Origin of the sequence: Stenotrophomonas sp. GD04145 (assembly GCF_029835135.1) — a bacterium.
Taxonomy (GTDB): domain Bacteria; phylum Pseudomonadota; class Gammaproteobacteria; order Xanthomonadales; family Xanthomonadaceae; genus Stenotrophomonas; species Stenotrophomonas maltophilia_P.
On the sequence record NZ_JAODZG010000018.1, the window covers coordinates 1 to 56,669 of the forward strand.

A 56,669-nucleotide genomic window follows, 5' to 3' on the forward strand; every position below is an offset into this window, starting at 1 on the left:
ACCGTGGCGGCCCTGGAACTGCCCGGGCGGGACGATGCGCAGTGGAAGCAACGCCGCGAACAGGTGGCGCAGCTGTTGACCGAGCTGCAGCCGGACGTCATCTCGGTGCAGCAGGTGCGGCAGCAGCAGGGGCGCAACCCGGCCTGCTGGCTGGCCAACCGGCTGCGCTACAGCTGCGACTTCGTCACGGCCGATCCGCCCAGCCAGCCGCTGCGGCACGGCAATGCGATGCTGACGCGGCTGCCGGTCAGCGAGGATGGCGTGACCCTGCTGCACCCGCCCGGTACGTTCAGCGCGGCGGGCATGATGCGGCTGCGGCTGGGCGAGGCCCTGGTCAATGTCTACGTGACCCGCCTGCGCCCGGAGCCGGATGAAGCGGCGGCCCGCCAGCACCAGACCAGCGATCTCATGGCCTGGATCAGCGCGACCGCAGAAGGCCTGCCCAGTGTGATCGCAGGCGATTTTTCCGCCGGCACGGTGGAACTGGTGCGCGCTACGCCGGGCTTCCAGCCGGCCCGGCGCAGCCCGGGCGGCCGGGCGGAAGCGTCAGCTTCCGGTGCCAGCGGCGCCAGCGGTCACGGCCTGGATGTGCTGTTCCAGGTCAAGCATTTCGGTGGCATCCGCCAGCAGCCCATCCTGCTGCCGGCCGACGGCGAGCTGCCTGGACTGCGCCTGGGGATGATGGCCACCCTGCGCCTGCAGGGCGATACGGCCACCGCGGAATAGGCCCGCCCTTGGCTCCGGTGGGTGCCGACCTTGGTCGGCACATTCCCACCGCGCTCGCACCATCGCCCGTGCCGACCAAGGTCGGCACCCACCAGGTCCCGCCCGACGTCCAGAAGCTGGCAAACAAAAAGGCCGGGGTCTCCCCCGGCCTTCTCATGTCATCCAGTCACGCGATCAGGCGATCGCGTCCTGGTAACGGCGCTCGACTTCGTTCCAGTCGATGACGTTGAAGAACGCGCCGATGTATTCCGGACGACGGTTCTGGTACTTCAGGTAGTACGCGTGCTCCCACACGTCCAGACCGAGGATGGGCGTGTTGCCTTCCATCAGCGGGCTGTCCTGGTTGCCGGTGCTTTCCACCACGACCTTCTTGTCGGGGGTGACGCTCAACCATGCCCAGCCGCTGCCGAAGCGGGTCAGCGCCGCCTTGGTGAAGGCGTCCTTGAACTTGTCGAAACCGCCCAGGTCCTTGTCGATGGCCTTGGCCACGTCGCCCACCGGGTTGCCGCCCGCGTTCGGCGCCATCACCGTCCAGAACAGCGAGTGGTTGGCATGGCCACCGCCGTTGTTGCGCACCGGGCCCTGCAGGTTCTCCGGCAGCGACTTCAGCTTCTTCACCAGCTCTTCCACCGGCAGGTCAGCGTACTCGGTGCCTTCCAGCGCCGCGTTGACGTTGTTGATGTAGGTCTGGTGATGCTTGGTGTGATGGATCTCCATCGTCGCCGCGTCGATATGCGGCTCCAGCGCGTCGTAGGCGTAGGACAGCTTGGGCAGGGTATAGGCCATGATGCATCTCCTGATTGCGAGGGCACCCGACGGTGTCGGGTGTAGCGCGGTGAATGATGGGGACAGACCGCTAGATTACCAAGGGGGATGTAAAGGAAATTGCGTCCTGCCGGTGAGCATGCCGGCAATTGTTACGCAGCGGTGACGCGGCGGTTCCTCATGCAGCGTGCAGCGCACAGGCGCTACAGTGCATGCACCACCCTCACCCGTTCGTGCCCATGCGCAACCCCCGGCTGCTGATCACTGCCATCGCCCTGCTGCTGCTCGGCCTGGTCGTCAACCACGTCATGCAGCGGCCGCCGGCACCGCAGTTCGCGCCGGACCTGCAGGGCGCCCCGACCCGGACTGCCCCCACCCCGGCACACGGCGATGGCGCACGCAACGGCCTGCCCGCCTTCCTTCCCGCCGAAGCACGCCAGACCATCACCCTGATCCAGCGGGGCGGGCCCTTCCCGCACCGCCAGGATGGCAGCACCTTCGGCAACCGCGAGCAGCGCCTGCCGCAGCGGCCGCGTGGCTACTACCGCGAGTACACGGTCGACACCCCCGGTGCGGGCAACCGGGGGGCACGCCGCATCGTCACGGGCGGCGATCCAGCAGAGGCGTGGTACTACACCGATGACCATTACGGCTCATTCCGCAGCTTCACCGTTCCATCCCCCGGAGACGCTCGATGAGCCACGATGATTTCGGCCTCGGCCTGCACGACATCAACAACGCCGGCGTGTATGCCATCGACAGCGCGGACATCGGCGCGCTTGCCGCTGCCATGCGCGATGCCGGCCTGAAGGTGATCCGCATCGATCTGGAGGGCGTGACCGACAAGCGCACCCTGCTGGCGCGGCTGTCCGCGCAGCTGGACTTCCCGGCCGGTTTCGGCGGCAACTGGGATGCCCTGTCGGACAATCTTCGCGACCTGCAGTGGCTGCCGGCCAGCGGTTATGCGCTGTTCCTGGCGGATGTCGACGCGCTGCGCGCTGGCGCAGCCAAGGATTTCGACACCCTGCTCGACGTGCTGGACGAAGCCAGCCGGGATTGGGTCGGCCGCGACGTGCCGTTCTGGGTGTTCCTGTCACAGAGCGAGTAAAGGGGCGACGCCGACCAAGGCCGGCCGCCCGCAATGGTTCCGGCGAAGAGCCCCCTTGTTGTTCAAAGGGGGCGCGCCAACGGCGCGGGGATAAGGAAACATGCGTGGACAATGGGAGCCGCTAGCGGCTCCCATTGTCTTCCTGCAGTTCCTTCTTGAACGGGATATCCGGCGGCGGCCGGGCCACGGCCGGCTGGTCCTGCATGTTCGGGTCGGTCAGGCCGCAGCCGCCACCCGCCTGCAGAATGGAGATGACGCAGGAAATCCGGGTGCTGGTGCCGGGAAGCGGAATCTCCATCGCCTTGACGCCCTTGCGCACCCACTCGGCCAGCAGCGACTCCTGCGGCACCCAGTATTTGTCGAACGAGGTGGGCGTGTAGTCGTAGGGCGGTCGCTTCAGCCATGTCCCCGACTGGGCGATGCGTTCCTTGCTCCAGCCGTCGTTGTCCCCCCCGGGAGCACCACGCTCCGCATTGCCGGGGCCGTCCTGCCCCGGTACACGCACGCTGCCGTCGGCGTTGAACAGGCCGTTGCCCCGGCCCGCGCTGCTCGCCTGCGCGGCGCCGCTGCGGGCGCCATCACGAGTGCGATCCGAGGCCCCCCAGTCGTCGCCCCGGGCCGGCGTAGCCCAGTTGCCCGGGGTCGGCGTCGGGCGGGCACCGGCCTGTGCCGGTGTCGTGGCGACGGCTGATGGGCGCGCAGCGGGACTGCTCACCGCAGCCGCGCTGCCCTGGGCTGCGGGAGCGGAGGTTGCGGCACTGCCACCGGAAGGCGCAGGCGAAGCGACCGGTGCAGACGCCACCTCACGTTCGCGCACCTGCACGTCGCGGCCCGCGGGCGCCCGTACTGCAGGCTCACGGCCTGCGATCGGCGCCATCCGCACCTGCGGATCGACAACCGCCTGCACTTCGCGTTCGCGCACCTGCACATCCTGCTGCGGAACGCGGATCGGTACTTCCGCTGCGCGCACCGCCGGAGCCACGACGGGTGTCTCCACGATGGCCACCTCACGTTCCTGCACCTGCGGCTGGCGGATCTGCGGCACCCTCACCTGCACATCCGGTGTGCGCAGCGCTTGCGGTGTGGGCGGCGCCTCCAGCGGCTGCACGCTGCGCTCGCGTACGCTGGGCGTTGTGTCGCGCGGCACGATGCTCACTTCGGTGCGCGGCACGCTGACCGGCGGCACCACGAAATCGCTCGTGGCCTGCGCCACGTCGGTCGCCTGGACCGGCGAAGGCGGCGGCGTGGCCGGTGGGGCCGGCTCGGTCGGCATGGCTTGCGGAGGCGTACTGGCGGCAGCGGGGGCCGCAGCAGGGGATGGCTGCGGGCGCGCCGCGACCGGTCGCGGCTGCGGCGCAGTTGCCGATCCTGCCGCGTCTCCTGCAGCCGTGCGGCCGGCTGCAGCTGCTGCAGCCGATTCGGCGCCGGGCTGGTCGCCTCCGCCCTCCTGGCTGGCGCGGCCGACAAACTCGATCTGCACGCGCTCACCGTCGGATCCCTGCTCGGCGGGCACCGAGGTGCGGATCACCGCCACCCACAGCAGCAGCAGGAAGAACAGCAGGTGCAGCAATGCACTGGCCACGGCCGACGTCCAGCGCATCCAGCGCTGGTCACGCGGCGCCGGCTCCCAGTCCTGCCACAACAGGCGCCGCAGCGCCTGCCAGCGGGGCAGCGCCGGCAGCGTCCCGGGGCGTCCCGGCAGAGGCCTGGGCAGCAGCACCGCGATCACCTCGCGGGCATGGAACGGGCGTGGCAACGGGCTCAGCGAGCGCAGCCACAGCGCCCAGCCATAAGGCAGGCGCGTGTTCTTCTCCAGGATGATCGGTTGCTGCTGGCGCGCCAGCAGCAGGTCGATGAGTTGCTCGGCTCTGGGCAGAGGCACGCGTCGGCGATCAGGCGGCGTTGCCGCGCGGGATGTACGGTGCGTGGCCGCTGTCGTGGTCGGTCGCGTCGCGCACTGCGGTCACGCCGGGCACCCGGCCCATCAAGGTCTTTTCGATGCCCTGCTTGAGGGTCACATCGGCCATGCCACAGCCCTGGCAGCCACCACCGAAACGCAGCAGCACCACGCCCTCGGCCGAGACTTCCTGCACTGCGACCTTGCCGCCATGGGAGGCGAGCTGTGGATTGATTTCATTCTCCACCACCCAGTGCACACGCTCGACCAGCGAAGCGGCATCTCCGGGCGCTTCGCCCTTGATGCGCGGCGCCTTGATGGTCAACTGTTGGGCACCTGCCGCGCCGGCCACGATGTCGATCTCCGCGCCATCGAGCCAGCCGACGCTGCCGGCGTCGACATACAGGGTGAACCCGTCGCAGTCCACGGCCCACTCGTCGCCGTGCAGGTCCGAGGGTTCGGCGAATTCCAGCCGCGCATCGGCACGCGGAGTGCCGGGATCGACCGCGCTCAGGCGTACGCCCATGCCGGGCGCGCCCTCGCGTTCGATCAGCTTGCGGAAATGGGTCTGGGCAGTGTCGGAGATCTGGATCATCAGGCTATTCTAGCCAAGTAAGTGTCAACCGCTCATTCGGTTTATACACCGTCCGGCGCATTGTTCAGTCAACACGAGGTGGAGATTCCCATGGCCGACCTGATTCCACTGGCCCAGGCCCGTTGCGTGCCGCGCAAAGGCAGCGACCACAAGCTGGGCGAGGCCCGCCTGGCCGAGCTGCTGCCGCAGATTCCCGGCTGGGAACTGGCCGAGGGCGGCCAGGCGCTGCTGCGCACCTTCCGCTTCAAGGACTACTACGCCACCATGGCCTTTGTGAATGCACTGGCCTGGATCGCCCACCACGAGGATCACCACCCGGACCTGGGCGTGCACTACGACCGCGCCGTGGTGCGCTATTCGACCCACGACGTCGGCGGCCTGAGCGAGAACGACTTCATCTGCGCGGCCAAGACATCGGCCCTCACGGAGCAACTGCCATGAATGTGCGAGTGCTGAGCCTGTCCCTGATCGCCGTGACCGGCCTCGCCGGCTGTGGCGCCTCCGAGCCGTCGCCGCCCGTGCCGCCGCCGACCGAGGTGGCTGCGGTGAAGACGCCGCCACCGCAGTACCCGCTCGAGCTGGCCTGTACCGGTACAGGCGGCACCAGCACCTTCAAGGTGACCATCGGCACCGACGGCAAGCCCAGCGAAGTGACCCTGCTGAGCGGCGCGGGCAACCCGCAGCTGGATGAGCTGGCCAGGAATGCCGTGCAGGGCTGGCAGTTCAAGGCCGCCACCCGCAATGGCCAGGCCGTGCCCGCCACCATCCAGGTGCCGGTCAGCTTCAACCCGCCGCAGCCGAAGCCGGACCAGTGTTTCGCGGTGGAAGAGCGCCTGCGCCGCGGCGGCTGACCGCACACCATGACGAGGCCAGCCGACGCCCGCCTCGCCCTTGCCGCCCCGGCAGTGCCCGGGGCGGTTGTCTGTTGACCAGGACCGCGTCGGTACATGCTGCAGATCCCCCCCGAAAACATCTGGATCGCGCTGGCGGTCACCCTCGCGGCCGGCCTGGCGACCGCCATCGGCAGCCTGCTGGTGCTGTTCTCGCGCCGCCCCAACCCGCGCCTGCTGGCGTTCGGCCTGGCCTTCGCCGGCGGCGCGATGGTCTACGTGTCACTGTCGGAGATCCTCAACAAGTCCATCGCGTCGTTCGCCCTGGCCTATGGCGAGCGCACCGGCTTCACCTACGGCACGCTGGCGTTCCTGGCCGGTGTGATCGTTATCGTGCTGATCGATCACTTCATTCCCAATCCGCACGACAGCCTGGACAAGCAGGACCCTGCGTTCCGCGAGAACAGCCGCGAGTACCTGAAGCGGGTCGCGCTGCTGACCTCGGTGGCGATCACCGCACACAATTTCCCGGAAGGGCTGGCGACCTTCTTCGCTACGCTGGAAAGCCCGTCGGTGGGCATGCCGCTGGCCTTCGCCATCGCCATCCACAACATTCCCGAGGGCATCGCAATCGCGGTCCCGGTGTACTTCGCCACCCAGAACAAGTTCTATGCGTTCGGCGCCAGCCTGCTGTCAGGCCTGGCCGAGCCGGTGGGGGCCATGCTGGGCTACTGGCTGCTGTCCGGATCGCTGTCGCACGCCACGTTCGGCTGGGTGTTCGGCCTGATCGCCGGCGTGATGGTATTCCTGGCCCTGGACGAACTGCTGCCGGCGGCCAAGCGCTACGCCAAGGGTCACGAAACGGTGTACGGTCTGGTGGCAGGCATGGGAACGCTGGCGGTCAGCCTGGTGCTGTTCAAGTGGTGAGCGGGTTGCGGCCAACGGGCTGAACCCCCTCGCGGCTGGCGGAGCGAGATCCCGGGGTTGGGCCGGGCTCTGACAGGCTATAGGCGTGCCAGCCGCGCGATGAAAGAATGAAAAAGCGAAGCCCGCGCTGCGCGCGTGAGTCGAGCGTGGCTCGACGCTACAAGGGCTGCGTGCGGGCATGGCTCTACGCTGCGGCTGTCAGGTCCGCCCCTCGGCGGACCGAGGAGCGCAGCGCCGGCTCGCGGATGGCCGCGTGTTTCTTTGGTTACTTTCTTTGCACGAGCAAAGAAAGTGAAAAGCCCACTCATCGCAGGGACGCGACGGTGCCGACCAAGCACCCGGCGCCGCCGAACCGCCGTCAGCGCAGGCGGTCCAGCGCCTCGACCAACTCATCCGCCAGCGGAGCGTTCAGCACGTAGGGGGTCTTGCCGTCGTCCAGCGCGAACTCCAGCGAGGCCGCGTGCAGGAACAACCGCTTCAGGCCGATCTGCTCACGAAGCCGCTTGTTCACCGCAGGATCGCCGTACTTGTCGTCACCGGCCACCGCATGCCCCAGATGCTGGGCGTGCACCCGGATCTGATGGGTCCGGCCCGTCTCGATGCGCACCTCGCAATAGGAATGGCCCCCACGCCGCTCCAGCACGCGGAAATGGCTGATCGATTCCTTGCCGATCGCATTGACCTGGACATGTCGCTCACCGCCTTGGCGCAGGCCCACGTGCAGCGGCGCGTCCACCGTCATCACCCCGTCGGGCATGCGTCCGGTCAGCAGGGTCAGGTAACGCTTGCGGATGCCGGCGCCATGGTCCTCACGCAGCAGCGCCTGCAGCTCGCTCAGCGCCGAGCGCTTCTTGGCCACCACCAGCAGGCCCGACGTATCGCGGTCGAGACGGTGCACCAGTTCCAGCGTCTGGCCCGGGCGCAGGGCGCGCAGGGTCTCGATGGCGCCGAAGCTGATCCCGCTGCCGCCATGACTGGCCACGCCCGAGGGTTTGTTCAGCGCCAGCAGCCGTGCGTCCTCGAAGACGATGGCCTGTTCCAGACGGCGCATGAACGACTCGGGAGGACCAGCCTTGTCTCCCTCCTCGGTGAGACGGACCGGCGGCACCCGCACCTCATCGCCCGCCTCCAGCTTGCGCTCGGCCTTGGCGCGGCCGCCATTGACCCGCACCTGCCCGCTGCGCACCAGCTTGTAGACCAGACTGCGCGGGGCGCCTTTCAGCTGGCCGAGCAGGAAATTATCCAGGCGCTGGCCGGCGCGGTCGGCGGGAACGGTGATCATGCGCACGGATGGCTTGTCGCCAGCTGGCTTGGTGGGGTCTTGGGCGGTCATCAGGCTGTTTATTCTGTTACACTCGGGGGGCGAGATAAGGGATTGATTTCGTTGGAAGTTACTCAGGGCCAGAAGCCCAGCTTCCGACGAATCCGGCACAGTGCGCGACCACCGCCCGCGGGGCGGCCATGTTAGCGGCTCACCGGCCTTCCCGGCCATCGCCGGATGCCTGACACGCAACCGTGCTGAACATGTCCCGCGTGGCGCTCCAGCCTGGCTGACAGCTGCCTGCGGCCCTGCAACACCCCAAAAACCATATGAGTGAAGCGCTCCCGCGGCCTGCCGTGGTGTCGTAGCGCTGGAAACCCAAGCCCCCCTCCCCGCGCTTGCGCGAATGGGGGGCGAGCCGTATCCAGAGGCGAAACCCCATGGCGTTCCGCGCGGTAGCCGCTTGCGAGGAACGCAACAATGAAGCGAATGCTGATCAACGCCACGCAGGCTGAAGAGCTGCGTGTTGCCATCGTGGATGGCCAGTCGTTGTATGACATCGACATCGAGCAGCCGTCGAAGGAACAGAAGAAGTCCAACATCTACAAGGGCCGGATCTTCCGCATCGAGCCCTCGCTGGAAGCCGCCTTCGTCGAATATGGCGGTGGCCGCCATGGCTTCCTGCCGCTGAAGGAAATCTCCCGCGACTACTTCCAGGCCGGTGTCGACCACAACAAGGCCGGCATCCGCGAGCTGCTCAAGGAAGGCCAGGAAGTGGTGGTCCAGGTCGACAAGGAAGAGCGTGGCAACAAGGGCGCCGCCCTGACCACGTTCATCTCCCTGGCCGGCCGCTACATGGTGCTGATGCCGAACTCGCCAAGTGCCGGCGGCGTCTCGCGCCGCATCGAGGGCGAAGACCGGGCTGCCCTGAAGGACGCACTGGACAAGCTGAACATTCCCGACGACATGGGCGTGATCATCCGTACCGCCGGCGTCGGCCGCGATGCGGAAGAGCTGCAGTGGGATCTGGACTACCTGCTCAGCGTCTGGCGGGCGATCGCCGAGGCGGCGCTGAGCAAGCCGGCCCCGTTCCTGATCTACCAGGAATCGCGCCTGATCGTGCGCGCCCTGCGTGACTACCTGCGCGCCGACATCGGCGAGATCCTGGTGGACACCGAGGAGATGTACGAGCACGCCAGGGAGTTCATGCAGCAGGTGATGCCGCAGACCCTGCGCAAGCTCAAGCATTACAAGGACGACATCCCGCTGTTCAACCGCTTCCAGATCGAATCGCAGATCGAAGGCGCCTACGAGCGCAACGTGCGCCTGCCGTCGGGCGGCTCGATCGTGGTCGACCAGACCGAAGCACTGACCGCCGTCGACGTGAACTCCTCGCGCGCAACCAAGGGCAGCGACATCGAGGACACCGCCTTCCAGACCAATCTGGAAGCGGCCGAGGAAGTGGCCCGCCAGCTGCGCCTGCGCGATCTGGGCGGCCTGGTGGTGATCGACTTCATCGACATGTCCTCCAACAAGCATCAGCGCGAGGTCGAGAACCGCCTGGCCAACGCGCTGAAGTACGACCGCGCACGTGTTCAGGTCGGCCGCATCTCGCGCTTCGGCCTGCTGGAAATGAGCCGCCAGCGCCTGCGCCCGAGCCTGGGCGAATCGAGCCAGATCGTCTGCCCGCGCTGTGATGGCCACGGCCGCATGCGCAGCGTCGAGTCGCTGTCGCTGTCGATCATCCGCGTGGCCGAAGAGCACGCGATGAAGGAGAACACTGGGCAGGTGCTGGTGCAGGCGCCGGTGGAGATCGCCAATTACCTGCTGAACGAGAAGCGCAGCGCGCTACGCGAAATCGAACAGCGCCATGAAGCGCCGATCGTGATCGTCGCCGACGAGCAGTTGCATACCCCGCACTACACGGTCACCCGCCTGCGTGAGAACGAACTGGGCGAGGAAAGCAGCCGTCCGAGCTACCAGCGTGGCACTCCGCGCAAGCTGCCTGTGCACGCCCTCACCAAGGGCCAGCTGAACATCCCGCCGCCGGTGGTGACCCAGGTCAAGCACACCTCCCCCGCCCCGGTGCGTGAGGAAGTGGAGCCGGCTGCAGCGGCACCCGCGCCGGTGGTGGCTGCGCCCGCCGCCCCGTCGACCGGCGGTGGCGTGATCGGTTGGATCAAGCGCGTGTTCGGTGGTGAGCCGGCACCCGCCCCGGCGCCGCCGGCCGCCCGCCAGCCGCAGCAGGACGGTGGCCGCAGGGAGCGCAACAAGGATCGCAACAAGGACCGCAAGGACCGTCGCGACGACAATCGCGGCAACGGCAATGCGCAGCAGCAGAAGGAGGGCGGCAACCGCAAGGATCGCGGCGAACAGCGCAAGGACGGTCGTCAGGGCGGCAATGGCAACCCGAACGGCAACGGCCAGCCGCAGGGCAAGCAGAAGGACGGCCAGCAGCCGCAGCAGCAGAACAAGCCGCGCAACGAGCAGCAGGGCCAGAACCCGCAGCAGCAGCCGAAGCTCAAGCAGCCGAAGCAGCCGCGTCCGCAGCAGGACGGCGACAAGCCGGCCGAGAAGCCGCAGCGTGGTGCCGCAGAAGCCCAGACCGACACGGCGACGGCGTCCGCTGCGGTGGCGGCCAGTGCCGTCACCGCTGCTGCGGTGACCGCGCGGGAGGCTACGGCGCCGGTCGCGGCGGTGGTCGCACAGCCGCCGGTCGAAACCGCGGCGCCGGCCGAAGTCGCGCCTGTCACCGCCGTTGAAGGTGACGCCGCTGCCGTGACGGGCGAAGAGGCACCTGCCGACACCACGGGCGAGCAGGCCGGCGAAGGCGCGACCCGCCGTCGTCGTGGTCGTCGTGGTGGCCGTCGCCGCCGCCGTGGTGGCGCCGAGAATGCGGCCGGCACCGATCCGCTGGGCGAAGACCAGGATGACGGTGACGAAGGCGATGACGCCGACAGCACCGACAGCGCCGAGCCGCGTGTCGACCACGCTGCCGGGTCAGCACCGGTTGCAGCCACCCAGCCCGCCCGCTCGCAGCCGGAGTTCGACTTCGATGACGACGCCGAGCCGTCCATCGTCGAAGGCGAGAAGCCGGCCCGCGTTGCGGCCGCTGTCGCCGCCGCACCGGCCGCCGTGGTCAGCAGCGCCGTGGTTGAAGCCGCCGCGCCGGTGACCGCCGCGCCTCCGGCACCGGTCGAGACCGCTGCCAAGGCAGAACCGGCGCCATCGCCGGTGCAGACCAGCATGCTCGACGCCATCGACGCCGCGACACCCGCACAGCCCGTGGCGGCGGCAACCCCGTCGGCGGACGCCGCACCGGTGATCGAAGCAACGCCGGTAGTGGCCGAAGCGGCCCCTGTGGTGGACGTGAAGCCGGTCGTGGTCGAGCCTGCACCCGTCGTGGAGTCGAAGCCGGAGGCTGTTGAAGCAGCGCCCGTGCCTGAAACCGCGCCGGTGGCTGTTGAGGCGGCCCCGGTGGTTGAAGTGAAGCCGGTCGTCGAGCCTGTCGTGGTTGCCGAAGCCCCGGTCGCACCGGTGGCCGTGGAAGCCCCGCCGGTGGACGCCCCTGCGCCGGTCGCCGATGCCGTCGTGACGCCGACCCTCGACCCGGTCGCGGATGGCCATGCCGATGCTGCCGCCCAGGCGGCCGAAGCCAAGGCTGACGAAGAGGACGACGAGGCCGCCAAGCGCACGCCGCCGGCCAACTGACCACTCGTTGATCGGGTGACAGCAGAACGGCGGGGATCGATGATCCCCGCCGTTTCTGTTTGTGCATCCGGCTGTATCGTGCCGACCGGGGATATATGCCCCTGTGTCGTTCTTCAGGGTTTCGGCGCGAACTGCAATCGCGTCCAGACGCCGTAATGATCCGAAGCCCAGCGGCCGCTGTCATCCGGCTGGTCGAACAGAAGCCTGGCCTCACGCGCAACCAGCTGGTCCTGCTGGAAGAAGATGTGATCGATCCGCGAGGGCGCCTGGTAGTAATGCCGGTTGAGGGTGCTGACAGCCGCCAGGTCGGTGTTCACATGCACGCTGCCATAGCTGTCGCCATAGTGGCTGCGCAGCTCGCTCAGGTCACCCGCATCGACCAGCGCGTTGAAGTCACCTGCGATCACCACCGGCGCGCCATCCGACGTTGCGGCGATGAAGCGCAGCAGATCTTCCACCTGCGTCCGCCGGATGCGCTTGCCACTTTCATCGCTGCGCTCATTGAGATGGGTTGCATAGAGGTTGACTGGCCGGCCCTCCACCTCGATGCGCAGGTGAGCCACGGTGCGGTAGTCGTCCAGCGGCAGCAGCAGGTGCTCGCCCTGGGCGAGGATCGGCTGTCGCGTCAACAGTGCGTTGCCGTAGCGCTTGGGCGCGCCGACCGGATCGGTGGACACGAACACGTATCGGTAGCCCAGCTGGCTGGCGAGCCATTGCGCCTGGTTGCGCACGTTGCGCCGCTGGATCACTTCCTGCAGCGCGATCGCATCAGGTTGCAGGCGCTTGAGTTCTGCCAGGATGGTACGACGCCGGCTGGGCCAGTCCTCGCGGTCGTGGTGCAGGTTGAAGGTGACCATGCCCATGCCAGGCGCGCGGGCGGCTGCGTCCCCATCGTCCGCCGGTGGTACGTCCGCCATCGCCGCGGCAGGCAGCGCCAGCGCGATCGCCATGCCCAGTGCGCACGCTGCCGCGCGCGCACGCCATGCCTTCCTACCCATGCTTACTGTCCCTTGCGCTCGGAGCGACGCACTGCCGCCGGCACTTCGATCTCGACGCGGGCAGGCAGTTCGTGCACATGCAGTTCGCGGTCGATCCATTCACCCGGCGCGCCATTGATGGTGGCGTCACCCGGTTCGCCCGCATAGGGCCACGGAAGCACGACGCCTCCAGCCGGTGGCACCAGGCCGGGCTGCACCTCCAGCACCAGCAGCTTGTCACTGCGCCGCAACCGATAGTTCAACTGCCCCTGCGGCGTACGCAGGCCCTGCACCGCGATGCCCTCACCCTGCAGCCAGGCGGTTGGAACGCCGCCGGCCAGCACCAGTGACTCATCCATGTCGCGGCTATAGGCGAACATGTCCAGCGCCGAGCGCACGAAATCCGACGCGACCCATGCATGCGGCAGGTCGCCGACGAAGAACGGCTTGCGCGGTGTCCGCGAGACCACTTCCGCCCATTGGTTCCATGCCTGCGGGGCACGGTCCTTGAAGAAGAACTCGGTCGCCTGCCAGGCGCGGTCGCGCCAGCCCAGGCGCACGAAGGCGGCGACGTTGCGCCACTCATACGGCGTATAGTCCTTCCATTCGCGCTTGCCATCGCGACGCGCGACGAATTCCTTCCAGTAACGCTCGAAGGTTGCTTCCAGGGCCTGCTGCGGCAGCCGGCCCTGCTCGCCCCCGGGCGCCAGTGCGATGGTTGTCGACGTCGCATCGAAATCGCCCAGCTCCGCCGAGCCCGGCAGGTAATCGATGTTGTGCTGCTGCATGGCCGACAGCAGCGATGCCTGCAGGTCGTCGCGGAACTGATCGCGTGACTCGGCGATCTGCATCGCCTCCACCTTGCCCAGTTGCGTCGCCAGCAGCGCAGCGTCCTTGTAGCCACGCAGCGCCCAGAAGTTGTCCCAATACGAATGCATCGGCTTGGCCGAGTAACCTTCGTGGCTGATCGAGGCCGGCATCATCCCGTAGAAGGCCGGGTTGCGTGCACGGTTCTCCTCGGTGCGCTCGCTGGCACGCAGCTGCTCCATGTACTGATAGGCCCCCTGCACATGCGGCCACATCAGTTCCATGAACGTGCTGTCGCCGGTGTAGCGGCCATACTCGGCGATGTTGTAGATCAACTCACCATGGCTGTCGTTCTCCGGCACCGGGTCGCTGCCACGTGCGTCGACGCAGCACGGCACCTTGCCATTCTCGAACTGGAACGGCGCATACCAGTTGAGGTAGTCACGCACCGCGTCGCTGCGGCCCATGCGCAGCAACCCTTCGGAGATCATCGCGCCGTCGCGGATCCAGCTGCGCGCATACGAGCGCGTGCCCGGCTGCAGGCTTGGCCCGACGCGCGAGATCAGCATGTGCGCTACCGCGGTGCGCAGCGTGTCGACCATCGGCTGGCCCGCCTTCGGAACCTGCAGCGACACCACGCCGAGCTTGGCACGCCACATGTCGGCAACCTGCTGCTGCGCCTTTGCCACGTCCACGGCCTGCGGCGCCCAGCCACCGGTCTGCGGCAGTACCACCGCCACTTCGCGGCTTTGCCCGGGTTCCAGGGTGATCGTGTACAGCAGCGCGCCCGACGCCATGCCGGTGCTGTCCTTCACCGTGGTCGTCGCCGGCAGCTTGCCCGAGGCGAGGTGCATGGCATCGAGCTTGCCGTCGAAAGAGGTGGCAAAACGCGCATCAGGTACCTGCAGCGGGTAGATGCGTGGCTCGCCATTGATGCGGACCAGCTGCTCGCCGACGTCGAGGCTGTCGATGCGGCTGAAGCCGCCGGTGGTGTTGAGGAACTGGGTTGGCGGATTGACCTGCCAGGGGCGGATGGCCAACGCCAGCGTGTACTCGTGGGCCACCTTGTCCGGATTGCTCAGGCGGTAGCGACCGATCAGCTGCGCACGCTCGGGCGTGCCCTGCACGAATCCGGTGACCGCCAGCCCCACCTTCTCATGCACCCAGTCGACATTGGCGATGGGCAGGTAGCGATCCTGCAGCGACTGGGTGATGGCCACATCACTCCAGGCGATCAGCTTGCCATCCAGGCGGACGAACGGCTCGATGCTGAAGCTGCCCTTGGCTGGCTCCAGCGCACCGTCTTCGCTGATCAGCGCCTGTTGCTGGCCGCCATCCAGACCCAGCAGGGTCCAGTACGGCTGTTCGCCCACGAACGCGCGCGGTACCGCACCGCGTGGGAGGTCAGCCGCAACCGACGACAGGAATGCATTGGGCGTGGATGCGAAGTCCAGCGGCTTGAGCGTGATGTCACGGATGCCATAGCGCCAGTTCGGACCTGCCTGCAGGTCGAAGCGCACATAGCGTGCATCGGTATCCGGCAGCGCCAGCCAGTCACGGCCACCCCCACCGGCGGTCACTTCGCGTGCCGTGCGCCAGTCGCGTCCGTCCACGGACGTGCGCACGGTGTAGCGGGTCGCCTGCAGGTCCGGCAGCCAGTCGATCACCGCGCCGCCGATCTCGCGGCTCTTGTGCAGGTCCAGGCTGATGGTCTGCTGCTTCACCCCACCGCTGATCCAGAAGGTATCGCTCTTGCCGTCCACCATCCGGTCCTGCAGCGCCGTGGCGGTGTCGGCAATCACCTCCGGCCGCAGCGGCGATTCGTCCCGTGCGGGCAGGCCCTGCAGGGTCAGTCTGTCGAAGCACACCGTGCCGCGTCCGCCGACCTTGCTGTAGATCGTGAACTCGACTGCGGCGCTGCGCGCCATTTCCTTCTCCGGCGACGGCCCCCACGCCTTGTCGATCTGCCGACGCCGGTACTCGACCGGCGTCCACGACCTGGGAAAACTGTAACCGGGGCGGTTGACCCACCACACGTTGTCACCGCTGGCGTCGATCAGCTTGAACTGCAGATCATTGGCCGGTGAATCACCGCGCAGCTGGAAGCCGAAGCGGTAGTTGACCGGATACTCAACCGCCAGCGCGCGACGGATGCCGACGTAGCCCGACACGTTGTGGAAGTCGTAATCCAGGCACAGCGCACGGCCGCCACCCGCGCCGCTGACCGGGCGCAGCGAACCGCTGACCTGGTCGGACAGCACCAGCTTCCAGGCACTGACATCGTCGAAGTCGTCCAGCACCTTCGGCGCCGGCAGCGCCGGAGGGGCGGCGATCGCCAGGGAGGTCCACAACAGGCCCAGTCCAACGGCGATCGCACCCTTCATCCCTTCACGCTCCCCAGCAACAATCCTTGGATGTAGTACCGCTGCAGCACCAGGAACAGTGCCAGCACCGGAACCACGGTAACCACCGCGCCGGCCATCATCATTTCCACGTCCATGATGTGTTCGCGCGAGAGGGTGGCCAGGGCCACCGGCAAAGTGTAGTGCTCCTGATCGGTCAACACGATCAGCGGCCACATGAAATCGTTCCATGCGCCCATGAAGGTGAAGATCGCCAGGGTCACCAGCACCGGCTTGAGCATCGGCAGCACGATCTGGAAGAAGATGCGCAGCTCCCCTGCCCCGTCGATGCGCGCGGCCTCCAGCAGTTCGTCCGGGATCGACCGCGCGTACTGCCGCACCAGGAAGATGCCGAACACGCTCGCCAGCGCCGGCACGATCACGCCACCGAAGCTGTTGACCAGCCCCAGCTGCTTCATCAGCAGGAACAGCGGCAGCATCGCCACCTGGGCGGGAATGACCAGCGCCGCCATCAACACCTGGAACAGGCGCTCACGGCCAACGAAATTCAGCTTGGCGAACGCATAGCCGGCCATCGTATTGAGCAGCAGCGAGCCCAGCGTGATCGCCAGCGACACCAGCAGGCTGTTGGCGAAATTGCCGCCCATGCCGGTACGCGCGAACAGCTCGTGGTAGTTGTGGGTGGTCACCTGCGAGGGCAACAGCGGAGGCGGGAAATGGCTGGCCTCGCCCTGCGGCATGAACGAGACCGAGACCATCCACAGCAGCGGCGCCAGGCTGACCAGGGCCAGCACCAGCAACGCGCCGTTGATCCACCACGGATGCCAGCGCGACTGGCCGATTTCACGACTCATACCAACTGCCTCCTGCGGCCAAAGCGCAGCATCACGGTGGTCACCGCCAGGATGATCAGGAACAGCAGGAATGCCACCGCGGAGGCGCGTCCCAGGTTCCACCACTTGAAGCCTTCCTCGAACATGAAATACAGCACGCTGACCGTGCTCTGCAGCGGGTCGCCACGCGTCATCACGTAAGGCTCGGCGAACAGCTGGAAGTAGCCGGAGACGGTGATCACTCCGACCACGAGCAGCACCGGGCCGAGCATGGGCAGGGTGATGTGCAGGAACTGCTTCCAGCGCGAGGCACCGTCGATCCGCGCCGCTTCGTACAGATCATGCGGGATCGCCTGCAGGCCGGCCAGGAAGATCACCATGTTGTAGCCGAAGTTCTTCCACACCGCGAACAGCATGATGGTGGGCATCGCCCAGTTCGGATCGCCCAGCCAGTCGATCGGGCTGATGCCCAGATGGCCCAGGCCGTAGTTGACCAGGCCGTAGCTGGTATGGAACAGGTAGCGCCAGATCACCGCCACCGCCACCAGCGTGGTCACCACCGGCGCGAACAGCGCGGTGCGGAACAGCGCCTTGAAACGCGCGGCAGGCGCGTTCAGCAGCATCGCCGCGCCCAGTGACACACCGATCGACAGCGGCACACCGATCAGCACGAAGTAGCTGGTGTTCCACAGCGACTTCCAGAACATCGGCGTCTGCAGCAGGTCGATGTAGTTGCCGAGGCCGACGAAACGCAGGTTGCTGCTGTCGGCCAATGCGTACAGGTCGAAGTCGGTGACGCTGAGCGCCAGCGCCGAGGCGACCGGCAGGCCGAAGAACACCCCCAGCACGATCAGCGATGGGCCTGCGAAGATCCATCCGGCCAGCGAAGTTCGTTTCATTGCGCGCTCCCATCGGCCAGGGTGCTGCTTGAACGCGTCGGCGAAGGCGCGCGCTCCTGCAGGCGTTGTTGTTCATGCATCCAGCGACGCTTGGCCAGCACCTTGTCCACGCGCTGGTCCAGCTCGGCCACGGCGTCGTCCTGGGGCATCCCGCCGCGCACCACCTTTTCGGTGACGATGCGCATTTCCTGCACGATGCGCTCCCACTCAAGCACCTTCGGCGTCGGCCTGACCCGCTCCAGCTGGTCGCGGAACGCCGCCGCCAGCGGATCACCGGCCAGGGACGGTGCATCCCAGGCACTGCGACGCGGCGGCAGATCACCGATGATCGAATGGAAACGGGCCTGGATTTCCGGGCGCGACAGGAACTCGATCAGCTTCCAGGAGGCTTGCTTCTGCTGCGATTTGCGGAAGATCACCAGGCTGGTACCGCCGGCGATGCCCGCACCGGGGCCACCCGGGCCCGGCAACGCCGCGGTGCCCCACTGCCCTTCCAGCGCCTTCGGCTGCAGCTTCTTGAACTCGCGGATGTTCCAGGGGCCGGAGATGTAGAACACGTTGAAGCCGCGGAAGAATTCATCCCAGACATTGGAGATCTGCGTCTCGGACATCTTCGGCGCCCAGCCCTGCTCGAACATGTTGGCGTAGAAAGCCAGCGTGCGGCGGAAGCCCGGGCTTGAGAAGTTGCCACGGGTATCGTCGTCGCGCAGCAGCGGATCGGGTTGCTGCAGCGCCAGTGACAGCTGCTGCTCGAACTCGTTGATCGGCATCAGCACGGCATAGCGGTTCGGGCCCTGCATGCGCTTGATCGCCGCCATCTGTTCGTTCCACTCCTGCCAGGTCCGCGGCGGGTGGTCGTAACCGGCCTTGGCCAGCAGGTCCTTGCGGTAATAGATCAGGCGGGTATCGACGTACCACGGCACGCCCACCAGCTCGCCATGGATCACGTTGGTGTCCCAGATGCCCTGGAAGTAATCCTTCGGGTCGACCACCGCCGAGCGCTGCACGAACGGTTGCAGCGGCGTCAGCGCATCGAGCTCGGCGAATTCGGGAACCCAGGTGTTGCCCAGCTGGCAGACATCGGGCAGGCCATCGGCGGCGAACGCGGTGAGCAGCTTCTCGTGCGCCGCGGTCCATGGGATGTTCTGCACATCCACCTTGATGCCGGGATTCTCGGCCTCGAATTCGTGGATCAGCTCGCTGACCACTTCCGCTTCGCGCCCCATCGCCCAGAAGCGCACGGTGGTGGTGCCCGGTTCGGTACGGGCGCAGCCCGCCACGACCAGCGCGGCCAGGGCCGGCAGCGCCCAGCGGCGCATGCGATGGAGCCAGTTCTGCACAGCGTTACTTTCCCTGGCCTGTGGTGCGGTTGGCATTGTTCTTCTGTTCCTGTGCGGCGGCCGCGCGTGACTCGGCGATGCCGACCGCGCGCGCCGATGCAGCCTTCTCGTCCTTCTGCAGTTCCAGCGGCTGGAACGAGCCCTCGGGGGCCAGCCAGCCGCCGCTGAATCCGGCGCGCTCCAGCCCCTTGCGGATGTAGGGGTTCTTCTTCATGACTTCCCACACGAAGTCGTTGCGGTAGTTGGCGATCATGGTCAGGATCGGGCCCTGGTCGATGGCGATGTAGTCGCTGGCGACCCAGCCACGGTCCGGCACCAGGCGCCCGGTCTTGATCGGAATGTCGTAGCTGAAGCTGGGATTGAACGAATCCAGGAAGCCGTAGCTGGAATAGATGTAATCGCCGAAGCGCTTGTGCATCTCCAGCGTGGCCGGAATGACCTGCTCCGGGGCGAACACGATCGAGGCCACCGCCGCGGTCGGCGCGATGGTGCCGTCGTCGAAGTTCTCGCGCAGGCCGGCGCCGCGCGAGGAGTAGTGGCGGAACTGGCGCTGCTCGCCGCGATATTCCTGGGTGGTGTTCTGCGGACCATCGCTGGCGGTCAGTCCCCACACGTTCTCACCGTACTCCTTCCACTGCATCGGGTTGGCGATGGCGTACTCGCGCTGGGCCAACGCGGCCGAGCGGCTGTTGAGGAAGTAGGTGCTGCCGCGCTCGCGCATGTAGGCATCCTGGATATCGCGGAAATCGATCCAGACATGGCTGTACTGGTGGCCGAACAGTGGCCCGAAGGACAGGTATTCCTGGCCCTGGTAGACGCCCCAGTCGTTGTCGTAGGTCCGGGTCCACACCGTCCATGCGTCGGGGCTGACCGGATGGGTGGGCGAGCCGAGGGCAAGGATGTACACCATCATCGCCTCGTTGTAGCCCATCCAGTCGTGGTCGATGAAGCCGCTTTCGGGGAACCAGCCCATCGAGATCAGCGGCGCGCGCTGCTGCAGCCACGGCCAGTCGATCTTCCTGTACAGGGTATCGGCAATCTGCCGGATTTCCTTCTCGCGCGGATCATCGCCGTCGTAATAGGACTGCGCGAACAGCACGCCCATCATCAGCAGCGCGGTATCCACCGACGACAGTTCGACCCAGCTGTCGTAACGGCGGCCTTCCTGCATGTCCAGGAAGTGATAGTAGAAGCCCTTGTAGCCGGCCTTGCCGGTGCGCTGCGGGCCCATCGGCACGTCACGGAAGAATTTCAGCGTCGTCAGCGTGCGGTCGATCGCCTGGTTGCGGCTGACCCAGCCATTCTCGATGCCGATCGGATAGGCGGTGAGCGCGAAGCCGACCGAGGCGATGCTGGCGAACGGGCGTGACGGATAGCGGTCCGGTGTCAGGCCGTTCACTTCATTGGTGGTGTCCCAGAAGAACTGGAAGGTGCGGCGTTCAATGTCATCGAACAGCGGCGGCAGTTCCGGCTTCATCGGCCGCGGCGGTGCATCAGCCTCGATCAGGATCACCGGCGGCCGGGGTTTGGCGGGCTCCTGCTGGGCCGGCTTGCAGGCGGCGATGGCCAGGGTCATCGCTGCGGCGGACAACAGGTGGCGTGCCTGCATGGCGCGGTTCCTCCGGTGGACTGATCGATGGGAAAGCATAACGTCCAATGATCTGAAATCGTTTACAAACCACACATTTAAAAAAGCCACGGGAACGTGGCCTGACAGCGCGATCATCGCAGTTGCCGATGCCGCTGGCGAACCGGCGGCATCGACTCCTGCAGCAGGCGTACCCGCTTAGAAGCGGAAGCCCACTTCCGCCTTGATCTGGCGGGGCGTACCGATGATGTCACCGGTCTCGTTGTAGCTGGCCTGCAGCTTGCCGTTGGTCTTGACGTAGTTGTAGGTGGAGAAGTTGTCGAAATCGAACACGTTGATGATGTCCAGGCGAGCGTACAGCTCGGTATCACCCGGCATCTTGAACGTCTTCGTCGCCTGCAGGTCGACCGAGCGGTAGCCGAAGATCTTGCCACCCACCAGGAACTTGCCGTTGGCGTTGGGCACGGCCGCCTGCGGGGTCGGCAGGGTGTAGCCGCTGGCCTGCGGCACGGGGTACCAGTCGTTGACGGCCGTCGGCGTTGCCAGGGTGATCTTGCCGCCGAAGGTGATGCCCCAGAAGCCCGCGTACGAACCGGTCACCACCAGGCGGTGACGGGGAGCACCGTTGGAACGGATGGTCGGGTAATCGCCGATCAGGCCGCGGTCGAAGGCGTACTTCTCGTTGATGTCGCGGTTGTGGCGTGCGGTGGTCCAGGTGTAGGCGATCGAGGTGCCCCAGCCGCTTTCCTTGGTGAACGGCTTCTGCGCCGACAGCAGGACCTGGGTGGCGCGGGTCTTGATGCCCTGCTGGCCGATGATCAGGCTGCCGAAGCCCGGCACGTTGCAGCTCCAGGCCTGGCTCAGGCCCGGCTCGGTGCCGCCGCACAGGCGCGGATCATCGAAGAACTGGCCGGTCGGGTAACGGTTGCCCAGGGTGAAGGCGAAGCCGTCGTAGCTCAGGGTGCGGGCGATGGTGGCGTCGGTCAGCCAGTCACCGATCTGGTTGCTCATGCCCAGGCTGAACTGATCCGAGTACGGAGCCTTCAGCTTGTTGTTCAGCAGGTCGACCTCCAGGCCGGCGTTGCTGGTCGAACCCACCAGTGCCTGCAGGTTGCCGATGCCGTTGAGCAGGTTCGGATTCCAGTCGTAGCAGGCGGCCTGACCGTTGATGCAGGTCCCGGTGGCCGGGTTGCGGAAGTAGATGGTCGGCTGCGGCAGGGCCAGCTTGGTGGTCTCCAGCTGCAGGTTGTCGAACAGGTCGCGGTCGTAGGAACGGCCGGCACCACCGTGGATCACATGCTGCTCGTCGGCGTTGATGTCATACGAGAAGCCCAGGCGCGGCTGCCAGGCATCCTTGAATGCCTTGCGGTTGTGACCGTTGCTGATGTAGTCGCTGATGTCCAGGCCGCCCAGCGCCAGCGAATCGGCGTAGGTCTGGCCGGCGGGTGCGCGCGGATCCTGCGAATAGATGGCATCGACCACCTGCTGCGGGGTCACGAAGTCCAGGTAAGACGGGGTCTTCTCGTAGTCCCAGCGCAGGCCGATGTTCAGCTGCAGGTGGTCATTGACCTGCCAGTCGTCCTGGATGAACACGCCGTACTGCTTGGACTTGGAGCGTACTTCGCCGGACACGCCCGACACGCCGGTCACCGGCTTGACGAACTGCGCCTTGTACGGAATCGAGTCCGGGAAGTCCGGATCACCCAGGGTGTAGGTGAAGGTCGGGTTGATCTGCGCCGCATCGGAAGCGTACAGGTCGATCTGCTTGTACTTCACGCCCATCTTGATGGTGTGGTCGCCCGCCCACTGGATGCCATCCAGGGTCAGGTTGTCTTCGATCGACCAGCCCTTCTGGCCCTTCACCTGCGAGTCCAGTGCCGAGGCGCCACCGATCTTCACGATCGTGCGGTCTTCAGGACCGTCCGGCGCGGTGTAGGTGATGCCGTTGGCCAGGGTCAGCGGGGTCGGGTTGTTGAACGAATCTTCGTGGGTGACCATCAATTCGTTGTAGTAGCGCTCGCCGCTGTGGTTCCAGCGCAGCGCGTAACGACGGTCGGTATTGACCACTTCACGGCCGGCTTCCGGCGAGGTCTGGCCACTGAACTGCGACTGCGTTTCGTCGCGGTCCTGGAAGGTCAGCTCGATGCGATCGTTGTCGGTCGGCTCGAAGTCGATCTTGCCGAAGATCAGGTCCTGCTGGAACGGCTGGCTGGCCGGGCCGAGACCGGCGGCGCCGGCGGGCGGCAGCAGACCGGCGGCACCGGTGACCGCACCGTCCGGTGCGATGGTGACCGGCAGGTCGAAGCGCTTGGCTTCGTAGGTCACGAAGAAGTGGGCCTTGTCCTGGATGATCGGGCCGCCCAGCGCGAAGCCGTATTCCTTCTCGGCCGACACCTGCTTGTCCTTGCCGCCCTGGCGTTCGGCCGGGGTCTTGGCGCGCATGTCCTCGTCGGTGTAGCGATAGAACGCCTCACCCTTGAATTCGTTGGTGCCGGACTTGGTCGCGGCGGTCACCGCAGCGCTCGAGACCTGGCCGTACTCGGCCTTGTAGTTGCCGCTGATGACCTTGTATTCGCCAATGGCCAGCTGCGGGAAGGGGTTGCCGGCGCTGCCGGACTGGCCGGCCACACCGCCGCCCTTGACGTAGCTCTTCTGGCCCACGCCATCGATGTACACGTTGGTGCCATCGGCATTGGTGGCGCCGCCGCGCAGCGAGGTGTTGCCCTTCGCATCACGGGTGAAGATCAGGCCCGGCACCGCGTCGGCGAACTCCAGGAAGTTGCGCGACACCTGCGGGGTGGTCTGGATCTGCTGCAGGCTGACGGTCTTGCCGACTTCGGACGTGCGCACTTCCTGCAGCAGGGTCGGCGCGACGACGTTGACGGTGTCCAGGTTGGTGGCTGCGGTCGAACCCGGGGTGCTGCTGGCAGCGCCGGCGAAGTTCAGGGTGGCGGTGGAGGCCACGGTCACGGTGACCTTCTGGCTCTGGCCGTTGGCCACCACGTCATAGGTGCCCGGGTCCAGGCCCATCAGCGAGTAGCTGCCGTCGGCGCGGACGGTGCCGCGGCGCACGGTGCCGGTCGCAACGTTGGTGGCGGTGACTTCCGAACCGGCCTGTGCGCCGGCAACCTGGCCGCGCAGGCTGGCGTTGGCCGACTGCGCCAGGGCGTTCGGGGCGGCGGCCAGCATCAGGCAGCTGACCAGTGCGGTGCTCAGCAGCCGGCGCGCCGGCGTGCGAATAGTGGAATGCATCATCAACTCAATCTCCGGGTGGCGGCGACCGCGTGTGCGGTCCCCTGCGATCAATCAAAAAAGAAGGAACGCCTCCGGCTTCAACGGCCGGATGGCGGAGTGGTGGAATCGCGAACAACGAGACGGGGTACCAGGGTCTGCTTGTCCCCGGCCCCTTCCGTGGAGGTGCCGTCCATCAACTGCATCAGGCGCGTCATCGCCCGATCGCCGAGCTCGGCGATGCTGACCTGCATGGTGGTCAGCGACGGGTGAACGAAACGTGCCAGCGGAATGTCATCAAAACCCGCCAGGGCGACATCGGACGGAACATGGACGCCTGCCTGCGCAAAGGCGTACAGGCAGCCAAGTGCCATCATGTCGTTGGCGGCGAACACGGCATCGGGCAGCGTGCCGGCTGCCAACAACTCCTGACCGGCGCGATGGCCGGAAGCTTCGTCGAAATCACCGGGCAGCTCGATGCCTTCGGCGCTGCCGCCGGCAGCCGCCAGCGCGTCACGGAAGCCGCGCAGGCGCTCGCGCGCGTCGAAGTTGAGGTCCGGGCCAGAAATGAACGCGATGCGCCGGTGACCGGCATCGAGCAGATGACGGGTCATCGCCATTGCGCCCGCGTGGTCGTCGATGCTCAACACCGGATGATCCTGCCCAGGCAGGTAGGTGTTGATCAGTACGGTGGGCAGCGACTGCGGCAGGTTGTCGGTCAGGAAGCCGGGGCTCTCGGCATAGGGCGAGAGCACCAGCAGGCCATCGACACGCCCGCGCATGGCGCGCAGGGCAGCACCCTGCTGCTCCTGGTCGCCGTGGTAGCTGGACACCAGCAGATGCTGGCGGCGGCTGCGGGCAACGCCGTCGATGCCGCGCATCAGCTCGGAGAAGAACTCGCCGTACAGGTCCGGCAGCACCACGCCGACCGTGTTGGTGCGGCGGCTGCTCAGGCTGCGGGCGGCGGCGTGCGGGGTGTAACGCAACCGTGCGGCCACCTCCAGCACAAGCTGGCGGACCGGTTCGGCGACATTTTCATGCCCGTTGAGCGCGCGGGAAACCGTGGCCACGGAGACCCGGGCTTCGCGTGCGACATCCTTGATTGTAATGGCTGCCTTGTTCACGAAGCCGCCCTCCACGGCTTGGACCTACCAGCATTGGCGCGGAATGTAAGCGTTTCCATCTGGGCTTGTAAACTGTCCGTTAGACGAATGTCCTGAAATGGACATGGAAATCTGTCCCTGACGGCCCACGCACGGACCGGCAATGACAGTGCGGGACAAGGGCTCAGCCCTGTTCTGACGGTGCCAGCGCGCGGATGGACAGCGCGTGGATGTCGGTCTCCATCATCGCGCCCAACGCCGCGTATACCGCGCGGTGGCGGGCCAACGGGCCGAGGCCGGCAAAGCGCTCGCTGACCACATGCACGTTGAAATGGCCACGTCCATCGCGCGCGCCAGCGTGGCCGGCATGACGATGACTGTCGTCCTCGATCTCGAGCACGCTCGGGGCCAGCGCCTGCTGCAGCGCATCACGAATTCGCTCGATCCGGTCCGCGTTCACGGCAACACCTGGCGGAAGGGCCGCACCTGCACCCTCACGTAGACACCTGCGGCCACATAGGGGTCCGCATCGGCCCAGGCCTGTGCCTCCGGCAGCGACCCGAAGCGGGCGATCACCACCGAACCACTGAACCCCGCCGGGCCTGGATCTTCGCTGTCGATCGCCGGACAGGGGCCGGCCAGCAGCAGTCTCCCTTCATCACGCAGCGCGTGCAGCCGCGCCAGGTGTTCCGGCCGGGCCTGCAGCCGTTGCGTCAGCACGTCCTGGCCGTCATAGCCTTCAATCACATACCACACCGGCATTTCCTCGCTCGCGTTGTCGGGTCCGCCGATTCTAGCCAAAGCCCCCTCGCCCTGGCCGCAGCTGGACACTGGCGCGGCAAAGGCTTACCCTAGCGTCCATTGCACGTGGCTGGATGCAGCAACCCGTCGGTTTTTGCGGCCAACGCAGCCCCCGACGACCGACCTGCCGCTTCCGGGCAGGCCACGTAGACGACCTCCCCGTAGTCCCGTCGCTGCCGTCTCCTGCGGCGCGTCCTGCTGTTTGATATGTGTGGAATCGCGCCGAGACAGGCGCGCCTGGTGCCTTGGGGCCCGCGGTGCACGCGCGGCGCCGGGTGCCGCGACTGGTCCGTTGCAATCCTGATGTCCATTAGATGACTTCCGAACTCGCGCTCGACGCGAACCCGCCAACCCGGCCGCCCGCCCCCCAGCAGCAGGAAATGCCGCTGGCCGTCGTGCATGGGCAACCGGTCCTGCAGATCCCGCAGGACCTGTACATCCCGCCGGATGCACTGGAAGTCATCCTGGATGCCTTCGAAGGTCCGCTGGACCTGCTGCTGTACCTGATCCGCCGGCAGAACCTGGACGTGCTGGACATCCCCGTGGCCGAGATCACCCGGCAGTACGTGGAGTACATCACCGTGATGCGCGAGCTGCGCTTCGAACTGGCGGCCGAGTATCTGGTGATGGCAGCGATCCTGGCCGAGGTGAAGTCGCGCATGCTGCTGCCGCGCCCGGTCAGCGACGAAGGCGATGAAGCCGATCCGCGCGCCGAACTGGTGCGCCGGCTGCAGGAGTACGAACGTTTCAAGCAGGCGGCGGAGGACATCGATGCCCTGCCCCGCCAGGACCGGGACACCACGGTGGCCCATGCCTTCATGCCCGAACGCGCCACGGTGAAACTGCCGCCGCCGGTGGACCTGAAGGAGATGCTGCTGGCACTGCACGATGTGCTCAAGCGCGCCGAGCTGTTCAGCGGCCACGCGATCAAGCGCGAGGCGCTGAGCGTGAGGCAGCGCATGGGCGAAGTGCTCGGCCGCATGGAAGACGGCAGGTTCTACCGTTTTGAAAGCCTGTTCACTGCTGAAGAAGGCAAGCTGGGCGTGCTGGTCACCTTCCTGGCCGTGCTGGAACTGGCCAAGGAGCAACTGCTGGACATCGTCCAGGAGGAACCGCTGGCGGCGATCTACGTGAAGTCGCTGGCGGCCGGCAACACCAATGCCCCGCTGCAGTTCAGCAGCGAGTTCGACGACAACGACGCCGCCAACGAGAACGAGTGAGCGCTGCCTGCCGATGGATCAACCGCTGATCAACCGCATTGTCGAAGGTGCCCTGCTGGCCTCCAGCCAGCCGCTGACCCTGGCCCAGCTGAAAGACCTGTTCCCGGAGGAGGAACCAGCACCGCCGGGCAGCATCGAACGTGCGCTGGAGCACCTGCGCGAAGGCTGCGAAGGCCGCGGCGTGGAACTGGTCGAGGTCGCCTCCGGCTTCCGCTACCAGGTCACCGGCGAGGTGCATGGCTGGATCAGCCGGCTGTGGACCGAACGCAAGACCCGCTACACCCGTGCCACCCTGGAAACGCTGGCGCTGATCGCCTACCGGCAACCGATCACCCGCGGCGAGATCGAGCAGGTGCGCGGCGTCGCTGTCAGCAGCAACATCATCCAGGCACTGGAAGAACGCGAATGGATCCGCGTCGTCGGCCACCGCGACGTGCCCGGCAAGCCGGCACTGTTCGGCACCACCAAGGGCTTCCTGGATTACTTCGGCCTCAAGCGCCTGGATGAGCTGCCGCCGCTGTCGGAGTTGAAGGACCTGGGCGAGCTGGAACCACAGCTGGCCCTGGACCGCGATGCACCGGCTGCCGCCAGCGCCGACGGCCCCGACGTTTCGGCCGAGCCGGACGGGGCCGCCAATGATGATGCCGGCCTGGCCGGTGGCAACACCCCGTATTCCGCCGACGCAGTCCCTGCGGCGGCCACCGATGAGCAAGCACCTTCGCCCCTCGATGATGGGCACCCCGATTCCGCGCCGGGCGAGCGCGCGGTGCCAGTGAACGAACGCGAAGACAACGCCGTCGCGACGACGACCGTGGCTGTTGACCAAGCCGATTCCGAACCAGAGGCCGACCTCGAAACCGTCGGCCGGAGCAAAACTGATGAGTGACACCCCTCGCAAGCTGTCGTTGAACAAGCTCTCGCTCAAGCGCGAAGCCACCTCCGAACAGTTCAAGTTGGAAGAACGCCTGCACAAGGTCCTGGCCCAGGCCGGCCTTGGCTCGCGCCGCGCGCTGGAACAGCGCATCGCCGAAGGCCTGGTCAAGGTCAACGGTGAAGTTGCGCAGACCGGCATGTCGGTCAAGAGCGGCGACAAGATCGAACTGGACGGCCGCGGCTTCGTCGCCACGGCGCTGTCCGAACCCTCGCGCGTGCTGGTCTACAACAAGCCGGAAGGCGAAGTGACCACCCGCGAAGACCCCGAAGGCCGTCCGACCGTGTTCGAATCGCTGCCGCCGCTGAAGGGCGCGCGCTGGATCGCGATCGGTCGCCTCGACATCAACACCACCGGCCTGCTGCTGGCGACCACCGACGGTGAACTGGCCAACGCGATGATGCACCCGTCCTTCGAGGTCGAGCGCGAGTACGTGGTCCGCGTGCGTGCACCGGAAGGCCAGGAAAAGGTGGCCGATGCCATCGTCGACCGCCTTGCCCGTGGCGTCGCGCTGGAAGACGGCCCGGCCAAGTTCGACGAGATCGAACGCATCGGCGGTACCGATTCGCACGACTGGTTCCGCGTCGTGGTCAAGGAAGGCCGCAACCGCGAAGTGCGCCGCCTGTGGGAATCGCAGGGCTGCCAGGTCAGTCGCCTCAAGCGCACCCGCTACGGCCGGGTCAGCCTGCCGCGCGAACTGGCCCGTGGCCAGTCGGTCGAGCTGCCGAGCGCCCAGGTCGAAGCGCTGCGTGCTGAACTGAAGCTGGAAGAAGGCGCCCCGTCGGCCCTCACCCTGCAGCCGGTGATCGGCCAGCGCCGCGCCGCCAAGACCACCGTGCGCGTGCGCGAAGGCGGCCGTGGCAACGCTTACGTCAATGGCCACAGCACGGCCGACGAAGGGCGCGAACTGCGCCGTTTCGACACCCTGCGCGAAGACCGTGGCCGTGGCCGCGGCGGCAAGGGGGGTGGCTTCAAGGGCGGCCTCACGGTCAGCGGCGAAGCCGCGGCCAAGCAGTCGCAGAAGCCGTTCAAGCAGCGCAAGCCGAAGAATGACCGTTCGCTGCCGGAAGGCAATCCGGCTGCGTTCCGCACCTGGTACGTGCCCGATGGCGTCAGCACCGGCCCGAGCGGCCACCGCAACGCCGGTCCGGGCGCGCGTGGTCCGGGCGGCGGCCAGGGCCGTCCTTATGGCAAGCCGAAGGGTCCAGGCGCCGCAGGCGGCCAGGGTCGCGGTGGTGCCGGTGGCCAGGGCCGTCCCGGCGCGGGCAACCGCAGCCAGGGCGCGCAGGGCAACAAGCATCCGTACGGGCATCCGGGCAACGCCCCGAGCTTCCCGTCCGACCACGCCAACCCGGGCTTCAATCCGTATGGCAGCCCGAAGCCGGCGCAGGGTGCCCGTCCGGGCAGCCGCGGTCCCGGCGGCGGCCACCGTGGCCCGGGTGGCCCCGGTGGCAATCGCGGCCCCGGCGGTCCGGGGGGCAACCGCGGTGCGGGCGGCCCCGGCGGCAATCGTGGCCCGGGTGGCCCCCGTCGCGGCGGTCCGCGCGGCGGCTGATCGGCAGCACACCTGACATGAAAAACCCCGGCATTGGCCGGGGTTTTTCGTTATCGGGTGCCGCCGCGACGGGAACCGGTCAACGCCGGCTGATGGTGAAAGCCGTGCCGTCCACACCCAGGTCCCAGCCCTTGCCGGTACCGGACAGCGCCAGCGAGATGTCGCCCTTGGTCATCACCTGCGCATTGCTGGATTTCACCGCACCGGCATGAGCCCCCACCGACGCGTAGGTACCGAGCAGTTCATCCACGCTGACGGCGCCGGTGAAGCTGCCGCGCCCGTCGGTGATCTTCGATTTGCCAACGGTCAGGCCACCGCCCTTCATCTGGATGCGCACCGGCAGACTGGCACCGTTGCTGCAGCTGACGGTGCCGGTGCCCGAGGCCGTCTTGTAGATCAGCGACCAGCCGGACAGGTTGTAGCGCAGGTGGCAGTCGAGGTTGCCACCGGCATGCGCGGCCGGAGCCAGGGAGGTGGCGGCCAGCGCCAGCAGCAGGGCAAGGGACTTGTTCATCGGCAGGACTTCCACAGCGTTCGGACTGCCGGCGAATCTAGCAGCGCGCGCGTGCAGGGTGAATGCAGGCGCGCGCGGTGATGCGGGCAGCGTTCAGCCCTTCGCTCAGGCCTGCACGTCCAGATGGAAGGCGTCGGCATCGAGCATCGCCGGGAAGCGCGCACGGTGCAGCGCCAGCGCGTCGGCCGAAATGGTGGTGGTCACCACCTGCTCGCGCTCGCGGATCTCCACCTGCGGCTGGCCGAGAAAATCCAGCACGGCGCTGTCGCCGGCATAGTGCAGCTGGTTGCCGTCCACGCCGACACGGTTGACCGCAGCGACGAAGCACAGGTTCTCGATGGCGCGTGCGCGCAGCAGTGTCTTCCACGCGTAGGCACGCGCCGAGGGCCAGTTGGCAACGAAGATCTGCAGATCGAAATCCAGCTGTTCCGGCCGTTCCACGTTGTAGCGGTTGCGGCAGAACACCGGGAACCGCAGGTCGTAGCAGACCTGCGGATTGATGCGCCAGCCCTTCCATTCCACGCAGAGCCGGTCGCGGCCGGCGGCATAGCGCTCGTGCTCGCCGCCATAGCGGAACAGGTGGCGCTTGTCGTAGTACTGCAGTCCACCGTCGGGGGTCGCGAACAGCAGCCGGTTGTACACGCCCGCGCCGTCGCGCAGCTGCACGCTGCCGACCACCGCCGCGTTCAAGGCCCGGGCCTGTTCGCGCACCCACGCCACGGTGGGGCCATCCATGCCTTCAGCCTGGGCGATGGCCTCGTTGGAGAAGCCACTGGTGAAGGTCTCGGGCAGGATCACTAGATCTGTGGTGCCGGCGAGCGGCGCCAGCAGCGCGCCATAGTAGGTGCGGTTGCCGGCCGGGTCGTGCCAGCGGGTGTCGCCCTGGACGAGGGAAATGCGCAGATCCTGCATGGTCGTCCCTCCGCTCACAGCAGGCGCAGGCGTTCGATCGCCGCGTCCAGGGTCGCCTCGTTCTTGGCGAAGCACAGCCGTACCAGGCGCTGGCCGGTCGGTGCGGTTTCGTAGAACGGCGACAGCGGGATGGCGGTGACGCCCTTCTCGATGGTCAGCCACTTCACGAACTCATGGTCGGGCAGATCGCTGATGGCCGAGTAATCGACCAGCTGGAAGTAGCCGCCCGGCACAGGCAGCGGCTTCAGCCGCGTACCGGCCAGCTGCTCGCGGAAGCGGTCACGCTTGGCCTGGTAGAACGCGCCCAGTTCCAGGTGGTGCTCCGGTTCGTCGCGGATCATCGCGGCAAAGCCATACTGGGCCGGGCCGAAGCTGGTGAAGGTGTTGTACTGGTGCACCTTGCGGAATTCCGCGGTCAGCAGCGGCGGCGCCACCGCATAACCGATCTTCCAGCCGGTGCAGTGGTAGGTCTTGCCGAAGCTGGAGATGACGAAGGTCCGCTCGCGCAGTTCCGGGTAGCGCAGCACCGATTCGTGGCGGCGGCCATCGTAGATGATGTGCTCGTACACCTCATCGGAAATCAGGTAGATCTGCGTGCCACGCAGCACGTCGGCCAGCGCCTGAATGTCGGCCTCGTCCAGCATCGCACCGGAGGGGTTGTGCGGGGTGTTGACCATCAGCATGCGGGTGCGCGGCGTGATGGCCGCACGCACGCGGTCCCAGTCCACGGCGAACGTCTGCGGGTCCAGCGGCACGTGCACGGCGGTTGCGCCGGCCAGCTCGATGGCCGGCTCGTAGCAGTCATATGCGGGGTCCAGCACGATCACCTCCTCGCCGGCACGCACCACGGCGTGGATGGCGTTGAAGATGGCCTCGGTCGCGCCGCTGGTGACGGTGATTTCGGTGTCCGGGTCGACCTGGGCGCCATACAGGTCCAGTGACTTCTGCGCGATGGCCTGGCGCAGCGGCGCCACACCGGTCATCGGCGGATACTGGTTCAGGCCGGCCGCCATCGCCCTGGCGGTTTCGTCGATCAGGCGCTGCGGCGCGGAAAAATCCGGAAACCCCTGGCCCAGATTGACTGCACCGTGCTCGGCAGCGAGCTGGGACATGACGGTGAAGATGGTGGTACCGACCTTGGGCAGCTTGGTGGTGGGTTGCATCGGCCTGGGCTAATGGGAACAAGGGCTGGAAGTGTACGAAATCCGGACCCGGCCTGCGGCGCGGGCCGGTCGTGACGGGTCATGCCGGGCGGCTGTTTGCACATGCCCTTTCAGCGGGATACCGCGCTTGACGCTCGCCGGGCGTGGCCCGGCGCTACCGGGCGGATTTCATCGCTACAATTGCCGCCGCACTCCGGCATGAAGATCCCTGCCCCTTGGACACCCCTGCATTGCTGGCCGCCAGCGGCCTGAGCTTCTCGCGCAATGACGCGCCCGTGTTCGGCCCGCTGGACTTCCACGTGGATGCTGGCGAGGCGCTGCTCGTGCAGGGCGGCAACGGTGCCGGCAAGACCACCCTGCTGCGCGTGCTCGCCGGCCTTGCGCGACCCGGCGCCGGCCAGGTGCGGATCGACGGCAGGCCCGCCAGCAACGCCGAACGGGCGCGCTACGTCGCCTATCTCAGCCATCTTCCCGCGCTGAAGCCGGACCTGGACACGCTGGAGAACCTGCACTTCCTGTGCGGCCTGCACGGGCGCCGCGCGCGGCAGATGCCGGGCAATGCGCTGGCCATCGTCGGCCTGGCCGGGTATGAGGACACCCTGGTGCGGCACCTGTCGGCCGGACAGAAGCGGCGGCTGGCGCTGGCCCGCATCTGGCTCTCGCCCGCCCCGCTGTGGCTGCTCGACGAGCCCTACGCCAACCTCGACCTGGAGGGCATCACCCTGGTCAACCGGATGATTTCGGCACACCTGCGTGCAGGTGGCGCCGCCCTGGTCACCACCCATGGGGCCTACGCCGCACCACCGGTGCGTACCCGCCAGCTCGACCTCGGCGGTGCCGCATGATCGCCCCGGGTACCGAACCGGGCCTGTGGCAGACCGCGCGCGCCCTGGTCAGGCGTGACCTGCGCCTGCTCTGGCGCCGCCGCGGCGATGCGTTGCAGCCGCTGCTGTTCGCCCTGCTGGTGGTGGTGCTGTTCGCACTGGCACAGGGACGCGATCCACAGCCGCTGGCGGCGACCGCTGGTGCGGTGCTGTGGCTGGCGGTGCTGCTGGCCGGGCAGCTTGCGCTGGATTCGCTGTTCCGCTCCGACGCGGAGGATGGCTCGCTGGAGCAATGGCTGCTGGCACCGGTGCCACTGGCGTGGCTGGTGCTGGTGCGGGTGCTGCTGCACTGGGCCACCACGGCCCTGCCACTGATCGTACTGAGCCCGCTGCTGGCGGAAATGCTGCATCTGCCGCATGACCAGCTGCCGATGTTGCTGGCATCGTTGCTGCTGGGAACACCGTTGCTGAGCCTGATCGGTGGTGTGGTCGCTGCACTGACCGTGGGCATCCGGCGCTCTGGTATTCTCGTGGCGTTGCTGTCGTTGCCGTTGTACGTGCCGGTGCTGGTCTTCGGTGCAGGCAGCCTGGCTGCAGCCAGCCGTGGACAGGATCCGGTCGGCGCGCTGCTGATGCTGGGTGCCGGCCTGCTGGTGGCACTGGTGCTGGCACCGCTGGCGACTGCCGCTGCGATTCGTATTTCTCTGAGTTGATCGAGCTGAGAGCCAATCCACCCCTGCTGGATAGCCGTCACGCATGAATCCGATTGTCCGCTGGTTCCACCAACTCGGTTCTCCGCCCACGTTCGATCGTTTCGCCGCCCGCTGGTCGCGGGTGTTCTACCTCGCGGCCGTGCCGGTCCTGCTTGTCGGAATCTGGCAGGCATTGCTGGTGGTGCCGCCGGAAGCCCGGCAGCTGGACAGTTTCCGCATCCTCTACATCCATGTGCCCAGCGCCTGGATGAGCCTGTTCGTATTCGCGCTGATGGCGCTGTACGCCGCCATTGCCCTGATCTGGCGGATCAAGGTCTGCGAGATCCTGGCCATGGCGTGCGCGCCGATGGGCGCGGGGTTCACGCTGATCACCCTGCTCACCGGCAGCATCTGGGGCAAGGGCACGTGGGGGACCTGGTGGGACTGGGACCCGCGCATGACCAGCGAACTGGTGCTGCTGTTCCTGTATCTGGGCGTGATCGGCCTGTACCACGCCATCGAGGACCGCCGCAGTGCCGCCCGTGCGGCCGGCCTGCTGGCCATCGTCGGCGTCAGCCTGCTGCCGGTGATCCGCTATTCCGTGGACTGGTGGGGTGGGTTGCACCAGCGCCAGTCGATCAACGTGTTCGGTGAATCGGCCATCGACAGTGCGATGATCGCCCCCCTGTGGTGGATGGTGATCGGCACCAAGTTCTGGTTCGCCGGTTCAGTGCTGGCCAAGGCGCGTGCCGACAATCTCGACCGCGAGGCCGGCAAGGCCTGGGTCGGTGGCCGCATCGACGCCGCGCAGGCTGCTGCGGAGAACCCGCAATGAGCCACCTGCCCTACGTGATCGGTGCGTACGCGGTGTTCGTGCTGGTGCTCTGCGCCGACGCGCTCGGTTCCTGGCTGCGCCTGCGCGCCGCCCGGCGCATGGCACAGGCCCGGCAGCAGCGGCAGCAGGCACGTGCCAGCGCCCAGGATGTCCCACCGTCGCTGTCCACGGAGCTGGAACGATGACACCGGTCCAACGCCGCCGCCTGGCCTGGGTCCTGCTGGCCCTGCTCGCTTCCGGCCTGGCCACCGCGCTGGTGGCGATGGCACTGGAGCGCAACATTGCCTACCTGTACACGCCCTCCGAAGTGCTGCGTGGCGACGTCGAGCCGCAATCGCGGTTCCGCCTCGGTGGCATGGTGGTGAAGGGTTCCTTCAACCGCCCGCCCGGCTCGCTGGATGCCCACTTCCTGGTCACCGATGGCGATGCCCAGCTGGCGGTGACGACCTCGCGCATCCTGCCGGACATGTTCGCCGAAGGCACGGCCGTGGTCGCCAGCGGCCGCCTGCAGGAGGGCGCGCTGCAGAATGCCGTGTTCATCGCCGACGAAGTGCTGGCCAAGCATGACGAGCAGTACGTGCCGAAGGAAGTGGCCGACAAGATGGGCCAGGCCCATCTCAAGCACGACGTGCCGGTGACGGCACCCGAGGTCCGCTGAGTGCTGCCCGAACTGGGTCAGATCCTGCTGCTGTGCGCACTGCTGGCGTCGCTGCTGCTGGCCGGCCTGCCGCTGGCCGGTGCCCATCGCGGCAACGCGGCGTGGATGGCGGTGGCACGGCCGGCCGCTTACGCGCAGCTGCTGCTGGTGGCCGGTGCATTCGCGGTGCTGACCGCCACCTTCGTGCAGCAGGACTTCTCGGTGCGCTACGTGGCCGAGAACTCCAACTCGCTGCTGCCACTCATCTACCGCTACTCGGCGGTGTGGGGCGCGCACGAAGGCTCGCTGCTGATGTGGGCGCTGGTGCTGGCGCTGTGGACTGGAGCGGTCGCGCTGTTCTCACGGCACCTGCCCCGGCACGTGCAGGCGCGCGTGCTGGCGGTGATGGGCATCGTCAGCGTGGGCTTCCTCGCCTTCCTGATCTTCACCTCCAACCCGTTCCTGCGCTTGAACCCGGCCCCGCTGGAGGGCCGTGACCTCAATCCGCTGCTGCAGGATCCGGGACTGATCATCCACCCGCCGATGCTGTACCTGGGCTACGTGGGTTTCGCGGTGCCGTTCGCCTTCGCCGTGGCCGCGCTGCTGGAGGGACGCGTGGACGCGCGCTGGCTGCGCTGGACGCGGCCATGGACCAATGTCGCCTGGGCCTTCCTGACCCTGGGCATCGCCCTGGGCAGCTGGTGGGCCTACTACGAACTGGGCTGGGGCGGCTGGTGGTTCTGGGATCCGGTCGAGAACGCCAGCTTCATGCCGTGGCTGGTCGGCGCCGCACTGATCCACTCCCAAGCGGTCACCGAGAAGCGCGGCACCTTCGGCAGCTGGACCCTGCTGCTGGCGATCGCCGCATTCGCGCTGTCGCTGCTGGGCACGTTCCTGGTGCGCTCCGGCGTGCTGACCAGCGTGCACTCGTTCGCCGCCGATCCTTCGCGGGGCCTGTTCATCCTCGTGTTCCTGTCACTGCTGGTGGGTGGAAGCCTGCTGCTGTACACGCTGCGCGCGGGCCAGCTGAGCATCGACGCCGATGATGCCCGCCGCGGCTTCACCGCAACCTCGCGCGAAACGCTGCTGCTGGCCAACAACCTGCTGCTGGCCACCGCCTGCGCGATGGTCCTGCTCGGCACGCTGTACCCGCTGCTGGCCGATGCGCTGGCGCTGGGAAAGATTTCGGTCGGCCCACCCTACTTCGGCAGCCTGTTCCTGCTGTTGATGGCGCCGTTGGTGCTGCTGCTGCCCTTCGGCCCGCTGGTGAAATGGCAGCGCGACCAGCCTTCGCACACGATGGCCCTGCTCGCCCCCTGGTTCGGCCTGGCGGTACTGCTCGGTGCGCTGGCCTGGTGGCAGGCGCCGCAGAACGGATGGAAAGCCGGCATCGGCGTCGCCGCGGCGGCCTGGGTCGCGCTGGGCACCGCCCGCTTCGTCTGGCAGCGGTTGCGTGGCAATGGCCGCTTTACTGCCGAAATGCTCGGCATGATCGTTGCCCATGCCGGCGTCGCCGTGTTTCTGGCGGGCGCGTTGCTGGTGGAAGCGCTGAACGTGCAGCGCGAAGTGGCGCTGGCACCGGGCCAGCAGATCGTGGTCGGCGGTCACGAAGTGCGCTTCGAAGGCGTGGATCACCGCGAGGGCCCCAACTTCATTGCCGACCGCGGTCATCTGCGGGTGTTCCGCGACGGCCGCGAACTGGCCCTGCTGCATCCGGAGAAGCGGCAGTACGCCAGCGGTGGCCAGGTGATGACCGAGGCCGGCATCGATGCGCGCATCGGCGGTGATGTCTACGTGGCATTGGGTGAGCCGCTGGGCAACAATGCATGGGCGGTCCGCGTCCACATCAAACCGTTCGTGCGCTGGATCTGGCTGGGCGCGCTGCTGATGGCCCTGGGTGGATTCATCACCGCCGCTGACCGCCGCTTCCGTCGTCCGTAGGAGTTTCCATGTCCGAGTCCCCCGCCCCGCGCCCCTCCCGCCCGCTGCCGCCGGTCGCCATCGTTATCGGCGTGCTGTTCTTCTTCGGCCTGCTCGGGTTGATGATCTACGGCGTGATGAAGTCGGGCGACCCGCAGCGCGACGTGCTGCCTTCGGCCCTCATCGACAAGCCCGCCCCCGCCTTCGCGCTGCCGGTGCTGCACGATCCGCAGATGATCGTGCGCAGCGAAGAACTGCGCGGTGCGCCCTATCTGCTGAACGTCTGGGGCAGCTGGTGCGCGGCCTGCCGCGAGGAACACCCGGTACTGACCCGTTTCGCCGAGAGCAAGCGCGTGCGCGTGATCGGCTACAACTGGAAAGACGACCCCACCGATGCCCTGCACTGGCTGGAACAGCTGGGCAATCCGTTCATGGTCGTGCTCAGCGACATCGAAGGCCGTACCGCGATCGACTGGGGCGTAACGGCCGCGCCGGAGACCTTCCTCGTCGACGGCAGCGGCATCGTGCGCTGGAAGTACAGCGGAGCGATGACGCAGAAGGTGGTCGACGAGAAGCTGATCCCGGCGCTGGAGAAGATCGAGAAGGCTCAGAACGATGCGGCCGGTTCGCAGCGCGTTGCTCCGTAGCGGCCTGCGCGGGCTGCTGGTACTGCTGCTGGCCGGGTCGTTGCCCGGCCTGGCGCAGCAACCACTGCATGACCCAAAGCCGCTGCAGTTCCGTGATGCAGCGGAGGAGCGTCGTTTCCACGACCTCGCCGCGCAGCTGCGCTGCGTGCAGTGCCAGAACCAGTCGCTGGCCGATTCCAACGCCCAGATCGCCCAGGACCTGCGCCGGGAGGTACTGCAGCTGATGCAGCAGGGCCATGACGATACGCAGATCAAGCGCTTCCTCGTCGCCCGCTATGGCGACTTCGTGCTTTACCAGCCCCCACTGCAGCCGGGCACCTGGTTGCTGTGGGGTGGTCCGCTGCTGGTACTGGGCGCCGGCGCGCTGGTGGTGGTGGGCATCGTCCGCCGTCGTGCCCGCACCGTGGCCGCCGCACCGCCGACATCGGCCGACGTGGGAGAGGACTGGTGAACGATTGGCTGCTTTTCGCGGCTGCCGCCAGCGCTGCGCTCACTGCGCTGCTGGTGTTGTGGCCGCTGCGGCGGCAAGGCCGCACCGGCTTCGTCGTCGCCGTGGCTGCCGTGGGCATCGCCGGCGCCTGCCTGTACCAGCTGGTGGGGTACCCGCAGGCGGCACGGGTGCAGCCGGCGCCATCGGTGGCGACCCTGCGCGAGGGCGTGCAGGCCCTGCAGGGCGCGCTGCAGCGCGATCCACAACGTGCCGATGGCTGGGCCCTGCTCGGCCGCTCGCAGAGCGAACTGGGCAACGCCGCCGCGGCTGCCGAAGCCTTCGCACGCGCGGTGGCACTGGCACCGGACGACCCGGGCGTGCTGGTGGAAGCGGCGCAGGCGCGCGCCCAGGCCGATGCCGGAAAGCAGTTCGACGACACCGCTGTATCGTGGCTGCAGCGGGCGCGCACGCTGGCGCCCGAAGCCGAACGGGCCAGCTGGCTGCTCGGCATCGCCCTGCGCCAGCGCGGCCGCAACAACGAAGCCGCCGATGTCTGGAGCGGCCTGCTGCCGCACCTGGAACCGGGTGCCGCGCAGGCGCTGCAGGCACAGATCGCCATTGCCCGCGAAGCGGCCGCACAGGCGCATGATCCGGCCCCGGCGACCTCGCCTGCACTGCTGCAGGTGCGTGTGCAGCTGCCCACCTCCGTGCAGCATGCGCAATGGCCCGCGGGCGCGCAGATCTTCGTGCTGGCACGTGCGGTCGGCGGCCCGCCGATGCCGGTCGCGGTGCGCAAGCTGCCTCTGGCTGGTTTTCCCGGCACGGTCGGACTTGGCGACGGCGACAGTCCAATGCCCACCGCCCCCCTGTCAGCGCATCGCGAGGTGGAAGTGCTGGCGCGGATCTCGCGCAGTGGCAGTGCCAATCGCGGCGACGGTGACCTGCAGAGCCTGCCGGTAAAGGTGACCCTGCCGCATGAGGACGTGGTGGAACTGCGGTTTCCGTAGCACCGCACCGCTGCGCTCGCCGGGCACGGCCCGGCGCTACCTGTGCGCTTGCCATCGGTAGCGCCGGGCCCTGCCCGACAGAGGGTTGGCGTGCGACATTCGCCCGCTGATGGAAACCAGCGTGTCGCCAGCTCCACATGTGGCCCCGCTAGAATGCCCGCATGACCGAATTCATTCCGCCCGGCACCCGCTTCCATGCCCTGCCTTCGCCCTTCCCGTTCAAGCGCGGCGGCGCCCTGCACGGTGCGCGCGTGGCCTACGAGACCTGGGGCACGCTGGCTGCCGATGGGGGCAACGCGATCCTGATCGTCACCGGCCTGTCGCCGGACGCACATGCCGCCGGCAACGCAGGCAATCCCGCACCGGGCTGGTGGGAGGCGATGCTCGGGCCGGGCAAGCCGATCGATACCGACCGCTGGTTCGTGGTCTGCGTGAACTCGCTGGGCAGCTGCAAGGGCTCGACAGGACCGGCATCGATCAATCCGGCGACCGGCGAACCGTACCGACTCGACTTTCCCGAACTGTCGATCGAAGACGGCGCACGCGCCGCCGTCGAGGTGGTGCGTGCGCTGGGTATCGAACGGCTGGCCTGCGTGATCGGCAACTCGATGGGCGGCATGACCGCGCTGGCGGTGCTGATGCTGCATCCGGGAATCGCGCGCAGCCACATCAACATTTCCGGCAGTGCGCAGGCTCTGCCGTTCTCCATCGCCATCCGATCGCTGCAGCGGGAAGCGATCCGTCTCGATCCACGCTGGAACAGTGGCCGCTACGACGACACCCAGTACCCTGAATCCGGCATGCGCATGGCGCGCAAGCTGGGGGTGATCACCTACCGCTCGGCGCTGGAATGGGACGGCCGCTTCGGTCGCGTGCGCCTGGATTCGGACCAGGCCGACGACGATCCGTTCGGCCTGGAGTTCCAGGTCGAAAGTTATCTCGAAGGCCACGCGCGCCGCTTCGTGCGCTTCTTCGATCCGAACTGCTATCTGTACCTGAGCCGCTCGATGGACTGGTTCGACCTGGCCGAGTATGCCGATGGCGATGTCATGGCTGGACTGGCCAGAATCCGTGTGGACAAGGCGCTGGCCATCGGTGCCAACACCGACATCCTGTTCCCGGTGCAGCAGCAGCAGCAGGTGGCCGACGGCCTGCGCGCCGGCGGCGCCGATGCACGCTTCATCGGACTGGACTCGCCGCAGGGCCATGATGCCTTCCTGGTCGATTTCGATCGGTTCGGCCCGGCTGTTCGCAGCTTCCTCGACACGCTCTAGTGGGATGGCGGCGTCATCTCGCGCTGGCCGCCTTCGGCGCGCTGATCGCACTGACGATCAGCGGCGTTCTGCCCCTGTGGCTGGGCGGCTGGTGCCTGCTGGCCAGTGCCGTGTCGTTTGGCCTGTATGGCCATGACAAGCGCGCCGCACAACGCAACCACCGGCGCATTCCGGAACGGACACTCCAGCTGCTGGCCTTCGCCGGCGGCTGGCCTGGCGCATTGCTGGGCCAGGCGACGTTCCGCCACAAGCATCGCAAAGCCGCATTCCAGTGGGTGTTCGGGTTGTGCGTGCTGGCCAATGTGGCCTCGATCGCCGTGATGCTGCTCGAATTTTCCTGATGAGGCGCGCCGCTCACACCTCGCGGATCAGCACGCCATCGCGCAACCGGTACTGCGCGTCGACCACGCCATCGGGCAGGTCGTCATGGGTGATCATCAACAGGCTGCGACCGTCCAGCAGGCCGGCCAGATCCTGCAGCAGCGCATGGGCCGTGTCCACGTCCAGGCCTTCGGTCGGTTCGTCCAGCAACAGGATCGGCGCGTTGCGCAACAGCGCGCGGGCCAGCGCCAGGCGTCGCGCCTGACCCGCGGACATCGTCGCACCGTTCTCGCCAACCCAGGCCAGCAGGCCACCATTGCGCTCGGCCCACTCGCCCAGCCGCACCCTGTGCAACACCGCCCACAGTGCAGCATCGTCGGCATCAGGATCCCCCAGGCGCAGGTTCTCCGCCACGCTGCCGGCGAACACCGGGGCGTTCTGCGGCAGCCAGGCCAGCTGCCGATGCCAATCGGCCTGGGCGAAATCACGCAGGTCCCGCCCGCCATAGGTCAGCCGGCCCTGCTGCGGATCCCACAGGCGCAGCAGCAGGCTGGACAACGTGGTCTTGCCGCAGCCACTGTCGCCACGGATCGCGATGCGCTCGCCGGGCGCCAACGTCAGCTGCAGCCCGCGCAGCACCGGGCGTACCGCCCCCGGCCACTGGAAGTGGACGTCATCCCAGTGCACGCGTGCGTGCACCGGAACCGGCTGCGGTGCCAGCGGTTCGTCCACGGCCGGCGGCTGCTCGACGATGGACTGCAGGCGATCGGCCGAGATGCGACCGGACTGCAACGACTGCCATGCCAGGCCCATCCCCGCCCACAGCTCGATCAGCGCCACCGTCAGGAACACCAGTCCGGCTGCCATTTCAGCCGCGATGCGCTGCTGCTCGGCCGCATGCAGGGCCAGTGCCAGCATGGCCACCAGGCCGAGCCCGGCCACGCTGCCGTGCAGTGTCGACGCGGCGATCAGGCGCCAGCGGCGACGGCGATCACGCGCGGCCAACTGCTTGGCGGCCACCCGCACCTTCAGCTGCCACGCCGCATCGGCATGCAGCGTCGCCAGATCACCCGCGCCTTCCAGTCCTTCAAACGCGGCAGTGCGCAGCGCGGCTCGATGCGCGGCGCGATCCGCTTCCTCGCCATCGCGGCCACGCACGCCCAGCCACGGCACACCGAAGGCAATCAGCGCGGCCAGCACCGCCAGCAGCACCGCTGCGGACGGCAGGATCATCGCCGCCGACAGCACGGCCACCATCGACAGGGCACCCAGCGCGACCAGCGGGCCCAGCGCGCGGACCAGCAGGCCGTCCACTTCACCGATATCACCGAGCAGGCGCGCGAGCAGCTCGCCGGTGCGGGTGGCCCCCAGCCGCGCGGGCGCCAGCGGCAGGGCGCGCCGGAAGAACCACACCCGCAGGTCACGGGCGATGCGCAACGTGGCATCGTGGCCAACCAGCTTCTCGAAATAACGGGAAACGATGCGTGCCATGGTCAGGCCACGGATGCCGGCCGAAGGCGAAAAGAAGTTGAAGCCCTGGCCGAGACCGGCGGCACCGGCCAGCGCCGCTGCGGTGAGGAAGCCACCGGACAGGCCAAGCAGGGCGGTGCCTGCCAGCATCGTGGTCCACAGCAGCAGCATGGTCAGCAGCAGACGCGGCCGCTGCTGCAGGAACACCGCACGCAGCGTATCGGGCGAGCGGCTCATGCGTGCACCGCCTGCGCCGGCTCGACCAGACGGCCTTCCGGCAGCAGCAGGCAGCGATCAGCCCAGGCGATCACGGCCGGGCTGTGGGTGGCAACCACCACGCTGCGGCCACGCGCGTAGGCGGCAAGACTGCGCAGCAGTGCTGCTTCGGTATCTGCATCGAGGAAGGCGGTCGGCTCATCCAGCAACAGCACCTGCGGGTCGCGCAGCAGCAGGCGGGCCAGGCCGATGCGTCGTGCCTCGCCTCCGGACAGGCCGAAGCCGCGTTCACCGATGATCGTGTCCAGCCCCTGCGGCAGCCCCTGCGCGAACGTGAGCACCTGCGCTGCCTCGGCCACCGCGCGCAATCGTGCATCACTGGCGCCAGGATCGGCCAGCCGCAGGTTATCGGCGATGCTGCCGTGGAACAGATAGGGGCGCTGGCTGGCATAGGCCACCTGCACGCCGGGGCGCAGCATCAGCCTGCCCTCGCGCGGCGGCAGCCAGCCGGCCAGTGCCTCCAGCAGCGTGCTCTTGCCGCTGCCGCTGGCACCCACCAGTGCCAGCCGCTGGCCTGGCTCCAGCAACACATCCACGCCCTGCAGCACATCCTGTGACGCGCCCAGCGGGCGCAGCACCAGGCCCTGCGCCTGCAGCGGCGGCAGTGCGGCCTCGGCCGGCTCCACTGCCAGCGGCACGACCTCGTTCTCGATCAGTCCCTGCTCATCCGGCAACGACTGCAGCAGGCGCTCCACTTCGGCTGCCGCGGCCAGCGCGTTGGCACGATCGTGATAATGCGCGGCCAGCCGTCGCAGCGGCGCGTAGAATTCCGGTGCCAGCAGCAGGCAGAACAGGCCTGCGCCCAACGTCGGCACGGCCGCATGCAGCGACATCATGCCCAGATAGCTCAAGCCCAGGTACAGCGCGACCATCGCCACGCTGACGGAAGCGAAGAACTCCAGCACCGTGGACGACAGGAACGCGATCCGCAGCACTTTCATCGTGCGCAGCCGCACGCCCTCGGCAGCGGCTTCTATGCCCGCCAGCTCAGCCTCGCCCCGTCCGTACACGCGCAGCAGGCCCAGGCCCTTGATACGGTCGGCGAAATGGCCGCTCATGCGCGCCAGCTCACCCAGCTGCGCGCGACCTGCCGCTTCGGCGCCCCACCCCACCAGCATCATGAAGAACGGCACCAGCGGCGCCGTGAACAGCAGGATCAGCGCCACCACCCAATCCACCCAGGCCACCGCGGCCAGGATCAGCACGGGCACCACCACCACTTCAGTGCGCACCGGCAGGAAACCGCTGTAATAATTCTCGATCGCATCACCGTGATGCAGCAGCAGCTCGCCCAGCTCGCCGGTGCGGCGCTGCCGCAGCCACAGCGGCCCGTGGCCGAGCAGGCGCGCGAACACGCGCTCGCGCAGGGCCAGGCGGGCAGTGTCGGCAACATCGCCGGCGGCAGCCTGGGTCGCGCTGCCCAATGCCGTGCGCAGCAACAGGATCAGCGCCAGTGCGGCCAGCACCGGCAGGCCCGAGGACAGCGGCGCCTGCTCCACCAGCACCTGCTGCACCAGCCAGGCGATGGCGGCGGCCTGGCCGATCAGCAGCGCGCCGGACAGGCTGATGCATACGGCCGCCAGGCGCTGGCGGCCCCGTGCCCCCCGCGCAAGGTCGGCCAGCCACGCGGTGCGGGCACGCCGCTGCCGGTTCGTCTCGGCTTCCGGCGAAAGGACGGTCGGTTCGGCAGCGCTCAAAGGGTCTTCACAGGGAGTGGAGGATGGATGGCATTGTAGGCACAGGCAACAGCCTCCCCCTGCGGCCAGGGGTCGCAGTTTTCACAGGGCCCGCATACGATCTCTTCGCGCACCTGTTCATACATTGATCTGGATCAAGGCTGTCTGAAGTAGTCGGCCACATCATTCACGTCGTAGACCACCCTTCCCGCCACCTGCAACGGCACTATCCAACGAGGTAGCCAGGCCATGATTGATCAGACAGTCGTAGAACTGTCGCGGCTGCAATTCGCGCTGACCGCGATGTACCACTTCCTATTCGTACCACTCACCCTGGGCCTGTCGTTCATGGTCGCCATCATGGAGAGTGTGTACGTGATGACCGGCAAGGAGATCTGGCGCCGGATGACCCTGTTCTGGGGCGTGCTGTTCGGCATCAACTTCGCCATGGGCGTGGCCACCGGCATCGTCATGGAATTCCAGTTCGGCATGAACTGGTCGTACTACAGCCATTATGTGGGTGACATCTTCGGTGCGCCGCTGGCGATCGAAGGGCTGATGGCCTTCTTCCTGGAAGCCACCTTCGTCGGCCTGTTCTTCTTCGGCTGGAACCGCCTGAGCAAGGTCAAGCACCTGACGGTCACCTGGCTGATGGCGCTAGGCACCAACCTGTCGGCGGTGTGGATCCTGATCGCCAACGGCTGGATGCAGAACCCCACCGGCGCGGTGTTCAACCCGGAAACCATGCGCATGGAAGTGGTCGATTTCATGGCTGTGGTGTTCAACCCGGTGGCGCAGGCCAAGTTCGTGCATACCGTCAGCGCCGGCTACGTGACCGGCGCGGTGTTCGTGATGTCGATCAGCGCCCTGTTCCTGCTGCGCAACAAGCACAAGGACCTGGCCCGCCGTTCGTTCGCGGTGGCCGCGGCGTTCGGCCTGCTGTCATCGCTGTCGGTGGTGGTACTGGGCGATGAGAGTGGCTACGCCGCCAGCGAGCACCAGAAGATGAAGCTGGCCGCGATCGAGGCGATGTGGGAGACCGAGCGTGCCCCGGCGGACTTCACCGCCTTCGGCATTCCCAACCAGCAGACGCACCAGAACGACTATGCGGTGAAGATCCCATACCTGATGGGCCTGATCGCCACCCGTTCGCTGGACCAACCGATCCCGGGCATCCTGGAACTGGTGGAGCGCGCCGAGCACCGCGTACGCGGCGGCCAGCTCGCCTACGGTGCGCTGGAGCGCCTGCGCGCCAACAAGAACGACGTCGAAGCCCGTGAGATGTTCGACCGCCACTGGCAGGATCTGGGCCATGGGCTGCTGCTCAAGCGCTACCGCGAGGACATCCTCAACGCCACTCCCGAACAGATCTCGCAGGCGGCAATGGATACCGTGCCGCGCGTGATGCCGCTGTTCTGGACCTTCCGCGTGATGGCGGGCCTGGGCTTCTATCTGATCGCCTTCTTCGCATTGGCCTTCTACTACTCGTGCCGCAACAACTTCCAGGACAAGCGTTGGTTCCTCACGCTGGCCCTGTGGACGCTGCCGGCACCGTGGATCGCGATCGAATGCGGCTGGTTCGTGGCCGAGTACGGCCGTCAGCCCTGGGCGGTTGATGGCGTGCTGCCGACGTTCTACGCGGCATCGGGCCTGGCCCTGCACCAGATCGTGCTGACCCTGGCCGGCTTCACCGCGATCTACACCGCACTGATCGTGGTCGAGATCAAGCTGATGCTCAAGGCGATCCGCAAGGGTCCGGACGAGGTGCTGCCGTCGCTGCAGTCGCCCCGCCCGCATGCTTCCCACAATGCCGCAGCGCCGGCCGCCGGCCAGGCCTGAGGCAGGAGAAAACCAAGATGGATTTCATTCTTCTGGACTACACCACGCTGCGCGTGATCTGGTGGCTGCTGCTCGGCATCCTGCTGATCGGCTTCGCGGTGATGGATGGTTTCGACCTGGGAGTGGGCACGCTGCTGCCTTTCGTGGCCCGCACCGACGCCGAGCGCCGGCTGGTGATCAACACCATCGGCCCGGTATGGGAAGGCAACCAGGTGTGGCTGATCCTGGGTGGCGGTGCGATCTTCGCCGCCTGGCCGCCGCTGTACGCGGTCAGCTTCTCAGGCTTCTACCTGGCGATGTTCGTCATCCTGTTTGCCCTGATCCTGCGCCCGGTCGGCTTCAAGTTCCGCAGCAAGATGCCGGGCGAGCGCTGGCGCAACACCTGGGACTGGGCGCTGTTCATCGGCGGCTTCATCCCTGCGCTGATCATGGGCGTGGCGGTGGGCAACGTCCTGCTGGGCGTGCCGTTCCACTTCGATGACAGCATGCGCATCTTCTACACCGGCTCGTTCTTCGGGCTGCTGATGCCGTTCGCGCTGCTGGCCGGCCTGCTCAGCGTTTCCATGCTGGTGGCCCACGGTGCGGCGATGCTGGTGATCAAGACCGACGGCCCGGTGGCTGAACGCTCGGCGCGCTTTGGCAGCATTGCCGCGCTGATCGCCTTCGCACTGTTTGCGGTGGGGGGCGCCTGGGTGGCCTTCGGCCTGCCGGGCTACCAGATCACCTCGCAGGTGATCACCGACGGTGCCACCAACCCGCTGCTGAAGAGCGCCGAGCTCGGCGCGGCCGGCGGCTGGATGCGCAACTACAGCACCATGCCGGCGACCCTGCTGGCGCCGCTGGTCGGCCTGCTGGGCCTGCTCGCCAGCGCGGTGCTGCTGCGTGCCCGTCGCGGCGGCCTGGCCTTCATCGCCTCCGGCGCGGCCATCGCCGGCATCATCCTAACCGTCGGCTTTGCGATCTTCCCGTTCCTGCTGCCGTCCTCCAGCCAGCCCAACTCCAGCCTGACCGTGTGGGATGCCTCGTCCAGCCATCTGACCCTGTGGATCATGCTGCTGGCCACGGTGGTGTTCCTGCCGATCATCCTTGCTTACACCACCTGGGTGTACCGCGTGCTCAAGGGCAAGACCACCAGCGATGAAATGGGCAGCAACCCCAACGCCTACTGATCCCCAGCCTCCCAAGGAGAACCGAACATGTGGTATTTCGCCTGGATCCTCGGCGCCGGCCTCGCCTCGACGGTCGCCATCCTCAATGGCATGTGGTTCGAAGCCCGCGAACAGAACCGCATCGACACCGAGAATCGTCGCTGAAATGTAAAAAAACCTTGCCGCCCAGGCCTTCACACGGTATCTTAGGCGGCTCCTTCGGGGTGTAGCTCAGTCTGGTAGAGCGCTACGTTCGGGACGTAGAGGTCGCAGGTTCGAATCCTGTCTCCCCGACCACTTCGGTGGTCGCATTGAAGCCTGGTGAAGTCGTCCAGGCTTTTTTGTTCCCTGAAGAGCCGCTGCCCCGGCAGCGTGAAGGAAACGGCGTTCACCCCTTGCCGCCATCGGGGTGAATGGCTAGAATAGGCGGCTCCCTTCGGGGTGTAGCTCAGTCTGGTAGAGCGCTACGTTCGGGACGTAGAGGTCGCAGGTTCGAATCCTGTCTCCCCGACCACTCCGGTGGTCACCAAGAAGCCTGGAAGACGCCATCGTCCTCCGGGTTTTTTTGTGTCTGCGGTCCAGCGACCCGCCGGACGCGACGCCGGAGAGGCGCGCCGCAGCGTGCCGGAAAGTGCCGATAGCGACAGATTGCGTCGACGGGACCTCGCCCCGCCCGCCAGCCACGTACAATGATGTCCACTCCCCCACCCGCCGCGTCGGCGTAGACCGATGCCGGCGCTGCACGCCACTGTGGCGGCGTGCGACACCTGCAAGGACCACCATGAGCTCCTCCTCACCCGAATCGCCGTCGCTGCTGCACGGCCGCGTTCTGGCATTCGCCGCCATCCTGCTGGCGGCGGTCAACCTGCGCACTGCCGTCACCTCGATCACCCCGCTGCTGGACGTACTGGGCCAGCAGTTCGGATTCGGCACCACCATGACCGGCGTACTGGGCATGCTGCCGACCGCCTCGTTCGCGCTGTTCGGCGTGGCCACGCCGGCTGTGGCCCGGCGCCTGGGCCTGGAGCGCACCACCCTGCTGGCGATGATCCTGGCCACGGCAGGCCTGCTGCTGCGCTCCAGCGCCGGCAACGTCGGCACCCTGCTGCTGGGCGCGGTCGTCGCGCTGGCTGGAATGGGCATCGGCAACGTGGTGGTGCCGCCGCTGGTGAAGCGCTACTTCGCCAACAAGGTCGGCACCATGAGCACGCTCTACATCAGCGTGCTGCAGCTGGGCACCATGCTGCCGGCACTGCTGGCGGTGCCGGTGGCCAGCGCGGCCGGCTGGCGCGTATCGCTGGGCATGTGGGCATTGCTGGCATTGGCCGCCGCGCTGCCGTGGCTGGTACTGGCCAGGCGCGCGCCGAAGCCGCAGGCCGACGCTGCCGATCCCACCGCGCAGCCTCACGGCAAGGTCTGGCGCACCTCGTTGGGCTGGAGCATGACGCTGATGTTCGGCATGACATCGTTGATGACCTATTCGATGTTCACCTGGCTGCCGCGCATCGTGGTCGAAGCCGGCGCCACACCTGCGTTCGGTGGGGTGATGGTGGCGGTGTTCTCGGCGCTGGGCCTGTTGCCGTCGCTGGTCATTCCGTCGATGGCGGTGCGCCTGCAGAATCCGTTCCCGCTGGTCCTGATCGGCTATTCGTCATTCGTGATCGCCTTTGCCGGCCTGCTGCTGGCCCCCATGAAGGCGCCGCTGCTGTGGGCCTGCCTGCTCGGCGTGGGCCCCTCGACCTTCCCGCTGGCGCTGACCCTGATCAACCTGCGCACGCGTACCCCGACCGGTTCCGCCGCGCTGTCCGGCTTCATGCAGGGCGTGGGTTACAGCTTCAGCTGCCTGGGTCCGTTCCTGGTCGGTTGGCTGCATACCGTCAGCAACGGCTGGACGCTGCCGTTCGGCTTCCTGTTCGGCTGCGCCACGCTGATGCTGTGCGCATCGTGGGTGGCCTGCAAGCCGCGAAAGCTGGAAGACCTCTGGTAAATCGGATCGCCGCCGGCCAGCCCCGGCGGCTGCCGGGGTCAGACCCGCGTCTGACCCTCGCCGCGGACCACGAAGCGCTCGACCGTGAGCGCCTCCAGGCCCATCGGGCCATAGGCATGCAGGCGCGTGGTGGAGATGCCGATCTCGCTGCCCAGCCCAAGCTGGCCGCCGTCCGAAAAGCGCGAGGACGCGTTGACCATCACCACCGCCGAGCGCAGCGCATTGACGAACCGCTCGGCATTGACGGCATCGGTGGTCGCGATCACTTCGGTGTGATCGGAGGTGTAGCGGCGGATATGCGCGATTGCCCCATCGAGATCATCGACCACGCGCACGGCCAACACCAGATCGAGGAATTCGGCTGCGTAGTCCTCGTCGGTCGCCTCGGTGCTGCCCGGCAGCAACGGACGCGCGTGGGCATCCGCGCGCAGTTGTACGCCCCGTTCGCCAAGCGACTGCGCCACGCGCGGCAGGAACTCCGCCGCCACGCGCCGATGCACCAGCAGCGTCTCCAGTGAATTGCATGCGGCCGGCCGGCTGCACTTGCCATCGACCAGCAGGCCGATGGCCTGGTCGAGATCGGCGCTGGCATCCACGAACAGATGGCAGACGCCCTTGTAGTGCTTGATCACCGGTACGCGCGCGTGTTCGGCGACAAAGCGGATCAGGCCTTCGCCGCCCCGCGGAATCGCCAGGTCGATCAGCTCGTGCAGCTGCAGCAGCTCCAGCATCGCCTCACGCCGCAGGTCGGTCAGTACAGTCACCGCTGCGGGGGGAACACCGTTGGCCTGCAACGCACCGGCCAATGCCTGGGCAATGGCGGTATTGGAATGGATCGCCTCGGAGCCACCACGCAGGATCACGCCGTTGCCTGCCTTCAGGCACAGTGCGGCCGCTTCGGCGGTCACGTTCGGGCGCGCCTCGTAGATCATCGCGATCACGCCCAGCGGCACCCGCACTTTCTGCACGCGGATGCCATTGGGGCGGACGTCGTCGCGGGTCACCTGCCCGACTGGATCGGGCAACGCGGCAACCTCACGCACCGCGTCGGCCATCGCCAGCAGACGCGGCGGGTCCAGTGCCAGCCGGTCCAGCATGGCACTGCCGACGCCCTTGTCGCGCGCGGCGGCCAGGTCGCGCGCATTGCCGGCCAGGATCTGGCCGGCATTCACTTCCAGTGCCTGTGCCATGGCCTGCAGCAGCGCGCGCCGCGCTTCGCTGTCGAGGCCTGCAACCGCCTGGGCCGCGTCACGGCAGGCGCGTGCCTGTGCTTGGATGTCACTCATCGAGGTGTCCTGCGGTCCGGTCATGGCAGCACCAGATCGTCACGATGGACGACGCTGCCCCCATAGTTGTAGCCCAGTACGGCCTGGATGTCGCGCGAATGGCGGCCAGCGATGCGGCGCACGTCGTCAGCCGCGTACTGGCTGACACCACGGGCAACGCAGACCCGCCCTTCGGCGGTGTTCCAGCACACCTGCACCATGTCGCCCCGGCGGAAATCACCGTCGGCACCGGTGATGCCACCGGGCAGCAGCGAGGCGCCCTTCTCACGCATCGCCTGCGCCGCGCCCGCGTCGATCACGATCGCGCCATCGGCCAGGGGGGCATGGCGCAGCCAGTGCTTGCGCGCCGCTTCACGGCTGCGTGCGGCATGGATCCGGGTGCCGAACAGGCGATCCTGCGCCAGCGCGCGCACCACCTCGCCGCTGCGGCCGTTGAACAGATAGGTTTCGATACCCAGCCGGCCGGCCTTGGCTGCGGCCTCCAGCTTGGTACGCATGCCCCCGGTGCCCGCGCGCGAGCCGGCGCCGCCGGCCATCGCCAGCACGTCCGGGCCCAGTTCCGGCACATCGTGCAGCGGCCGTGCATCGGCCACGGTGCGCGGATCGGCGCTGTACAGGCCATCGATGTCGGTGGCGATGAACAATGCGTCAGCATCGACCAGCGCCGCCACGGTCGCGGCCAGGTTGTCGTTGTCGCCGAGCTTGAGTTCATCCACCGAGACGGTGTCGTTCTCGTTCACCACCGGCAGCGCACCCAGCCGCAGCAGTTCGGTGAGGGTGGCGCGGGCGTTGAGGTAGCGGCGGCGGTTGCGCAGGTCGTCGTGGGTCAGCAGCACCTGCGCGACCGGGCGCTCGAAGAAGCGCTGCCACAGGCCGATCAGCTGCGCCTGGCCAAGCGCAGCCAGTGCTTGCCGCGCGGCCATCGCAGCGCCCGGCGCATCGGCACGCGGCAGGATCGCGCGGCCGGCGGCGACCGCGCCGGACGAGACGATCACCACTTCGCGGCCGGCCAGCACATTGGCCGAGACGAACTGGGCCAGGCCCAGCGCATGGCGCGGTGACAGGCCGCCTCCATCGGCAGCGAGCAGGCTGCTGCCCACCTTCAGGACGGCACGTCGCCATGGCGGCAGCGCCTGTTCGGGAAACGGCGAAGCGACGGGGGCGGCGTGCGGGGTCATGGCCGGGCTCTCAGCGGGTATTCCATTCGTGCACGGTCAGCTCGGAGGCCTGCATCGTCACCAGCGGATCCGTGGCGACGATAGCCTGCGCCTGTGCGAGGCTCTCCACGTTGCACAGCACGTAGGCACCGCCGCTGCCGTCGGCGAAACCACCGGTGAGCTGCAGTTGGCCCTGCGCACGCAGTCCATCGAGGAAATCCAGATGCGGCTGCACAGCGGTGGCACTGAAGCCGGGCCGGCGCATGGCCAGGACCAGATAGACGGTGCCCGCCATCAGGACAGCGCCTGCCAGCGCGCGCGCAGCTCATCCAGGCGCAGGTCCGATGCCGAACCCGGCGAGACACGCGCGGCCAGGCTGCCCTCCGGCGTGCGTCCCTGCCCTGCGCTGTCGGCACCTGCCGCGGCGGCCTTGTAGGCGTCGCGGAACGGCACGCCGGCCACGGCGGCCTCGACCGCGACGTCGGTGGCATACATGCCGGAGTCGATCGCCGCGCGCAGCCTGTCCTCGCGCCATTCCAGGTTGGCCAGCAGCGCCGGCAGCAGTTCCAGCGCGGCCAGGCCGCGACCGAAGCCGTGGAAGATGGCCCCCTTGGACGACTGCAGATCACGATGGTAGCCGGACGGCAGCGACAGCAGCTGTTCGATTTCGGTGCGCGCCGCGGCAACGCTGGCGTGGGTGGCACGCATCAGTTCGATCACATCGGGGTTGCGCTTGTTCGGCATGATCGAGCTGCCGGTGGTGTACTGCGCCGGCAGTGCGACGAAGCCGAATTCGGCGCTGGTGAACAGCGACAGATCCCAGGCGATGCGACGCAGGTCCAGGGTAGCGCCACCCAGCGCCTCCAGGGCGGCCAGCTCGAACTTGCCGCGTGACAGCTGTGCATAGATCGGTGATACCTGCATGCGCGCGAAACCGAGCGCAGCCGTGGTGTGTTCACGGTCCAGCGGCAGGTTCACGCCATACCCGGCGGCGGTACCCAGCGGGTTGGCATCGACCAGCGCATGGGTGTCACGTGCACGGATGGCATTGTCGATGAAGGCTTCCGCCCAGCCGGCCCACCACATGCCCGCCGAGGACACGACGGCTCGCTGGATGTGCGTATAGCCCGGCACCGGCAGGTCCTTTTCCGCCTGAGCGCGGTCGAGCGCGACCTTGGCCACCTCGGCGCTGAGCTGGGCGACGCGCTGCAGCTTTTCCTTCAGCCACAGGCGCGTGGCGACCAGGATCTGGTCATTGCGGCTGCGACCGGTGTGGATCTTGCGGCCGGCATCACCCAACCGCTCGGTCAGGCGCGCTTCGATCGCCGAGTGACCGTCTTCATAGCGCGTATCCAGCACGAAACGGCCTGCGCGGAAGTCGTCTGCCAGCACCTCCAGCTCGCGCAGCAGGCCCTCCAGCTCGCTGGCGGCGAGGATGCCGATGTGCTGCAGGCCCTGTGCATGCGCGGCGCTGGCCGCGATGTCATGCAGGAAGAACTCACGGTCGAGGATCACGTCATCGCCGGCGAGGAAGGTCTGGATCTGGGCGTCGACAGCGACGCCGGGTTTCTGCCAAAGAAGGTCTGCCATGGGGGCTCCGGATGCGGGTTCAGTGCGGGATCGACGTCAGTTCGTCGATGCCCAGCGCAAGGTTGAGATTCTGCATGGCCTGGGTGGCCGCGCCCTTCAGCAGGTTGTCCAGGGTCGCCACCACCACCACCCGCTTGCCGCCCGGGGCCAGGGTGAAGCCACCGATCTGGGCACCGTGGCGGCCGGCGATGCGGCTGACCCACGGCGCTTCATCCACCACCTCGATGAGTGCTTCGCCGGCATAGGCCTGCTGGAAACGCTCGACGATCTGCTCGCGCGTCTGTGCGCGGTTCAACCACAGATTGGCGGTCAGGGTGATGCCGCGGAAATGGGGCGCCACATGCGGCATGAACTCGACCGCCACCCCCAGCTGCACCGACACCTCGCGCTCGTGCACGTGGTTGGTCAGCGCGTACGGCATCAGGTTGTCGGCCAGCAGCTCGACGTTGTTCTTGTCGGAGGGCGTGGTGCCCGCACCGGAATAGCCGGACACGCCGAAGCACTGCGGCGGCCCGGCCAGCAGGTCCAGCAGCGGATGGATCGCCAGCTGCATCGCGGTGGCGTAGCAGCCAGGATTGCTGATGTGCTTCTGCCCGGTGTAGCGACCGCGGGTCAGCTCCGGCAGACCGTAGTACCAGCTGTGATCGAAGCGGTAATCGGCCGACAGGTCCACGATCACCGTATCGGGCCGGGCGCTTTCAAGCGCGGCCACGAACGGTGCCGCCAGACCATTGGGCAGCGCCAGGATCACCGCGTCCACGCCCTTGGCCGCCACCGCCTCGGCGTCGAGATTCTCGTAGCGCAGGTCACCCTGCACTTCCGGGTGATGGTCAGACAGGCGCTGCCCTGCACGTTCGCGCGAGGATACGAACGCCAGGCGCAGGCGCGGATGCGCGGCAACGAGCTTGATCAGTTCGGCACCGGTATGGCCACGGGCACCGATGATGCCCAGGGTGAAAATCGAATCGTTCATGCGTGGCTGTCCAGACGGTACTGCAGGTGGCGCTTCACGCCCTGCCATTCCGCATCGATGATGGAAAAGATGACGGTGTCGCGCGGCGTGCCGTCGGCATGCCGTTTGTGGTTGCGCAGCACGCCATCCTGCTTGGCCCCCAGGCGGGCGATGGCGGTGCGCGAGGTGGTGTTGAACCAGCTGGTTTCCAGCACCACGCTGATGCAGCCCATGACTTCGAAGGCATGCTGCAGCAGCAACAGCTTGGCCTCGGTATTGGCACCGGTACGCTGCGCGCGCGGTGCATACCAGGTATAGCCGAGACTGAGCCTGGGCACGGCGGCATCGAGGTCATAGAAGCGGGTGCTGCCGACGATGTCGCCAGCGGCATCACGGATGACGAAGGGCAGCACCCTGCCCTCCGCCTGCGCCTGCAGTGCGGCCTGTACGTAGGCGCCTGCCTGTGCCGGCGCCGGCACCTGGGTGTACCAGAGCCGGTCCAGTCCGCTGCCTTCCAGCGCGGCACGCAGGCCGTCCACGTGTCCCTGCTGCAAGGGCTGCAGCGTCACATGCTGGCCGCGCAGGGTCGGCACCGTCGCCCAGGTGTCGGTGACGGTCATCGTTCAGCCCTGCAGGCTCGGTGCGCGTGCAGCGCAGTGATCGACATAGGTGCGGATGCGGTCGATGCCATCGGCACCGAACCAGAACACTTTCCACTGGTCCTGCTTGTAGCAGCCGTCGGATTCGGCGTAGTAGAAGTGATTGATCGGATTGCCGTGACGCGAGCGCCAGAACAGCTGAGGCGTTTCCTCCAGCATCACGTTCCAGACCGCACGCCCCAGGCCCTCGCCCTGCGCATCATCGAGCACGGCGAACTTGTCCAGATAGACACCTTCGGCCTCGTTGGTCAGGATGACGGCCGTCCGATAGTTCTCGCTGACGTACGCGCGCAGCAGCCTGGTCTTCTGGAAGTAGTCCGGCACCAGGGTGCGGCCGAAGCTGGATTCGATCAGGCCCTTCAGGCGTGGCAGATCCAACTCGTCCCACGTGGCCGCACGCAGCACCTTCTCGCCCTTGCGCACCAGCGTGCCTGAGCCCTTGTGGGTGAACAGTTCCTTGGCCAGATCGGCCGGGCGGGTGATCGACACCGACGATTCCAGCGGCAAGCGATCGAGCAGATCCTTGATCTGTTCGATCTTGACCTTCATGCCGCCGTGGATCCACGGCTGTGCGATCAGGTGGTCGTACTCGGTGGACAGGTTGATCGAATCGATGACGTTGCCCGCCTCGTCCAGCAGGCCACCGGTACCGGTCAGGAAGATGATCTTGTACGGCTGCAGTTCCTGCACCAGTTCGTTGGCGGCAAAGTCGGCATTGACGTTCAGGATCTGTCCGCCGGCGGTCTCACCCAGGCTGGTGATGACCGGGATCGATCCGGCGCGCAGGCTGGCTTCGATCGGCGCCAGGTTGACCTTCTTCACTTCACCGACCAGGCCGTAGGTGTCCACGTCCAGGTACTCGGCCTCGAACACGCCACCGGTGATCGAGGTGGCACGCGCTCCATTCTGCTGCAGGGCTTCGACCAGGCGCAGGTTGGATTGCTGGAACACCCGGCGCACGATCGCCAGTGCTTCCGGCGAGGTCACGCGCAGGCCGTTGACGGTCTGCTTCTCGATGCCAGCAGCGGACAGCTCGGCGTCCAGCTGAGGGCCGGCACCGTGCAGCACGATCGGGGTCAGCCCGACTTCCTGCAGGAAGGACAGCGAGGAGGTCAGCGCTTCAAGATCGTCGCGCAGCACGGCGCCACCGACCTTGACCACGGCGAAGCGCTTGGCGTCCAGCTGCGAGAAGCGCTTGAGGTACTGGCTGATCTCCTTCGCGCTGGCCATGCTGGACAGCAGGCGCACGATGGTCTGGCGGGTCTGGCGGTGGGGCTGGAGGGCAGGAGACATTTCGGTTTCGTCACGGGCGGCGGTCGCCGCGTTGCAGTTCCACCATGCCGGGGCATGGCGGCGTTGTGGGGTTGATCAGGCGCCGGCGCCGATGATGCGGTGCACGGCGTCGGTATAGCGTTGCAGCTGCTCCAGCGTCACGAACTCATCGGCCGTGTGGGCCTGGGCAATGTCGCCGGGGCCGAACACCAGCGTGGTATAGCCTGCCGCGGAGAACAGCGAGGCCTCGGTCCAGAAGTCCACCGCGTTGCCGATCGGCAGCTCCAGCGCATCGGCCACGTCACGCGCCAGCAGACGGCGGTTCTCGGCTTCGGCGATGTCACCGGCCGGGAGGCTGGGGCCACGGAAGGTTTCGGTGAACAGCGCGGCTTCCGGTTCGGCAAGACCCGCGAAGGTCGCCAGCAGCGCATCGATGTCCATCGAGGGCAAGGGGCGGAAGCCGAAACGCACTTCGGCTGCCGGTGCGATCATGTTGGCCTTGATCCCGCCTTCGACGCGCCCGATGTTGAAACGCAGGCCGGTCAGGCCACCGAAGCGTGCAGATGCAAGGGAATCCACATGATCCAGGGCCCGATTGCCCCAGCGCATCGCCTGGTGCAGCGCACTGGCGGCGGCATCCTGCCTGCCGGACGCATGGCCCGCACGGCCGGCGAACTGCATCAGCACCGAGCTGATGCCACGGTGCGCGAGCA

At 67.4% G+C, this 56,669-nt stretch carries 52 protein-coding genes and 2 tRNA genes (1 of these 54 running past the window's edge); 27 read left to right on the top strand and 27 right to left on the bottom strand.

Annotated elements, in window-relative coordinates:
• The coding region (locus N7367_RS10935; protein ID WP_279942382.1) for an endonuclease/exonuclease/phosphatase family protein at nt 1–726 on the top strand (726 nt) is incomplete at its 5' end.
• Between the two features lie 174 nt (nt 727–900).
• On the opposite strand, the gene N7367_RS10940 is transcribed toward N7367_RS10935, so the two are convergent.
• Nucleotides 901–1,512 carry a superoxide dismutase gene (locus N7367_RS10940; RefSeq protein ID WP_049458515.1) on the bottom strand — a complete coding sequence of 204 codons (612 nt, stop codon included), beginning with the start codon at nt 1,510–1,512 and terminating at the stop codon, nt 901–903.
• 218 nt (nt 1,513–1,730) lie between these two features.
• Between N7367_RS10940 and N7367_RS10945 the strand changes: the two genes are divergently transcribed.
• Together N7367_RS10945 and N7367_RS10950 are read left to right on the top strand one after the other, a co-directional pair.
• Nucleotides 1,731–2,189 carry a ribonuclease domain-containing protein gene (locus N7367_RS10945; protein ID WP_180875611.1) on the top strand — a complete coding sequence of 153 codons (459 nt, stop codon included), beginning with the start codon at nt 1,731–1,733 and terminating at the stop codon, nt 2,187–2,189.
• Nucleotides 2,186–2,599, top strand: a complete 414-nt coding sequence (locus N7367_RS10950; protein WP_065175478.1) for a barstar family protein — start codon at nt 2,186–2,188, stop codon at nt 2,597–2,599. The genes N7367_RS10945 and N7367_RS10950 overlap by 4 nt, the downstream gene beginning before the upstream one ends.
• Nucleotides 2,600–2,720: 121 nt before the next feature.
• On the opposite strand, the gene N7367_RS10955 is transcribed toward N7367_RS10950, so the two are convergent.
• Both N7367_RS10955 and N7367_RS10960 read right to left on the bottom strand, forming a co-directional pair.
• On the bottom strand, nt 2,721–4,481 hold the full coding sequence (locus N7367_RS10955; RefSeq protein WP_279942383.1) for a hypothetical protein: 1,761 nt from the start codon (nt 4,479–4,481) through the stop codon (nt 2,721–2,723).
• Between the two features lie 10 nt (nt 4,482–4,491).
• Nucleotides 4,492–5,091, bottom strand: coding sequence for an NfuA family Fe-S biogenesis protein (locus tag N7367_RS10960; RefSeq protein ID WP_053516900.1), 600 nt, complete (start codon nt 5,089–5,091; stop codon nt 4,492–4,494).
• 90 nt (nt 5,092–5,181) lie between these two features.
• On the opposite strand from N7367_RS10960, the gene N7367_RS10965 reads away from it, so the two are divergent.
• The 3 genes from N7367_RS10965 (at nt 5,182) to zupT (ending at nt 6,848) form a co-directional block, all read left to right on the top strand.
• Nucleotides 5,182–5,532 carry a 4a-hydroxytetrahydrobiopterin dehydratase gene (locus N7367_RS10965; RefSeq protein WP_053516899.1) on the top strand — a complete coding sequence of 117 codons (351 nt, stop codon included), beginning with the start codon at nt 5,182–5,184 and terminating at the stop codon, nt 5,530–5,532.
• Nucleotides 5,529–5,942 carry an energy transducer TonB gene (locus tag N7367_RS10970; protein ID WP_053516898.1) on the top strand — a complete coding sequence of 138 codons (414 nt, stop codon included), beginning with the start codon at nt 5,529–5,531 and terminating at the stop codon, nt 5,940–5,942. The genes N7367_RS10965 and N7367_RS10970 overlap by 4 nt, the downstream gene beginning before the upstream one ends.
• A 96-nt stretch (nt 5,943–6,038) precedes the next feature.
• The gene (zupT, locus tag N7367_RS10975; protein ID WP_053516897.1) at nt 6,039–6,848 is read left to right on the top strand and encodes a zinc transporter ZupT; all 810 of its coding nucleotides are present in this window, start codon (nt 6,039–6,041) and stop codon (nt 6,846–6,848) included.
• A 358-nt stretch (nt 6,849–7,206) separates the two neighbouring features.
• Here the strand turns inward: zupT and N7367_RS10980 are convergent, their stop codons facing one another.
• Entirely contained in the window at nt 7,207–8,181 is a 975-nt protein-coding gene (locus N7367_RS10980; protein WP_065181953.1) for an RluA family pseudouridine synthase, read from the bottom strand.
• Between the two features lie 408 nt (nt 8,182–8,589).
• Here N7367_RS10980 and rne point away from each other — a divergent pair, with 408 nt between their 5' ends.
• Nucleotides 8,590–11,820: a ribonuclease E gene (gene rne, locus N7367_RS10985; RefSeq protein ID WP_279942384.1), complete on the top strand. Its 3,231-nt coding sequence runs from the start codon at nt 8,590–8,592 to the stop codon at nt 11,818–11,820.
• 113 nt (nt 11,821–11,933) lie between these two features.
• Here rne and N7367_RS10990 read toward each other — a convergent pair whose 3' ends face one another.
• The 10 genes from N7367_RS10990 to N7367_RS11035 form a co-directional block, all read right to left on the bottom strand.
• On the bottom strand, nt 11,934–12,818 hold the full coding sequence (locus N7367_RS10990) for an endonuclease/exonuclease/phosphatase family protein (protein ID WP_053516893.1): 885 nt from the start codon (nt 12,816–12,818) through the stop codon (nt 11,934–11,936).
• A 2-nt stretch (nt 12,819–12,820) separates the two neighbouring features.
• Nucleotides 12,821–15,988: a discoidin domain-containing protein gene (locus tag N7367_RS10995; RefSeq protein ID WP_279942385.1), complete on the bottom strand. Its 3,168-nt coding sequence runs from the start codon at nt 15,986–15,988 to the stop codon at nt 12,821–12,823.
• Nucleotides 15,985–16,821, bottom strand: coding sequence for a carbohydrate ABC transporter permease (locus tag N7367_RS11000; RefSeq protein ID WP_053516890.1), 837 nt, complete (start codon nt 16,819–16,821; stop codon nt 15,985–15,987). Before N7367_RS11000 ends, N7367_RS10995 begins: the two co-directional genes overlap by 4 nt.
• A complete protein-coding gene (locus tag N7367_RS11005; protein WP_065175483.1) occupies nt 16,818–17,699 on the bottom strand; it encodes a sugar ABC transporter permease in 882 nt (293 codons plus the stop codon). The genes N7367_RS11000 and N7367_RS11005 overlap by 4 nt, the downstream gene beginning before the upstream one ends.
• Complete coding sequence (locus tag N7367_RS11010) at nt 17,696–19,039, bottom strand: sugar ABC transporter substrate-binding protein (RefSeq protein WP_279942386.1); 1,344 nt, start codon at nt 19,037–19,039, stop codon at nt 17,696–17,698. The genes N7367_RS11005 and N7367_RS11010 overlap by 4 nt, the downstream gene beginning before the upstream one ends.
• A gap of 4 nt (nt 19,040–19,043) precedes the next feature.
• Nucleotides 19,044–20,648, bottom strand: a complete 1,605-nt coding sequence (locus tag N7367_RS11015) for a glucoamylase family protein (RefSeq protein WP_053516886.1) — start codon at nt 20,646–20,648, stop codon at nt 19,044–19,046.
• Nucleotides 20,649–20,825: 177 nt separating this feature from the next.
• The gene (locus N7367_RS11020) at nt 20,826–23,882 is read right to left on the bottom strand and encodes a TonB-dependent receptor (protein ID WP_279942388.1); all 3,057 of its coding nucleotides are present in this window, start codon (nt 23,880–23,882) and stop codon (nt 20,826–20,828) included.
• A gap of 77 nt (nt 23,883–23,959) precedes the next feature.
• Entirely contained in the window at nt 23,960–24,997 is a 1,038-nt protein-coding gene (locus tag N7367_RS11025; protein WP_053516884.1) for a LacI family DNA-binding transcriptional regulator, read from the bottom strand.
• A 148-nt stretch (nt 24,998–25,145) separates the two neighbouring features.
• Nucleotides 25,146–25,421 (bottom strand): BolA family protein, encoded by a 276-nt coding sequence (locus tag N7367_RS11030; RefSeq protein WP_074899338.1) that lies wholly within the window; start codon nt 25,419–25,421, stop codon nt 25,146–25,148.
• Nucleotides 25,418–25,717 (bottom strand): YciI family protein, encoded by a 300-nt coding sequence (locus N7367_RS11035; protein WP_065175545.1) that lies wholly within the window; start codon nt 25,715–25,717, stop codon nt 25,418–25,420. Before N7367_RS11035 ends, N7367_RS11030 begins: the two co-directional genes overlap by 4 nt.
• Before the next feature lie 359 nt (nt 25,718–26,076).
• Here N7367_RS11035 and N7367_RS11040 point away from each other — a divergent pair, with 359 nt between their 5' ends.
• From N7367_RS11040 to N7367_RS11050, 3 genes are read left to right on the top strand one after another with little or no spacing between them, the layout of a single operon-like run.
• Nucleotides 26,077–26,982 carry a ScpA family protein gene (locus N7367_RS11040; RefSeq protein ID WP_053516881.1) on the top strand — a complete coding sequence of 302 codons (906 nt, stop codon included), beginning with the start codon at nt 26,077–26,079 and terminating at the stop codon, nt 26,980–26,982.
• A gap of 13 nt (nt 26,983–26,995) precedes the next feature.
• A complete protein-coding gene (scpB, locus tag N7367_RS11045; protein WP_053516880.1) occupies nt 26,996–27,868 on the top strand; it encodes an SMC-Scp complex subunit ScpB in 873 nt (290 codons plus the stop codon).
• Nucleotides 27,861–29,468, top strand: a complete 1,608-nt coding sequence (locus tag N7367_RS11050; RefSeq protein ID WP_279942389.1) for a pseudouridine synthase — start codon at nt 27,861–27,863, stop codon at nt 29,466–29,468. Before scpB ends, N7367_RS11050 begins: the two co-directional genes overlap by 8 nt.
• Nucleotides 29,469–29,547: 79 nt before the next feature.
• Here N7367_RS11050 and N7367_RS11055 read toward each other — a convergent pair whose 3' ends face one another.
• From N7367_RS11055 to N7367_RS11065, 3 genes are all read right to left on the bottom strand, one after another.
• The gene (locus N7367_RS11055) at nt 29,548–29,982 is read right to left on the bottom strand and encodes a hypothetical protein (protein ID WP_053516878.1); all 435 of its coding nucleotides are present in this window, start codon (nt 29,980–29,982) and stop codon (nt 29,548–29,550) included.
• 105 nt (nt 29,983–30,087) lie between these two features.
• Nucleotides 30,088–30,894 carry an amidohydrolase gene (locus N7367_RS11060; protein ID WP_111186421.1) on the bottom strand — a complete coding sequence of 269 codons (807 nt, stop codon included), beginning with the start codon at nt 30,892–30,894 and terminating at the stop codon, nt 30,088–30,090.
• Nucleotides 30,895–30,908: 14 nt separating this feature from the next.
• The gene (locus N7367_RS11065) at nt 30,909–32,057 is read right to left on the bottom strand and encodes a pyridoxal phosphate-dependent aminotransferase (RefSeq protein WP_279942390.1); all 1,149 of its coding nucleotides are present in this window, start codon (nt 32,055–32,057) and stop codon (nt 30,909–30,911) included.
• A gap of 215 nt (nt 32,058–32,272) precedes the next feature.
• Here N7367_RS11065 and ccmA point away from each other — a divergent pair, with 215 nt between their 5' ends.
• The 11 genes from ccmA (at nt 32,273) to N7367_RS11120 (ending at nt 40,664) form a co-directional block, all read left to right on the top strand.
• A complete protein-coding gene (gene ccmA / locus N7367_RS11070) occupies nt 32,273–32,902 on the top strand; it encodes a heme ABC exporter ATP-binding protein CcmA (RefSeq protein WP_053516874.1) in 630 nt (209 codons plus the stop codon).
• The gene (gene ccmB / locus N7367_RS11075; RefSeq protein WP_053516872.1) at nt 32,899–33,594 is read left to right on the top strand and encodes a heme exporter protein CcmB; all 696 of its coding nucleotides are present in this window, start codon (nt 32,899–32,901) and stop codon (nt 33,592–33,594) included. Before ccmA ends, ccmB begins: the two co-directional genes overlap by 4 nt.
• A 43-nt stretch (nt 33,595–33,637) precedes the next feature.
• Nucleotides 33,638–34,408 (top strand): heme ABC transporter permease CcmC, encoded by a 771-nt coding sequence (ccmC, locus tag N7367_RS11080; protein ID WP_065181944.1) that lies wholly within the window; start codon nt 33,638–33,640, stop codon nt 34,406–34,408.
• Nucleotides 34,405–34,593, top strand: a complete 189-nt coding sequence (gene ccmD / locus N7367_RS11085) for a heme exporter protein CcmD (RefSeq protein ID WP_053516869.1) — start codon at nt 34,405–34,407, stop codon at nt 34,591–34,593. The genes ccmC and ccmD overlap by 4 nt, the downstream gene beginning before the upstream one ends.
• Nucleotides 34,590–35,066 carry a cytochrome c maturation protein CcmE gene (gene ccmE, locus N7367_RS11090; protein WP_262218736.1) on the top strand — a complete coding sequence of 159 codons (477 nt, stop codon included), beginning with the start codon at nt 34,590–34,592 and terminating at the stop codon, nt 35,064–35,066. Before ccmD ends, ccmE begins: the two co-directional genes overlap by 4 nt.
• Nucleotides 35,067–36,986 carry a heme lyase CcmF/NrfE family subunit gene (locus N7367_RS11095; RefSeq protein ID WP_279942392.1) on the top strand — a complete coding sequence of 640 codons (1,920 nt, stop codon included), beginning with the start codon at nt 35,067–35,069 and terminating at the stop codon, nt 36,984–36,986.
• 8 nt (nt 36,987–36,994) lie between these two features.
• Nucleotides 36,995–37,612: a DsbE family thiol:disulfide interchange protein gene (locus N7367_RS11100; RefSeq protein ID WP_053516864.1), complete on the top strand. Its 618-nt coding sequence runs from the start codon at nt 36,995–36,997 to the stop codon at nt 37,610–37,612.
• Nucleotides 37,581–38,063: a cytochrome c-type biogenesis protein gene (locus tag N7367_RS11105; RefSeq protein ID WP_231107762.1), complete on the top strand. Its 483-nt coding sequence runs from the start codon at nt 37,581–37,583 to the stop codon at nt 38,061–38,063. The genes N7367_RS11100 and N7367_RS11105 overlap by 32 nt, the downstream gene beginning before the upstream one ends.
• Nucleotides 38,060–39,049 (top strand): tetratricopeptide repeat protein, encoded by a 990-nt coding sequence (locus N7367_RS11110; protein ID WP_279942393.1) that lies wholly within the window; start codon nt 38,060–38,062, stop codon nt 39,047–39,049. The genes N7367_RS11105 and N7367_RS11110 overlap by 4 nt, the downstream gene beginning before the upstream one ends.
• A 161-nt stretch (nt 39,050–39,210) precedes the next feature.
• Entirely contained in the window at nt 39,211–40,323 is a 1,113-nt protein-coding gene (locus N7367_RS11115) for a homoserine O-acetyltransferase (protein ID WP_111186426.1), read from the top strand.
• On the top strand, nt 40,323–40,664 hold the full coding sequence (locus tag N7367_RS11120; RefSeq protein ID WP_279942394.1) for a DUF1294 domain-containing protein: 342 nt from the start codon (nt 40,323–40,325) through the stop codon (nt 40,662–40,664). Before N7367_RS11115 ends, N7367_RS11120 begins: the two co-directional genes overlap by 1 nt.
• Before the next feature lie 13 nt (nt 40,665–40,677).
• Here N7367_RS11120 and cydC read toward each other — a convergent pair whose 3' ends face one another.
• On the bottom strand, nt 40,678–42,351 hold the full coding sequence (gene cydC, locus N7367_RS11125; RefSeq protein ID WP_279942395.1) for a thiol reductant ABC exporter subunit CydC: 1,674 nt from the start codon (nt 42,349–42,351) through the stop codon (nt 40,678–40,680).
• The gene (gene cydD / locus N7367_RS11130) at nt 42,348–44,087 is read right to left on the bottom strand and encodes a thiol reductant ABC exporter subunit CydD (RefSeq protein WP_065181938.1); all 1,740 of its coding nucleotides are present in this window, start codon (nt 44,085–44,087) and stop codon (nt 42,348–42,350) included. Before cydD ends, cydC begins: the two co-directional genes overlap by 4 nt.
• Nucleotides 44,088–44,315: 228 nt before the next feature.
• Between cydD and N7367_RS11135 the strand changes: the two genes are divergently transcribed.
• From N7367_RS11135 to N7367_RS11160, 6 genes are all read left to right on the top strand, one after another.
• On the top strand, nt 44,316–45,905 hold the full coding sequence (locus tag N7367_RS11135; protein ID WP_053520344.1) for a cytochrome ubiquinol oxidase subunit I: 1,590 nt from the start codon (nt 44,316–44,318) through the stop codon (nt 45,903–45,905).
• Between the two features lie 17 nt (nt 45,906–45,922).
• Nucleotides 45,923–47,074 carry a cytochrome d ubiquinol oxidase subunit II gene (gene cydB, locus N7367_RS11140; RefSeq protein WP_279942396.1) on the top strand — a complete coding sequence of 384 codons (1,152 nt, stop codon included), beginning with the start codon at nt 45,923–45,925 and terminating at the stop codon, nt 47,072–47,074.
• 27 nt (nt 47,075–47,101) lie between these two features.
• Nucleotides 47,102–47,218, top strand: coding sequence for a cytochrome bd-I oxidase subunit CydX (cydX, locus tag N7367_RS11145; protein WP_053520342.1), 117 nt, complete (start codon nt 47,102–47,104; stop codon nt 47,216–47,218).
• 55 nt (nt 47,219–47,273) lie between these two features.
• Nucleotides 47,274–47,350, top strand: a tRNA-Pro gene (locus N7367_RS11150).
• A 140-nt stretch (nt 47,351–47,490) separates the two neighbouring features.
• Nucleotides 47,491–47,567, top strand: a tRNA-Pro gene (locus tag N7367_RS11155).
• Nucleotides 47,568–47,834: 267 nt separating this feature from the next.
• Nucleotides 47,835–49,040: an MFS transporter gene (locus N7367_RS11160; RefSeq protein ID WP_197600310.1), complete on the top strand. Its 1,206-nt coding sequence runs from the start codon at nt 47,835–47,837 to the stop codon at nt 49,038–49,040.
• Between the two features lie 38 nt (nt 49,041–49,078).
• On the opposite strand, the gene N7367_RS11165 is transcribed toward N7367_RS11160, so the two are convergent.
• The 8 genes from N7367_RS11165 to N7367_RS11200 form a co-directional block, all read right to left on the bottom strand.
• Nucleotides 49,079–50,350, bottom strand: coding sequence for a glutamate-5-semialdehyde dehydrogenase (locus tag N7367_RS11165; protein WP_279942397.1), 1,272 nt, complete (start codon nt 50,348–50,350; stop codon nt 49,079–49,081).
• A complete protein-coding gene (gene proB, locus N7367_RS11170) occupies nt 50,347–51,504 on the bottom strand; it encodes a glutamate 5-kinase (RefSeq protein ID WP_053519697.1) in 1,158 nt (385 codons plus the stop codon). The genes N7367_RS11165 and proB overlap by 4 nt, the downstream gene beginning before the upstream one ends.
• A gap of 10 nt (nt 51,505–51,514) precedes the next feature.
• Nucleotides 51,515–51,778, bottom strand: coding sequence for a YciI family protein (locus N7367_RS11175; protein ID WP_053519696.1), 264 nt, complete (start codon nt 51,776–51,778; stop codon nt 51,515–51,517).
• Complete coding sequence (gene argH / locus N7367_RS11180) at nt 51,778–53,073, bottom strand: argininosuccinate lyase (RefSeq protein WP_065181935.1); 1,296 nt, start codon at nt 53,071–53,073, stop codon at nt 51,778–51,780. Before argH ends, N7367_RS11175 begins: the two co-directional genes overlap by 1 nt.
• A 19-nt stretch (nt 53,074–53,092) precedes the next feature.
• A complete protein-coding gene (argC, locus tag N7367_RS11185; RefSeq protein ID WP_279942398.1) occupies nt 53,093–54,046 on the bottom strand; it encodes an N-acetyl-gamma-glutamyl-phosphate reductase in 954 nt (317 codons plus the stop codon).
• Complete coding sequence (locus tag N7367_RS11190) at nt 54,043–54,645, bottom strand: GNAT family protein (RefSeq protein WP_065175501.1); 603 nt, start codon at nt 54,643–54,645, stop codon at nt 54,043–54,045. Before N7367_RS11190 ends, argC begins: the two co-directional genes overlap by 4 nt.
• Nucleotides 54,646–54,648: 3 nt before the next feature.
• Entirely contained in the window at nt 54,649–55,977 is a 1,329-nt protein-coding gene (locus N7367_RS11195; RefSeq protein ID WP_053519692.1) for an acetylglutamate kinase, read from the bottom strand.
• Nucleotides 55,978–56,052: 75 nt separating this feature from the next.
• Nucleotides 56,053–56,669, bottom strand: the 3' portion of a protein-coding gene (locus N7367_RS11200; protein ID WP_053519691.1) for an acetylornithine deacetylase. It continues 472 nt past the right edge of the window; the window shows 617 of its 1,089 coding nt (coding positions 473–1,089); its start codon lies beyond the right edge, outside the window; the stop codon is at nt 56,053–56,055.

What these genes read in the sequence shown, in the direction of transcription:
- N7367_RS10940 (WP_049458515.1), bottom strand. Translation starts at nt 1,512, where the DNA reads ATGGCCTATACCCTGCCCAAGCTGTCCTACGCCTACGACGCGCTGGAG.
- N7367_RS10945 (WP_180875611.1), top strand. Translation starts at nt 1,731, where the DNA reads ATGCGCAACCCCCGGCTGCTGATCACTGCCATCGCCCTGCTGCTGCTC.
- N7367_RS10950 (WP_065175478.1), top strand. Translation starts at nt 2,186, where the DNA reads ATGAGCCACGATGATTTCGGCCTCGGCCTGCACGACATCAACAACGCC.
- N7367_RS10960 (WP_053516900.1), bottom strand. Translation starts at nt 5,091, where the DNA reads ATGATCCAGATCTCCGACACTGCCCAGACCCATTTCCGCAAGCTGATC.
- N7367_RS10965 (WP_053516899.1), top strand. Translation starts at nt 5,182, where the DNA reads ATGGCCGACCTGATTCCACTGGCCCAGGCCCGTTGCGTGCCGCGCAAA.
- N7367_RS10970 (WP_053516898.1), top strand. Translation starts at nt 5,529, where the DNA reads ATGAATGTGCGAGTGCTGAGCCTGTCCCTGATCGCCGTGACCGGCCTC.
- zupT (WP_053516897.1), top strand. Translation starts at nt 6,039, where the DNA reads ATGCTGCAGATCCCCCCCGAAAACATCTGGATCGCGCTGGCGGTCACC.
- N7367_RS10980 (WP_065181953.1), bottom strand. Translation starts at nt 8,181, where the DNA reads ATGACCGCCCAAGACCCCACCAAGCCAGCTGGCGACAAGCCATCCGTG.
- rne (WP_279942384.1), top strand. Translation starts at nt 8,590, where the DNA reads ATGAAGCGAATGCTGATCAACGCCACGCAGGCTGAAGAGCTGCGTGTT.
- N7367_RS10990 (WP_053516893.1), bottom strand. Translation starts at nt 12,818, where the DNA reads ATGGGTAGGAAGGCATGGCGTGCGCGCGCGGCAGCGTGCGCACTGGGC.
- N7367_RS10995 (WP_279942385.1), bottom strand. Translation starts at nt 15,988, where the DNA reads ATGAAGGGTGCGATCGCCGTTGGACTGGGCCTGTTGTGGACCTCCCTG.
- N7367_RS11000 (WP_053516890.1), bottom strand. Translation starts at nt 16,821, where the DNA reads ATGAGTCGTGAAATCGGCCAGTCGCGCTGGCATCCGTGGTGGATCAAC.
- N7367_RS11005 (WP_065175483.1), bottom strand. Translation starts at nt 17,699, where the DNA reads ATGAAACGAACTTCGCTGGCCGGATGGATCTTCGCAGGCCCATCGCTG.
- N7367_RS11015 (WP_053516886.1), bottom strand. Translation starts at nt 20,648, where the DNA reads ATGCAGGCACGCCACCTGTTGTCCGCCGCAGCGATGACCCTGGCCATC.
- N7367_RS11020 (WP_279942388.1), bottom strand. Translation starts at nt 23,882, where the DNA reads ATGATGCATTCCACTATTCGCACGCCGGCGCGCCGGCTGCTGAGCACC.
- N7367_RS11040 (WP_053516881.1), top strand. Translation starts at nt 26,077, where the DNA reads ATGACTTCCGAACTCGCGCTCGACGCGAACCCGCCAACCCGGCCGCCC.
- scpB (WP_053516880.1), top strand. Translation starts at nt 26,996, where the DNA reads ATGGATCAACCGCTGATCAACCGCATTGTCGAAGGTGCCCTGCTGGCC.
- N7367_RS11050 (WP_279942389.1), top strand. Translation starts at nt 27,861, where the DNA reads ATGAGTGACACCCCTCGCAAGCTGTCGTTGAACAAGCTCTCGCTCAAG.
- N7367_RS11055 (WP_053516878.1), bottom strand. Translation starts at nt 29,982, where the DNA reads ATGAACAAGTCCCTTGCCCTGCTGCTGGCGCTGGCCGCCACCTCCCTG.
- N7367_RS11060 (WP_111186421.1), bottom strand. Translation starts at nt 30,894, where the DNA reads ATGCAGGATCTGCGCATTTCCCTCGTCCAGGGCGACACCCGCTGGCAC.
- N7367_RS11065 (WP_279942390.1), bottom strand. Translation starts at nt 32,057, where the DNA reads ATGCAACCCACCACCAAGCTGCCCAAGGTCGGTACCACCATCTTCACC.
- ccmB (WP_053516872.1), top strand. Translation starts at nt 32,899, where the DNA reads ATGATCGCCCCGGGTACCGAACCGGGCCTGTGGCAGACCGCGCGCGCC.
- ccmC (WP_065181944.1), top strand. Translation starts at nt 33,638, where the DNA reads ATGAATCCGATTGTCCGCTGGTTCCACCAACTCGGTTCTCCGCCCACG.
- ccmD (WP_053516869.1), top strand. Translation starts at nt 34,405, where the DNA reads ATGAGCCACCTGCCCTACGTGATCGGTGCGTACGCGGTGTTCGTGCTG.
- ccmE (WP_262218736.1), top strand. Translation starts at nt 34,590, where the DNA reads ATGACACCGGTCCAACGCCGCCGCCTGGCCTGGGTCCTGCTGGCCCTG.
- N7367_RS11100 (WP_053516864.1), top strand. Translation starts at nt 36,995, where the DNA reads ATGTCCGAGTCCCCCGCCCCGCGCCCCTCCCGCCCGCTGCCGCCGGTC.
- N7367_RS11105 (WP_231107762.1), top strand. Translation starts at nt 37,581, where the DNA reads ATGCGGCCGGTTCGCAGCGCGTTGCTCCGTAGCGGCCTGCGCGGGCTG.
- N7367_RS11115 (WP_111186426.1), top strand. Translation starts at nt 39,211, where the DNA reads ATGACCGAATTCATTCCGCCCGGCACCCGCTTCCATGCCCTGCCTTCG.
- cydC (WP_279942395.1), bottom strand. Translation starts at nt 42,351, where the DNA reads ATGAGCCGCTCGCCCGATACGCTGCGTGCGGTGTTCCTGCAGCAGCGG.
- N7367_RS11135 (WP_053520344.1), top strand. Translation starts at nt 44,316, where the DNA reads ATGATTGATCAGACAGTCGTAGAACTGTCGCGGCTGCAATTCGCGCTG.
- cydB (WP_279942396.1), top strand. Translation starts at nt 45,923, where the DNA reads ATGGATTTCATTCTTCTGGACTACACCACGCTGCGCGTGATCTGGTGG.
- cydX (WP_053520342.1), top strand. Translation starts at nt 47,102, where the DNA reads ATGTGGTATTTCGCCTGGATCCTCGGCGCCGGCCTCGCCTCGACGGTC.
- N7367_RS11160 (WP_197600310.1), top strand. Translation starts at nt 47,835, where the DNA reads ATGAGCTCCTCCTCACCCGAATCGCCGTCGCTGCTGCACGGCCGCGTT.
- N7367_RS11165 (WP_279942397.1), bottom strand. Translation starts at nt 50,350, where the DNA reads ATGACCGGACCGCAGGACACCTCGATGAGTGACATCCAAGCACAGGCA.
- proB (WP_053519697.1), bottom strand. Translation starts at nt 51,504, where the DNA reads ATGACCCCGCACGCCGCCCCCGTCGCTTCGCCGTTTCCCGAACAGGCG.
- N7367_RS11175 (WP_053519696.1), bottom strand. Translation starts at nt 51,778, where the DNA reads ATGGCGGGCACCGTCTATCTGGTCCTGGCCATGCGCCGGCCCGGCTTC.
- argH (WP_065181935.1), bottom strand. Translation starts at nt 53,073, where the DNA reads ATGGCAGACCTTCTTTGGCAGAAACCCGGCGTCGCTGTCGACGCCCAG.
- argC (WP_279942398.1), bottom strand. Translation starts at nt 54,046, where the DNA reads ATGAACGATTCGATTTTCACCCTGGGCATCATCGGTGCCCGTGGCCAT.
- N7367_RS11190 (WP_065175501.1), bottom strand. Translation starts at nt 54,645, where the DNA reads ATGACCGTCACCGACACCTGGGCGACGGTGCCGACCCTGCGCGGCCAG.
- N7367_RS11195 (WP_053519692.1), bottom strand. Translation starts at nt 55,977, where the DNA reads ATGTCTCCTGCCCTCCAGCCCCACCGCCAGACCCGCCAGACCATCGTG.